Consider the following 56,219-nt stretch of genomic DNA (forward strand, 5'->3'; position numbering starts at 1 on the left):
GTGACGCTCAACCTTTTGCTGCAGCGGACAGCCTCGCCGCCTGCTGAGCTCAACCGTTTGGTCTCATCACATGCCACCTAACATCTTCTGGGCCTCCAATCACTACGAGCATCCACCGCTCACGGACGAAGCGATCCTATGGGCGCAGTCTCTCCTCGGCGTTCAGTTGCCACCAGAATTGGTTGCGCTTTTGCGCATACAAAACGGTGGCTACACCCAAGGATTTGCACATCCAATGCCTCGACCCACAACCTGGGCCAAGGATCACGTGCCTCTCGACGACCTCTCAGGAATACTGGAGTCTCAACACCCATCCCCGATGAACTTGGCGCTTACGCCCGAATTGACCATTGAGTGGGGGTTGCCACCAAACCAAGTCCTGTTGTCTGGCGACGGGCACTACTGGATCACGCTTGACTATCGCGGCGGTCCTGTTCCTTCGGTCGCTTGGATCGACGTGGAATGCGGAGAGGACTTTCAGATCGCGCCAACCTTCTCGGCTTTCCTTGAGGGTCTCGTCCCGGCGTCCCAGTACAGTGATGCCGAGTGTTCCCCAGCATCACCCCCACCCCCATGAAACCTCTGCCCTCTATTTGCCGCATGTCCGCCCATTGGCCGTGGGTGTTCAGCCTCTGCGTAGGCCTCGCTGGTTGCGGGCCTGACACGGTGGGTGCGGCAGCCACTGCCGCCAAGCTGCAGGCCGACAGCGCAGAGCGTGCCCAGGCGCAGGCGGCCAAACTCAAACAAGACCTTGAAGCCGCTGTCAAGGCGAGAGAAGCGTCAACTGCCGCGGCCGATCAGTAGCGCGGAAGAACGGTGAGCAGATGAGGGTTCGCATGCAACTTCGCGACGCCATCCGCCTTCTTGTCTGGGCCATGCTGTGTGCGCCAATTGCAATTGCAATCACAGTTCTAGTCTGGCCGTTTTGGGGCTGGTTCGAGTCGACCTCCGGGGTCGAGGCACTGGGTCATTCGGGGCCTGCATCCTGGTGCTACCTGACCACGTACGCGGTGCTGATCGGCCTGTTGCTGACCCTGCGCCGCCGCTCGGCACGGCGCGCCACCAGCTAGGCACTTGCGGTACCGTTTCACCGCTGCACATTGATACGGTGCCTTGCTGTTGTTCGAGTCACCCGGGACGAGGACGTCCTTTTTCTTCGGTAGGAACCCAAATTGACGATTTCTCCCGACTCAAGGGGCTGGTACTCGCTGGAGCGCAACATTGATGTCGCAATAGTTGAGCAGCTCGAGCAGATCGGCTCCATTGAGAAGCTATCGATAACAAGGATTCCGCTTGTCACGGTAAAGCTTGCGCACCGCATTTCGGATCTGCGAGTGCAGCACCTTTGGCTCTGGTCTGATGTCACTCGCAGGGCCATGAAAGAGATCATCCAAATGCCGGGCTTGCGCGTTCTGGATGTTCTTTGCATCAAAGGTCCCGGCAAGCTGGACCATTTTGGAAAAGCAACAACCCTGGAGACCTTCCGAGCAAATCACTACATGACTGAAGCGGATCTTCTGGAGGTCACACAGTCCAGCCGACTTGTAGAACTAGGCGCACAAGGTGCAGAGCTCTCGCACAAGTCCATGGCCGCAATCTTGGCGCTGCCCTGCCTGACTTCGCTGGACCTTGAATCCACACGATTCAATGACAGCATGGCAAAGAAGGTGAGCCGCTCACAGACCATTGATTCCCTGGATATTGGTGCAACGCACATCACTGGTGTGGGCTTAAGGCATCTTGCACAAATGAGGCAACTGAAGTCCATTGACCTGTGGGCAACCGACATCACAGAGCGTGACTTGCCGCTTCTGCAAGACATGCCCAACCTGGAGTACCTCTCTTTGGGCAACTACGATCACTGCCCACAGTTGGATGCGGAGAAGGTATGCAATGTCGTTCTTGAATTGCCCCGCCTCAAGAAATTGTGGCTGGACGGAATCCGCCTCAATGCCGCCCAGCAGAATGTTCTCGAAGAAAAACTCGAGTCTTTGCGGGTCACAACAAGCGGGTGACCCGATGAGAGTTCCCACTTTCCATCGAATCACGTGAGACGGGACAAGCCCATCCATCCGTTAGGTCGTACATGCCCTACATCGTGACGTTCACAAAGCCTTTGGGCGCATCAGGTCAAGAGCAATACATCAACGACTGCTGCATCGGCGGTGACATCGTTCTCGATCACCTGCTCCCGTCCCTGCGAGCAACATACGGAGACCTGCAGTCGAACCAAGAAGATTGGGGCTGGTTCGCATGGTTCGCGCGGAACGGCATCAAGCTGGCGATCGATGTGCATACGCATAACGCGTCTCTCGGCGAGTTTCAAATTCACCTGACGTCACGAAAGCACCGCTTTCTACTTGGAAGCAAGATTCAAAACACACCCGAACTGGAGGAACTCCGAGAACTGGTGATGTCAAGTTTGGAGAGATGGGACGTCACAGGCCTTGAAGTGGAGCTGGTGAACGAGAGGTACAGGTAGCCACTGCGTCCCTTGCACTTGGCCCCGTTTCTTTGAAGTGCAGCCGTTCCAAGAACCGCCATTTCCTTCGTCACCGCCCCAGTCTCAGGTTCCGTTGCGGGCGGTCTGGCTTCCACTTGAAGCACGCCCCCTCACATCCCCGGCGCCCCCAGCACCCCCGTGAACTCCTCCACCCCCGGCCGCGCCCGTTCCAGCGGCGCGCGCGTCGGCGTGCCCAGACTCACGAAGCAGATCGCGTGCTCCCCCGGCCCCAGGCCGAACAGTTCGCGCACGGCCCTGGATTTCAAACCCTTGCCCGAGGTCAGCGCCGAGCCGTAGCCGAGCGTGGTGGCCATCAGCAGCAGGTTCTGCACCGCGCAGCCGGCCGAAAGGGTGCGCTCCAGCACGTCCACTTCGGGGTCGCCGCGGTCGTCGTCCACCACCAGCAACAGCAGCTCGGGCGCTCGTTCGGCCTTCTCGCGCGCCTGCGCCTGCTGTTCGGCGGCGGCGTCGGGGTCGCGTTCGAGCAGGGCGCGGGCCAGCGCGTCGCCCAGCCGTTCGCGCTGATCCGCCGGAATGCGCACGAAGCGCCAGGGCAGCAGCTGGTTGTGGTCGGGTGCGGTAGCGGCGGCGGCCAGGCACTGGCGCAGCTGGTCTTCCGACGGGCCGGGCTCCACCAGGCGTTTGGGCAGCGTGGTGCGCCGCGTCCGCATCAGTTCCAGCAAAGGGATCATTCAAGCACCTGTCCGTCGTGCTCCACATATGGAAGGTAGGGGCCGGTGCCGCTGTGGTCGGATTCCGAGGCCGGCACGAAGGCGCCGCGCACTGCGTCGAACACGTGCACCTCGCCCTGTTCGATCACATAGTGCCAGCCGTGCAGCGTGAGGTGGCCGGCCTCGACGGCGCGGCGCACCATGGGGTAGTCCATCAGACGCATCAGCTGCAGCACCACGGCGCGCTGCTCGGTGCGGCACAGCGCCTCGGGGCTGGGCTGGACGGGCAGCAGGGCCTCGTCGGCCAGCTTGAGCCAGGCCTTGAGGGCCACCGCCTCTTCCGGTGCGCCTTCGTAGGCGGTGCGGATGGCGCCGCAGTGGCTGTGGCCGCAGACGATGATGCGCTCAACCTTCAGACTGAGCACCGCGAATTCGATGGCGGCCATCGTTCCATGCAAGCCGTGCGATTGGTCATACGGCGGCACGAAGGCGCCGACGTTGCGCACCAGGAACAGCTCGCCCGGCGCCGCACCGGTGAGCAGGTAGGGCACCAGGCGCGAGTCGCTGCAGCCGATGAACAGGGTCTTGGGGTGCTGGCCCTGCGCCACCAGGTCCTGGAAGCGCTGTTGGTGGCGCGGAAAGTAGTCCTCGTGGAAATCGCGCAGGCGCAGCAGGAGGTCGTCGGGCATGGCGGTCTCCGGCTCAGCGCCTCACTGCACCAGGGGCGAGTCCGCACCTTCGAGTTCGATGCCTTCCACCCTGGCCTGCCCCACCAGCAGCCGCATGTACTGGCGCAGCGCGGTGGCGCGCGACTGGTGCTGCAGGCGCTGGCGGATCGCGTCGGCCACTTCTTCGTAGGCGGGCAGCGTGCCCTTCTTGCGGCCCAGCACCTCGATGATGTGCAGGCCGAAGCGCGTGTGCACCAGGCGCGGGTGCACGCCCATGCCCCAGCGCGAGTCGCTCTGGAAGAACAGCTCGTTGGCCAGTTCGGGCGCGCAGTCTTCGGGCGTGACCCAGCCCAGGTTGCCGCCTTCGGCGCTGGACGGGCAGTTGGACAGCTCGGTCGCCAGCTGCTCGAAGCGGCCGGGCGGCACGTCCTTGCGGATCAGCTCCAGCAGGGCGGCTTCGGCGCGCTGGGTGAGCGCATGCACATTCACACCCGGCGTCACGGCGAACAGGATGTGCCGCACCTGCAGCGCCTGGCCGACGATGAAGTGGTTCTTGTGGGATTCGTAGTAGCGGCGGCACTCGTCGTCGGTCGGTTCCGGCGACGCGACTTCGTCGTCGGTCATGGCCTCGATCACGTGGCGCTCGGCTTCATTGAGCGTGGGCGCCACCAGGCCGCTGGCGCGCGGCAGCAGGTCCAGGTGCACCGCGCGCTGGCGCAGCAGTTCGGTGTAGGCGCGCTCGCGCAGGGTCTCGGCGTCCAGTGCCTCGCCCGGCTCGTGCAGGGCGATGCCGTTGATGCTGGCGGGCACGATCTGCATCTGGCCCGAGCAGGCGCAGTGCGCGCTGCCGCAGCCGACGGATTCGCGTTCGGTCATGGTCATTCCTTCGCACATGTTCAACGGCCCCGCTGGCTCAGCGGTTGCTGGGGCGTCATGCCGACGCGGCGGCTGCGCACCACCTGGTAGGGACGCACCACATAGGCCAGCGTGCCAAAGCCGCTCCACACGTGCACGAGGCGGGTGAACGGGAAGATCACGAAGATGCTCATGCCCAGGAACATGTGGGCCTTGAACACCCAGCTGGCATCGGCGATCAGCTCGGCCGCGCCACCGCGGAAGGTGACGATGCGCTGCGCCCATTCGGCCAGCTTCATCATCATGCCGCCGTCCAGGTGCTGGGCCGACAGCGGGATGGTCGCCAGGCCCAGCGCGAACTGCGCCCACAGCAGCCACAGCAGCACGATGTCGCTGGTCTTGCTGGTGGCGCGGATGCGCGCGTCCGACAGGCGCCGGTGCAGCAGGATGCTGACGCCCACGAAGCCGAACAGGCCGAACAGGCCGCCCGAAACCATGGCCATGAGCTGCTTGGCGCCCGCGGTCATGAAGGGCTCGTACACCGCGTGCGGCGTGAGCATGCCCACCGTGTGGCCGAAGAACAGGAACAGGATGCCGACGTGGAACAGGTTGCTGCCCCAGCGCAGCTGCCCTTTGCGCAGCAGTTGCGAGGAGTCGCTCTTCCAGCTGTACTGGTCGCGGTCGAAACGGATCAGGCTGCCCAGCAAAAAGATGGTGAGCGCGATGTACGGATAGATGCCGAAGACGAAGTGGTGGAAGCCGTTCATGCTGCGACTCCTTGAGAAGCGTTGGATTTCTGGCGGACGATGTGGATGGGCTGGGCCTGGTCGGGCCGGTTCTGGCCACGGGTGGCGCAGCCGTCGAAGGCCTCGGGTTCGGCCCAGGCTTCGTCGAGCGCTTCGTCGGCCTTGAAGGGCACGGCCTCGGCCTTCTGGCCGGCCAGCTCCAGCACGGCGGCCACGACCGCGGCGTAGGGGCTCTCGCGTTTGAGCAGAGCGCTGAAGATGGCGTTCAGGATGTGCGCCACTTCACCCAGAAAGGCCTTGGCCAGCGCGGGCGGCTGGGTGGAGGCGAACTCCAGCACCACGCCGAGGTGGTCGGGCAGCTCTTCGGGGCCGAGGTAGAGGCCGGCCTTCTCGTAGGTCTGCACCAGGTCGATCATGGCCGGGCCGCGGTCGCGCGAGTCGCCGTGCACATGCTCGAACAGGTGCAGCGAGGTGGCGCGGCCACGGTCGAAGGTCTCGACGTAGCGGGCCTCCACCTCCAGCGGGTCGCGGCGCACCAGGTCGGCGGCCAGCGCGCGCAGCTCGGCGCGGCGCGACGCCGGCACCGAGGCCTCTTCGTCGATGGCCGCGATCAGCGGCGCCAGGTCGGCGCGCAGCTGCGCATCGGGGTAGGCCAGCAGGCGCGCCAGCGCGCGCAGGGAATAGCGGGTGTTCTTCATGGCGTTTCCTTTCAGACCACCGACTGGATCGGGATGGTGCGGCGCTTGTCGCCGCCGAACAGGCTCGTCTCCGACGCGCCGTCCGAGCAGCCGTTGCCGAACGAGAAGCCGCAGCCGCCGCGCAGGTCGAAGGCGTTTTCGGCGTACTCGCGGTGCGAGCTGGGGATGACGAAGCGGTCTTCGTAGTTGGCAATCGCCATGATCTGGTACATCTCCTCGACCTCGGCGCGGCTCAGGCCGGTCTGCTCCAGCACCTTGAGGTTCTCCACGCCGTCCACGTGCTTTCCGCGCTGGTAGGCGCGCATGGCCAGCATGCGTTCGAGTGCGCGCACAACAGGCGCCGTGTCGCCCGCGGTCAGCAGGTTGGCCAGGTACTGCAGCGGAATGCGCATCTGGCTGAAGTCGGGCAGCTCGCCGTTGGCACCGATGTGGCCGGCGTTGGCGGCGGCGGAAATCGGCGAGAGCGGCGGCACGTACCAGACCATGGGCAGGGTGCGGTACTCGGGGTGCAGCGGCAGCGCGATCTTCCAGTCGATGGCCATCTTGTAGACCGGGCTCTTGCGCGCGCCTTCCATCCAGCTGTCGGGGATGCCGTCCTTGCGCGCCTGCTCGATCACGGCCGGGTCGTTGGGGTTGAGGAAGATGTCGAGCTGGGCCTGGTAGAGGTCCTTCTCGTCGGGCACGCTGGCGGCCTCGGCGATGCGGTCGGCGTCGTACAGCACCACACCCAGGTAGCGGATGCGGCCCACGCAGGTTTCACTGCACACGGTGGGCTGGCCGGCCTCGATGCGCGGGTAGCAGAAGATGCACTTCTCGGCCTTGCCGGTCTGCCAGTTGTAGTAGATCTTCTTGTAGGGGCAGCCGCTGACGCACATGCGCCAGCCGCGGCACTTGTCCTGGTCGATCAGCACGATGCCGTCGTCCTCGCGCTTGTAGATCGAGCCGCTGGGGCACGAGGCCACGCACGCCGGGTTGAGGCAGTGCTCGCACAGGCGCGGCAGGTACATCATGAAGGTGTTCTCGAACTGGCCGACCATGTCCTTCTGGACCTGGTCGAAGTTCGCGAGGTTGGCGTCCGCGCTGCGCTTGCTGAACTCGCCGCCCAGGATCTCTTCCCAGTTCGGACCCCACTCGATCTTCTCCATGCGCTGGCCGGTGATCAGGCTGCGCGGCCGTGCGGTGGGCGCGGCCTTCACTTCGGGCGCCGACTGCAGGTGGTCGTAGTCGAAGGTGAAGGGCTCGTAGTAGTCGTCGATCTGCGGCAGGTTGGGGTTGCTGAAAATCTTCATCAGCAACGACCACTTGCCCCCCTGCTTGGGGACGATGGAGCCGTCGGCTTTGCGGACCCAGCCACCGTTCCACTTGTCCTGGTTCTCCCACTCCTTGGGGTAACCGATGCCGGGCTTGGTTTCGACGTTGTTGAACCAGGCGTATTCGACGCCGGGGCGACTGGTCCAGACGTTCTTGCAGGTGACCGAACAGGTGTGGCACCCGATGCACTTGTCCAGGTTCAGCACCATCGCGATTTGGGCACGTACTTTCATCTTTGTTCTCCTGTGCTGATCAAGCCTGGACCGTGTCGTTGCCTTCGCCGTCGAGCCAGTCGATCTTGCGCATCTTGCGCACGATGACGAACTCGTCGCGGTTGGTGCCGATGGTTCCGTAGTAGTTGAAGCCGTAGCTGAACTGCGCGTAGCCGCCGATCATGTGGGTCGGCTTGGTCACGATGCGGGTGACCGAGTTGTGGATGCCGCCGCGGGTGTTGGTGATCTCGGCACCGGGGGTGTTGATGATCTTTTCCTGCGCGTGGTACATGAGCACCATGCCCGGGTTCACGCGCTGGCTGACCACCGCACGCGCCGCGATGGCGCCGTTGGTGTTGAACAGCTCGACCCAGTCGTTGTCGGCGATGCCGGCGCTCTTGGCGTCGTCCTCGCTGAGCCAGATCACCGGGCCGCCGCGGTTGAGCGTGAGCATGTGCAGGTTGTCGCTGTACGTGCTGTGGATGCCCCACTTCTGGTGCGGCGTGATGAAGTTGAGGCTGATCTCCTTGTTGCCGTTGGGACGGCGGTGAATCATCTCGTCCACCGTCTTCAGGTCGACCGGCGGGCGGTAGCTGGAGAGGCCTTCACCGAAGGCGAGCATCCAGGGGTGGTCCAGGTAGAACTGCTGGCGGCCGGTGAGGGTGCGCCATGGGATCAGCTCGTGCACGTTGGTGTAGCCGGCGTTGTACGAGACCTTTTCCGATTCGAGGCCGGACCAGGTGGGCGAGCTGATGATCTTGCGCGGCTGGGCCTGGATGTCGCGGAAGCGGATCTTCTCGTCCTCGCGGTGCAGGGCCAGGTGGGTGTGGTCGCGGCCAGTGATCTTGCTCAGAGCCTCCCAGGCCTTCACAGCCACGTGGCCGTTGGTCTCCGGCGCGAGTTGCAGCACCACCTCGCAGGCGTCGATGTCGCTGTCGATCTTCGCCAGGCCCTTGGCCACGCCTTCGGTGTGCACGGTGCCGTTGAGTTCCTTGAGCTGGCCGACTTCGGTCTGCGTGTTCCAGCCGATGCCCTTGCCGCCGTTGCCGGCCTTGTCCATCAGCGGGCCCAGTGCGGTGAAGCGGGCGTAGGTGTTGGGGTAGTCGCGCTCGACCACCGAGATGCTCGGGGCGGTGACGCCCGGGATCAGGTCGCACTCGCCCTTCTTCCACTCGGCCACGCCAAACGGCTGGGCCAGTTCGGCGGGCGTGTCGTGCATCAGCGGCGTGAGCATCAGCTCCTTCTCCACACCCAGGTGGCCGACGCAGACCTCGCTGAAGGCCTTGGCGAAACCCTTGTAGATCTCCCAGTCGCTCTTGCTCTGCCAGGCCGGGTCCACCGCGGTGGACAGCGGGTGGATGAAGGGGTGCATGTCGCTGGTGTTGAGGTCGTTCTTCTCGTACCAGGTGGCGGTGGGCAGCACGATGTCCGAATACAGGCAGGTCGTGCTCATGCGGAAGTCCAGCGTGACCACCAGGTCCAGCTTACCTTCGGGCGCCTGGTCGTGCCAGGTGACTTCGGTGGGCTTGGCGTCGTCGGCGCCCAGGTCCTTGCCCTGCACGCCGTGCGTGGTGCCCAGCAGGTGCTTGAGGAAGTACTCGTGGCCCTTGCCGCTGGAACCCAGGATGTTGGAGCGCCAAACGAACAGGTTGCGCGGCCAGTTGGCGGGGTGGTCCGGGTCCTCGCAGCTCATCTTCAGCGAGCCGTCCTTGAGCGCCTTGACCGCGTAGTCCTTGGGGTCCATGCCGGCGGCCGTGGCGTCCTTGATCACCTGCATCGGGTTGGTCTGCAGCTGTGGCGCGCTGGGCAGCCAGCCCATGCGCTCGGCACGCACGTTGTAGTCGATCAGGCTGCCGCCGAACTTCGATTTGTCGGCCAGCGGCGAGAGGATTTCTTCCACGCCCAGCTTCTCGTAGCGCCACTGGTCGGTGTGGGCGTAGAAGAAGCTGGTGCTGTTCATCTGGCGCGGCGGGCGCACCCAGTCCAGCGCGAAGGCCAGTGCGGTCCAGCCGGTCTGGGGCCGCAGTTTTTCCTGGCCCACGTAGTGCGCCCAGCCGCCGCCGCTCTGGCCGATGCATCCGCACATCATCAGCATGTTGATGATGCCGCGGTAGTTCATGTCGCTGTGGTACCAGTGGTTCATGGCCGCGCCGATGATGACCATGGACTTGCCCTTGGTCTTGTCGGCGTTGTCGGCGAACTGGCGCGCCACGGCGATCACCTGGTCGCGCTTGACGCCGGTGATCTTCTCCTGCCAGGCGGGCGTGTAGGGCGTGTCCTGGTCGTAGCTGGTGGCGCCGGTGTCGCCCGGCAGGCCACGGTTGACGCCGTAGTTGGCGACCGTCAGGTCGAACACGGTGGCGACCAGGGCGTAGCGCTCTTCACCGGCCTTGCCGAGCTTGATGCGGCGCACCGGCACCTGGCGCACCAGCACGTCGTCGGTGGCGCTGGCCTGCTTGTTGGCCGTGAAGTTGGGGGTGTCGATGCCGCCGAAGTACGGGAAGGCCACTTCGCCCACCTCGTATTCGCTGCCCTCGCCTTCCATCAGGCTGAGCTTGAGTTTGACCTGTTCGTCGCTGCGGGCTTCCTTGTCTTCCAGGTTCCACTTGCCCGCATCGGTGCGGCCTTCGGCGCCCCAGCGGAAGCCGATGGAGCCGTTGGGCAGCACGACCTTGTCGTCCTGGTCGATGGCGACGGTTTTCCACTCGGGGTTGTTGGCCTGGCCGAGCTTGCCGTTGAAGTCGCTGGCGCGCAGGTAGCGGCCGGGCACCACCACCTTGCGACCGTCGGGCAGGGTGCGCTCTTCGAGCTGCACCAGATTCGGCATGTCGGTGTAGCGGCGCACGTAGTCGTCGAAGTACGACGAGCGCTTGTCGAAATAGAACTCCTTGAGGATCACGTGGCCCATGGCCATGGCAATCGCCGCATCCGTGCCCTGCTTGGGGTGCATCCACAGGTCGCAGAGCTTGCTGATCTCGGCGTAGTCGGGCGTGATCGCCACTGTCTTCGCACCCTTGTAGCGGACCTCGGTGAAGAAGTGCGCGTCGGGCGTGCGGGTCTGGGGCACGTTGGAGCCCCAGGCAATGATGTAGGTGGAGTTGTACCAGTCGGCCGATTCGGGCACGTCGGTCTGTTCGCCCCAGACCTGCGGGCTGGCCGGCGGCAGGTCGCAGTACCAGTCGTAGAAGCTCATGCACACACCGCCGATCAGCGACAGGTAGCGCGAGCCGGCGGCGTAGCTGACCATGGACATGGCCGGTATCGGCGAGAAGCCGATCACGCGGTCCGGGCCGTACTTCTTGGCGGTGTAGACGTTGGCGGCGGCCACCAGCTGGTTCACTTCGTCCCAGGTGCTGCGCACCATGCCACCCAGGCCGCGCTGCTGCTGCCACTGGCGGCGTGAGTCGGCGTTCTCGACGATGGCGGCCCAGGCGTCCACCGGGCTTTTGGCCACGGCCAGCGCGGCGCGCCAGTGGGCCAGCAGCTTGCCGCGCACCATGGGGTACTTCACGCGGTTGGCGCTGTACAGGTACCAGCTGTAGGACGCGCCCCGGGCGCAGCCGCGTGGCTCGTGGTTGGGCAGGTCGGCGCGGGTGCGCGGGTAGTCGGTCTGCTGGGTTTCCCAGGTGACGATGCCGCCCTTCACATAGATCTTCCAGCTGCAGGAGCCGGTGCAGTTCACGCCGTGGGTGGAGCGAACGATCTTGTCGTGCGCCCAGCGGTCGCGGTAGGCGTCTTCCCAGGTGCGGTCTTCGCCGGTGGTGATGCCGTGCGAGCCGGAGAAGCTTTCAGTGGGGGCCGAGAAGTGGCTCAGGCGGTCGAGGAAGTGACTCATCGTGGGGGTCTCCGAAAAAGGCGGGGCTGGGGGCGCTTATGGGTTCTTGATTTCCGCGCCCTTGCGCAGGTAGAACCACCAGTTCAGCACCAGGCACAGGGCGTAGAAGACGGCGAAGCCGTAGAAGGCGAGCTGCGGGGTGCCGGCCTTGATGTACTGGCCGATCAGCACCGGGGCGATGAAGGCGCCGTAGGCAGCCACGGCCGAGGTCCAGCCCAGCACGGGACCGGCCTGGGCGCGGTCGAAGATCACGCCGATGGTGCGGAAGGTGGAGCCGTTGCCGATGCCGCTGGCGAAGAACAGCACCATGAACAGGCCCAGGAACATCGGGAAGTACTGCTCGGGCGTGGCCGAGCCGTAGGCCTGCATCATCACGTAGCCCACGGCCACGGCAGCGGCGGCCATGACCGCGGTGATCACCTGGGTCACGATGGAGCCGCCGATCTTGTCGCTGATCCAGCCGCCGATGGGGCGCACGGCGGCGCCGACGAAGGGGCCGATCCAGGCGTAGGTCAGGGCCGAAGGGGCGTTGGGGTTCTTCAGCGTGTGCTGCATGACGCCGGCGGCGTCGGGGATGTGCTGGAAGCCGAAGATCACGGTGATGGCCAGCGGCAGCGCCATCGAGAAGCCGATGAAGGAGCCGAAGGTGACGATGTAGAGCGCGGTGAGCGACCAGGTGTGCTTGTTGCCGAAGATGGCGAACTGCTTCTTCACGCCTTCCTTCATCTCGCCGAAGGCGGCCAGGCGCATGACGGCCAGCGCCATCACGATGTCCAGCGGGATCGCGACCCACATGCTCAGCACCCCCAGGCCGGTGGGCTTGGGCAGGTAGAGCCAGAGCATGAACACCGTGGGCACGAAGGCCAGGGTGTAGAGGTAGGTGATCTTGGCGAACGCGGTGAGTGCGTTGCCGGTGTTGGGCGAGACCGTCTTGAGGTTGTTCATGCCGAACCAGCACAGCGCACCCAGCGGCACCAGCGAGAACACCCAGGCGAAGCCGGCGTTTTGGATCCAGGTCGGGGTGCCGGCGGCGATCTTGCCGAGGATCCAGCCGCTGTCCTTCACCAGCGTCATGGGTTCACCGCCGAAGGCGCCCAGCAGCGGCAGGGTCATGACCAGCGGAATCACGATCTGCATCGTGGTCACGCCGAAGTTGCCCAGGCCGGCGTTCAGGCCCAGCGCCGTGCCCTGCAGGCGCTTGGGGAAGAAGGTGCTGATGTTGGACATCGAGCTGGCGAAGTTGCCGCCGCCCACGCCCGACCACAGGGCCATCAGCTGGAAGGACCACAGCGGCCACTCGGGGTGCTGCAGCACGATGCCGGTGCCGATGGCCGGGGCCAGCAGCATCGAGGTGGTCAGGAAGATGGTGTTGCGGCCACCGGCCAGGCGGATCAGGAAGGACGCCGGGATGCGCATGGTGGCGCCGGAGATGCCCGCGATGGCGGTCAGCGTGAACAGCTCGGCCTGGGTGAAGGGGAAACCCAGGTTGAGCATCTGCACGGTGATGATCCCCCACATGCCCCAGACCGCGAAGCCGCACAGCAGCGCGGGGATCGAGATCCAGAGGTTGCGGTAGGCGATCTTGCTGCCGGTGGTGGCCCAGAAGCGCTCGTCTTCTGGACGCCAGTCCTGCACGTCCGCGCCCGAGGACGCGCCGGGAGAGGCGATGGAGTTGGTGTGGGTGTTCATGGGGAGGACCCGAAGTGGTCAGTTCTGCAGGGAGAAGGACTTGGCGTTGGCGCCCATGACCTCGGTCTGGCGGACCTCGGTCCAGTACATCCAGATCAGCGAGACCCAGACCACGCCGTACATCAGCATGAAAGCGCTGGAGCGGATGCCGGTGAGGTCCATCAGCACGCCGAACAGGATCGGCAGTACGAAGCCGCCGAGGCCGCCGGCCAGGCCGACGATGCCGCTGATGGCGCCGATGTTCTTGGGGTAGTCGTCGCTGATGTACTTGAAGACGCTGGCCTTGCCGAAGGCGAACGCCACGCCCAGGATCGCCATCAGCGTGGTGAAGGTGTAGACGTTCAGGCCGATGTGGAAGGTGGACGGGCCGTTGACGGTCTGCACGGTGAAGTCGGTCTGCGGGTAGCTCAGCAGGAACAGGCAGATCCAGCTCACCCACAGCACCCACCAGGTGACCTTGTGCGCGCCGTACTTGTCGGACAGCACACCACCGATGGCGCGCAGCACGCCGCCGGGCAGCGAGAAGCAGGCGGCCAGCAGCGCGGCCACGCGGATGTCCAGGCCGTATTCGCCCACGTAGTACTGCACCATCCACAGCGCCAGCGCCACGTAGCCGCCGAACACGATGCTGTAGTACTGGCAGTACTTGAGCACCTTGGGGTCCTTCAGCGCCTGCAGCTGGTCGCTGAACTTCACGTTGCTGGGCACCAGGTGGGCCGGGTCGCTGTGGCTGAACAGCCAGAACAGCACCACGGTGCCGAGCATGATGGCCGCGTACACCTGCGGCACCATGGTCCAGCCGAATGCCACCAGCAGCACCGGTGCGACGAACTTGTTCACCGCCGAGCCCGAGTTGCCGGCGCCGTACACGCCCATGGCCATGCCCTGGCGGCTCTTGGGGAACCAGCGCGCGACATAGGGTGTGCCGACCGAGAAGGAACCACCGGCCAGACCCACGAACAGGCCGATGACCAGGAAGTGCCAGTACGCGGTGGCGTAGCTCATCAGGTAGATGGCCGGCACGGTGATCGCCATCAGGATCGCCATGACGATGCGGCCGCCGTAGCGGTCGGTCCAGATGCCCAGGGGCACCCGGATCAGCGAGCCGGTGAGCACCGGCATCGCGGTCAGCAGACCGAATTCGGTCGCGTTCAGGTTCAGCATCTTCTTGATCGGGATACCGATCACGCCGAACATCATCCAGACCATGAAGCAGACCGTGAACGCCAGCGTGCTGACGATCAGGACCGACCAGGCCTTTCTTTCATTTCTCAGCTCTGAAGCCATGTTTTCTCTCCGAAAGACATGGCATGAATGTCCCTGTTCGGGGCAAGGCTGAACATCCGCCAGAGGCACACGCGGCCACGGCAGAAGGACGACGCTCCCACGCGGGACCATCGTCCGGAAGAACTACTCCCTCTGGTTTCTCAGGCGGGTTTGCGCCAGATCAAACCGGGAGACGACCCGGGTCGGGCATACCGTGGTGCACACAAGATGTTTCACCTCTGTGACTCAGGAGATCGCCACATGACACCCCGTCGAAGCATGAAGGTCCTCGCCGCCGTGGGCGTGGTGTTCGGTGCGCTCACCGTGTTCAGCGGCTGGCAGGGCCTGTTCGGCCCGGCGGCCACCCGCGCCGCCCTGGGTCACACAGTGGGCTTCGTGCTGTGGTTCAACTTCCTGGCCGGCTTTGCCTATGTGGCGGCCGGGCTGGGCCTGTGGCGCGGTGATCGCTGGGGCCTGCTGCTGGCCACTGCGCTGGCGCTGGGCACGGGCTTGGTGGCCGCCGCCTTTGGCGTGCACGTGCTGGCAGGCGGCGCCTTCGAGATGCGCACGGTGGGGGCGCTGGCGCTGCGCCTGGGCTTCTGGTGCCTGGTCGCTGCCGTGGGTTGGCGCAGCACCCGGTAAGGCGCCCCCGTCAGGCCAGGCCCTGGCTGGTGGCGAACACCGCGGCCTGCACGCGCGAACTCAGCCCCAGCTTGCGCAGGATGTGCTGCACATGGATCTTCACCGTGGTCTCGGCGATGTCCAGCTCGCGCGCGATCAGCTTGTTGCTGTCCCCGCGGGCGATCAGCAGCAGGATCTCGCGCTCGCGCGGCGACAGCAGGTCGGCGCCGGACGCGGCCTCGCGCGGCACCTCCAGCGGCACCGGCGCGCTGACCGGAGCGGCCACGGGTGCCGAGAGGGGCGCGGCCGACGGCCGCGAGCGGAACACCGCCACCAGCTTGGTCATCATCTCGGGGCTGATGACCGACTCCCCGTCCATCACCTTGACGATGGTCTCGCACAGCTGGTCGGACTCCACCGTCTTGAGCAGGTAACCGTCGGCCCCGGCCTGCAGCGCGGCGGCCAGGTCGTTCTCGTTCTCGCTCACGGTGAGCATGAGCACGCGCGCCTCGGGCGCGGCCTCCTTGAGCGCGGGAATCGCGTCCACCCCGCGCACGCCGGGCAGGTGGTTGTCCAGCAGGATCACGTCGGGCTGCCCGCGCTGCAGGCAGCGCAGGGCCTCGCCCACGTCGCCGGCCTCGGCGGTGACGGTGAAGCGGTCGTCCTGCTCCAGCAGGGCCTTCAGGCCGCGGCGGAACAGGGTGTGGTCGTCGACCAGCAGCAGCGCGATGGAGGGGGTCATGGGGTGTTCAGAACGGATTCGGAGAAGTCCAGGCCCGCCGTGCCCACGCCGATGGCGGTCACCGGGTTGGCGGGCAGGGTGAGCGTGACGGTGGTGCCCTGGCCGCTGCGGGACTCGATGTGCACCGAGGCGCCGATGCGGGCGGCGCGCTCGCGCATGATCTTGGTGCCGACGTGGGTTTCGCCGTGCCGTTGCGCGGTGTCGAAGCCGCTGCCGTTGTCGCGCACCACGAAGCGCCACTGCGGCCCTTTGTGCACGTCCAGGCTGACGTGGCTGGCGCCGGCGTGCTTGCGCACGTTGGACAGCGCCTCCTGCACCACGTGCAGCACCTGCACCTGCACATCCGCCGGCAGCGGCAAGCCGTCGCCGTCCAGCTGCAGGCGCGTGGGCAGGCCGGTCTGGTGCTGGAACTTCTGCAGCGTCTCCTGCAGCGCGGCCTGGATGTCGCCGGTGTTGGTGCGGGTGCGGAAGTGCACCAGCAGCTCGCGCACGTCGTTGATGCTTTCCTTCAGGCCCGCATCCAGCTCGTCCAGGGTGGACTGCACCTTCTCGGGCTGCTGCTTCTGCACCGCGCCGCGCAGCAGCCCGGCCTGGATCTTGAGGAAGGCCAGCGACTGGGCGATGGAGTCGTGCAGCTCGCGCGCCAGCAGCGCCCGCTCCTCGCCCACCGCCGCCTCGCGCTCCAGCGCCGCCGCACGCAGGCCTTCCAGCGCGCTGGCCAGGTGGCTGGCGAGCGCGTCGAGCAGCTCGGTTTCGTCGGCGTTGAGCTGCACCTCGCTGCGGAAGAACAGGTCGATCTCGCCGATCAGGCGCTGCTGCAGGCGCACCGGCACGCTGACCAGGCTCTGGTAACCCACCTTCGCACAGTGCCGCATCGGCGCGGCCTCGTGGCTGTGGATGGGGATGACCCGCGTGCGCGCATCGGGCTTGAGGCTGCCGCAGGCGCAGGCCCCGGCGATCAGGCTGCGCTCTTCGGCCTGCATTTCCTGCGGGAAGCAGTCGGACGCCAGCATCAGGTAGCGCTGGTTGGCCTCGTCGGACCAGCGCACCGCCACCGCATCGGCCTTCATGACCGTGCGCACGCGCTGCGAAAAGCCCTTGGACAGCTCTTCGATGGTGTTGGCCTTGGCCAGGAAGGCGCTGACCTCGTACAGCGCCTCCAGCCGCGCGCGCTGCGCCTCGATGCGCTGGGTCTTGGCCTGCACCTTGGCCTCCAGCCCCTGATAGAGGGACTGCAGCGTGGCCGCCATGCGGTTGAAGCCGGCCGCCACCTGGCCGAACTCGTCCTGCGTGTCCACGTCGATGCGGGCGCCGAACTGCCCGCTCTCGACCTGCGCCAGTCCGCGGCGCAGGTGGGCCAGCGGGTTGATCACATAGAGGTAGCCGGTGTAGAGCATCACCACCGCACCGGCGATGGCCAGCGCCATCATGGCGAACTGGAACAGGTTGAGCAGCGCGGTGAAGCCGGCAAGCTGGTGCTCGATGGACAGCACCAGGCGGTCGATGGCCATGACGAACTCGTCGGCCGAGCGCAGCAGCACCGGGTCGTCCGGCCGCAGCGGCGAGGTCCAGAGGGCGCGCTGGACCTGCCAGAGCCGCTCCACCGCAGCGAACTCGCGCGCCACGTCCGGGTCCCAGGGCACGAACAGCGGACGGGCCGGATCGCCCTCGCGCAACACGCCCAGGCTCTGGTCGAACTGCTGCACCAGCACCTGCACCTCGGCCGCCGGCCGCTGGGCCTGCACCGCGCTGGTCAGGCGCCAGGTCTGCATGCGCATGCGCCCGGCCTCGTTGACCGCGGCTGCGCCGCCCTCCAGCTGCCAGGTGACCCACAACGTGAGTCCGATGGACGCGAGCGCGAGCACCAGCAGCGCCGCCCCGATGCGGATCAGTTTGGTGGAGAGGGAAGCGTTGGGGCGCATGGCTCGGCACTGTACCCGTTCGATCAGCGGGATCAACAGGGTCTTTGCATGGCCGAAAATAAGATTCATGTAATATGCATCTTTCGAATCGCACAGGCCATCCCCATGAGCGTCCCCCACCCACCGACCCCTGGGCCCGCCGGCGGCTCGCTCTACGAGAGCCGCATCAAGATCTACCCGCGCTCGGTCACCGGCGTGTTCTCGCGCTGGCGCTGGGTCATGGTGTGGGTGACGCAGCTGTTCTTCTACGGCATGCCCTGGCTGGAGTGGAACGGGCGCCAGGCCCTGCTGTTCGACCTGGAGCAGCGCCGCTTCTATGTGCTGGGCCTGGTGCTGCAGCCGCAGGACTTCATCTACCTGGCGGCCCTGCTGGTGATCAGCGCGCTGGCGCTGTTCTTCTTCACCGCCATCGCCGGGCGCCTGTGGTGCGGCTACAGCTGCCCTCAGACGGTCTACACCGAGATGTTCCTGTGGATCGAGCGCAAGACCGAGGGCGACCGCTCGGCCCGCATGCGCCTGGATGCCCAGCCCTGGTCGCTGCACAAGCTCTCGCGCAAGGGTGCCAAGCAGGCCGGCTGGATCGGGCTGGCGCTGCTCACCGGATTCACCTTCGTCGGCTTCTTCCACCCCATCCGCGAACTGGCCCCGGCGCTGCTGAACCCGGTGCAGTCGCCCTGGCTGTGCTTCTGGGTGCTGTTCTACGCCGCGGCCACCTACGGCAACGCCGGCTACCTGCGCGATCAGATGTGCAAGTACATGTGCCCCTACGCCCGCTTCCAGAGCGCGCTGATCGACATGGACTCGCTGGTCATCGCCTACGACAGTGCGCGCGGCGAACGCCGCGGCCCGCGCTCGCGCAGGATCGAGGAGCGCCCCGCCGGCCTGGGCGACTGCGTGGACTGCACCCTGTGCGTGCAGGTCTGCCCCACCGGCATCGACATCCGCAACGGACTGCAGAACGAGTGCATCGCCTGCGCCGCCTGCATCGACGTCTGCGACGACGTGATGGACAAGATGGGCTATCCCCAGGGCCTGATCCGCTACACCACCGGCAACGCGGTGGCCCAGGGCTGGAGTGCGCGCCAGATGCTGCGCCGGGTCTGGCGCCCGCGCGTGCTGATCTACGGCACCCTGCTCGCCGGCCTCACCGGTGCCTGGCTCTGGAGCCTGGGGCACCGCAGCGACGTCGATGCCGTGCTGATCAAGGACCGCGGGGCACTGGCGCGCATGGTCGACCGCGGCGCGATCGAGAACACCTACCGGCTGCAGGTGACCAACAGCCAGGAAACGGCGCGCCGCTTCCGCGTCGCAGTGAACGGTGTGCCCGGCCTGCGCATCGACTCGGCCACCACGCTCTCGGTGGAGGCGGCGGGCAGCGCCTCGGTGCCGCTGCGCCTGGTGCTGCCGGCCGAAGCGGCCCAGCCGCAGGCCGGCCAGACGCTGCACGCCACGGTGTCGGTGGTCCCTGAGGACGCGGGGGACGGGGACGAACGGGCGGTACGCATCGACGCCGCCTTCATCGTCCCGCGTTGACGCAGCCGCCAGCCTCGTTCTTCCGGAAGCCCGGACTCGTCCGAAGGAAATATGCACGCGAGATGCGCTTTATGGCTAAATACATGCATTGCATATGAATATTTAAGGACCCCCATGAGCATCGCCACCACCGAACGCCCCATCGAGCAGCAGGCCATCGGCCAGATCGCTGTGGACCTGCCCGGCGCCACCGCCATCTTCCGCCGCCTCAAGCTGGACTTCTGCTGCGGCGGTCAGATCAGCCTGGGCGAGGCCTGCGAGCGCAAGGGCCTGGACACCGCCCGCGTGGTGGCCGAACTGGCCGGGCTGCGCCGCGACGACACCGCACCCGAATCCCCGGACGCCGTCGCCCTGATCGACCACATCCTCACCCGCTACCACGCCGTGCACCGCGAGCAGCTGCCCGAGCTGGTGCGCATGGCGCGCCGCGTCGAGGCGGTGCACCACGACCATCCAGACGCACCGCATGGCCTGGCCGAGCACCTGGAGATCATGGAGGTCGAGCTGCTGGAACACATGGAGAAGGAAGAACAGGTGCTGTTCCCGGCCATCGAGGACGGTGGTGCCGGCCTGGAAGGCCCGATCACCGCGATGCGCGACGAGCACATCGGCCACGGTGAACACCTGGAACGGCTGGCCGCGCTGACCCACGACCACACCCCGCCCCCGGGAGCCTGCAACACCTGGCGCGCGCTCTACGCCGGCACAGCGCAGCTGACCAACGACCTGATCAGCCACATCCACCTGGAGAACAACGTGCTGTTCACGCGCTGCGGCGCATGAAGGCTCCGCCCCAGCGGCACACGTCCGCAGAGGCGGGCGCTTCAGAGCGACCGTCGCTCCATCCGCCCGGGGCGCGGTGAATAGCGCGTCAGCGCATCCAGGGCTTCCACGTCCACCTGCGCCCGCCGGCTGCCGTAGACCTCGGCCTTGAGCCAGGCCAGTTCGCCGGTCAGCGCCGCTTCGCTGCCCAGGCTGCAGAACCAGACCTTGGCGTCGCCGTCCCAGCGGTAGCCGCGGGCCTTGAGCTGGTCCTTGCTCTCGAAGGGCGAGCCGGTGGCCCTCAGCTTGTAGCTGGGCTGGGCGGCCGCGGCCATAAGGCGGGCCAGGCCCGTCGTGCCGCCATCGGCCTGCGGGCTGGCGAGCACCTGCAGCAGCGCGTGGCAGTCGACCAGCGCCCGGTGCGCGTCGTAGAACCAGCCCTGGTCCTGCGCCAGCGCGCTGAGCTTGGCAGACTCGGCACCCTGCGCTTTCCAGTCGATGTCGGCGAACGAGCAGGCCCAGGACTTGTGGGCAAAGCCCGGAAAGCGGGCCTCGACAAAGGGCCGGTCGAAGCCGGCGTTGTGCGCGACCACCAGATCGGCCCGGTCGATCAGGGACTGCACGCGCGCGTCGTCCAGACGCTGGCCGCGGACCATGTCGTCGTCGATACCGGTGACCTGTTTCGCCACCTCCGGAATGGGCATGCCCGGATCTTCAAAGCCCTCGAAGGTTTCGACCGGGCCGAAGGGCCGGCCCGTGGCAGCGTCCACCTGCACCAGCAGCAGGGCCAGTTCGATGATGCGGTCGCTGGCGTGGGACAGGCCGGTGGTTTCGGTGTCGAGGATGAGCACGCGCACAGCGGCCTGCGCAGCGGCGTCGGTACCCGCTGGAACCGGAGGCCCGTAGTCCGGCACCGGCACCAGGCGGCGCAGCACCTTGAAGTCGGGGTGCTGCTCCAGCTGCCGGGCCATGTCTTCGGGGGTGAGCAGCGGGGCCGCGTCGGCCACAGCGGGCGGGGCTTTTCGCCCCTGCGGCGGCTCGAATTCAAAACTGAGCTGGCTCATGTAGGAAGGCCACTCATCGGGCCGCGGGTCATGAAAACCCACGCAAGTCATTGAAGTGGTGCGGCTGGCGGGGATCGAACCCACGACCCTTGGCTTCGGAGGCCAATACTCTATCCACTGAGCTACAGCCGCACATGCTTGGAAAGCCCGCCATTGTCTCACATGCGCCCGGCGGGGCCGGACCACAGGGTCCGCGGCGCAGCGTCTGCACAGACCCCGTCAGCGGGTCCCGGTTGCTAGCATTTTTTGTATCTTTATTACGATGCAAACCATTGCACCAGCCGGGTTTTCCCGATCCCTGTTTTTGTTGTTTTTAAGCAGTTACGTAACAGTTACGGGGCATTTCTTCAGGGTTTCTACCGAATGCAACCGTTTGCACCAATGGTCGAATTCGGGGGCTTTCCCAACCGATGTCCAGCCTCACTTGATGAAACATCGGTACAGGAGAGAGTGGTTCACAACATTCACACTCCGGAGTACCTCATGCAACACAGCTTCAAACTCGTGGCCGCCGCCGCCCTTTGCGCCACCGCCGTCGCCGCCCATGCCGACATGACCACGGACGCCAACCTGGAACTGGACACCACCTACCAGAACAAGGTGGAAGGCGCCTCCAACGCCCGCGACAGCGACCTGAACATGGGTGGCCGCGTGGAATTCAACGTCGGCGCCAAGGCCACCAACGGCGACGCCTTCGTGGCCGCCCGCGCCAGCCTGCTGATCAAGAAGGACGGCGACACCGCCACCGACGACATGTGGGTGCAGTTCGGCAACGCCGCCGGCGACGTGAAGATGGGCCGCTTCGAAGCCATGGACCTGTTCCCCCTGGGCAAGGACACCCTGGTCGAGAACAGCGGCTACGGCGGCTACCGCGCCAACAAGCTGCGCGGCCGCTTCGGCAAGGACACGGTGCACATCGCCCCCGGCTTCAACGCCGGCCCGGCCCGCATCGAAGTCGGCCTGGTCTACAGCAAGGAAGCCGGTGAGGCCCGTGGCGTCCGCCCGGCCGTGAGCTTCACCACCGGCCCGGTCACGCTGCGCGTGGGCGTGGAGTCGGTCAAGGTGGTCGGCGGCACCGAAAGCACCAACGGCGCCGGCGTGTCACTGGGCTACGCCCTGTCTTCGGACAGCAGCATGAACCTGAACTTCGGCAAGATGGAGGACGACAAGTCCGTCGGCCTGAACGGCACCTTCGGCCCCGCCGGTTTCGGCCTGATCCTGGACAAGGGCGCCAACGGCGCGAAGAACAACACCTTCTACGCCGCCTATTCGTTCCCGCTGTTCGGCGTCAAGGGCGCGACCATCACGCCGGCCCTGAGCTTCGCCAAGGGCGGCACCGGCACCAAGGGCCAGACCGCTGCCCGCGTGCGCATCAATTACGCGTTTTGATCGGGGGTTCCCGATCTTTCCGGGGTGAGAGATCCTGAAAGGGTGATCGATCCCATTTCCTCTCGGCAATCAGAGTTGGCCCGGGCGTCGCAAGGCTCCCGGGCTTTTTTTCCTCCTCACCCGCCCGATCGTTATCGGGTGAAATAATCTGCCGATGCCTCGCCAGTCCGCCGCCCCCACACCCGACGATTCCGCGCCCGCCGCACAGACGCCCGCCAAAGGCCGCAAGCGCATGCAGATGGCCGACATCGCCCGGCTGGCCGGTGTGTCGGCGTCCACCGTCTCGCGTGCCCTCAGCGGCAGCCCGCTGATTCCGCAGGCCACGCGCGAGCGCATCACCGAGCTGGCCAATTCGCTGGGCTACCGCGTCAACGTCGGCGCGGCCAACCTGCGCAAACGCGGGGTGCAGACCATCGGCGTCGTCATCCTGGGCGACAGCATGCAGATGATCTCGGACCCGTTCCTGCTGAGCATCCTCGGCTCGGTGGCCGACACCCTGGACGAGCGGGGCATGAGCCTGCTGCTGACGCGCCTGAAGGCCGACCGGCAGCACGTGCTGTCGGACCTGGTCGAGAGCGGACAGGTCGGCGGCCTGATCGTCATCGGCCAGCTGACGCTGCACGACTACCTCAACGAACTGACGCGCAACGGCTTCCCGATGGTGGTCTGGGGCGCGCCGCTGCCCGATGCGCTGTACCCGGTGGTCGGCGGCGACAACGCCATGGGCGGCTACCTGGCCACGCGACACCTGATCGAAAAGGGCTGCCGCCGCATTGCGTTCTTCGGTGACATCACCCACCCCGAGGCGGGCCAGCGGTACCTGGGTTACACCCGTGCGCTGGACGAGGCCGGCATCGCCGTCGATCCGCGGCTGCTGCAGTCCTTCCTGTTCGGCGACTCGCGCATCCGAGAGGTGATCGACGGCTGGCTCAACCAGGCCACGCCTTTCGACGCCATCTTCGCGTCCAGCGACGTGACCGCCATCTCGCTCATGGGCGCCCTCAACGAACGGGGCATCGCCGTTCCCGCCGACGTCAAGCTGGTGGGCTACGACGACATCGCCCTGGCCGAACACGTGCACCCCACCCTGAGCACCATCCGCCAGCCCACCGGCCAGGCCGGGCGCGCGCTGGTGGACCTGCTGTTCGAGGCGCTGGCCGGACAGCCGCGCCGCGCCATCGTGCTGCCCGCTTCGCTCATCGTGCGCGAGAGCAGCGCCTGATCCCCCGACCGCCCCGCGCTTCGTAACCGGTTTGTTCCTGAAACATAGGGCAAACCCCATCCTGCAATCGATTGCATCAATGCTGTAATTTTTTTAATCGATCAGATGTCTGACCGGTGATGGCCTGTTTTTTGTCAGAGGCCGACACGAAAGGTTTCCCCCCCATGGCGCAGTCCGGTTTGCGTTTGCGAGGCATCAAAAAAAGTTACGGGCGCGTGGACGTCATCCACGGCGTCGACCTGGATATCCAGCCCGGTGAGTTCGCGGTGTTCGTCGGCCCTTCGGGCTGCGGCAAGACCACGCTGCTGCGCATGATCGCGGGGCTGGAAGAGATCTCCGATGGCGAGCTGTCCATCGGCGAGCAGGTCGTCAACGACCTGCCACCCAGCGAGCGTGGTGTCGCGATGGTGTTCCAGAGTTACGCGCTCTACCCGCACAAGACGGTCTACGACAACATGGCCTTCGGCCTGAAGATCGCCAAGCTGCCCAAGGACGAGATCGACCGCCGGGTGCGCGAGGCGGCCGGCATCCTGCAGCTCACCGACTACCTCCAGCGCCTGCCCAAGGCGCTCTCGGGCGGCCAGCGCCAGCGCGTGGCCATCGGCCGCGCCATCGTGCGCAACCCCAAGGTGTTCCTGTTCGACGAGCCGCTGTCCAACCTGGACGCCGCGCTGCGCACCAAGATGCGCGTGGAGCTGGCCACCCTGCACCGCCGCCTGGGCGCGACCATGGTCTACGTGACGCACGACCAGGTCGAGGCCATGACGCTGGCCGACAAGATCGTGGTGCTCAACAAGGGCCGCATCGAACAGGTGGGCGCGCCGCTGGAGCTCTACCACCGCCCGGCCACGCGCTTCGTGGCCGGCTTCATCGGTTCGCCGCAGATGAACTTCATCGAGGGCGCCTACGCCCAGGCGCTGGGCGCGCACTGCGTGGGCGTGCGGCCCGAGCACCTGCACCTGGCGGCCGACGGCCCCATCGAAGGCACGCTGCGCCACGCCGAGCAGCTGGGCAACGAGACCTTCGCCTACATCGACGCCGGTGTGCTGGGCGAGCTCACGGCGCGCGTCGACGGCTCGGTGGCGGTGCAGCCGGGCGAGACGCTGCGCCTGGGCCACCGCGGCGAACACCTGTACCGATTCGACGCCGCCGGCCTGCGGCTCTGACCCCCCGTTTTCCCCCCGCTTTGCGGATGGGCCGCGAAGCTTCATTCACTCAGGAGACAAGCACGATGTTCAAGACCACCACGATCGCCGGCGCCGCCGCGCTGGCGCTGGGCACACTGGGCGCCACCGCCCAGGCCGCCGACTACAAGGGCCCCGACCTCAAGGGCGAGACGATCACCGTCACCTGCCCCTGGACGGGCGCGGAAGAAGGTTTCTTCAAGAAGGTGGTCGCCAACTTCGAGAAGGCCACCGGCGCCACGGTGAAGCACTCGTGCTCGCAGAGCTCGGAGCAGCAGATCGTGATCGACATCAAGGCCGGCTCGCCGTCCAACATCTCGGTGTTCCCGCAGCCGGGCCTGGCCGCCAACATGGCCGCCATCGGTGGCCTGGTGCCGCTGGGTGACAAGGCGCGCGACTGGGTCAAGACCAACTACGCCGCCGGCAGCTCCTGGGCCGACCTGGGCACCTACAAGGGCAAGGACGGCAAGGACAACTTCTACGGCCTGTTCTTCAACGTCAACGTCAAGAGCCTGGTCTGGTACATCCCCGAGAACTTCAAGGAGAAGGGCTACAAGGTGCCCAAGTCCATGGAGGAGCTGCAGGACCTGACCAAGAAGATCGCCGCCGACGGTGGCAAGCCCTGGTGCATCGGTCTGGGTTCGGACGCCGCCACCGGCTGGCCCGCCACCGACTGGGTCGAGGACATGATGCTGCGTACCCAGAGCCCGCAGGTCTACGACGACTGGACCAGCAACAAGATGAAGTTCAACGACAAGCGTGTCGTCGAGGCGATCGAGGCCTACGGCTGGTTCGCCCGCAACGACGCCTACGTGGACGGCGGCGCCAAGGCCGTGGCCACGGTGAGCTTCAAGGACAGCCCCAAGGGCATGTTCGGTTCGCCACCCAAGTGCTACATGCACCGCCAGGCCTCGTTCATCCCGGCCTTCTTCCCCGAGGGCAAGGCGGCCGACGCCGACTTCTTCTACTTCCCGTCGTTTGCCGGCAAGAAGCTGGGCAACCCGGTGCTGGGCGGCGGCACGATCATGACGATCACCAAGGACAGCAAGGGTGCCCGCGCCTTCATGGAGTACCTGCAACACCCGCAGGCCCACGAGATCTGGATGGCCGAGGACGGCTTCCTGACCCCGCACAAGGGCGCGGACCTGGCCAAGTACAAGACCAAGGCCCAGCGCAAGCAGGGTGAGATCCTGCTGGGCGCGACCACCTTCCGTTTTGACGGTTCCGACCTGATGCCTGGCGCCGTCGGTGCCGGCAGCTTCTGGAAGGGCATGGTCGACTACTCGGGCGGCAAGTCCGCTCAAGCGGTCGCAGACGACATCCAGAAGAGCTGGGACGCGTTGAAGTAAAGGCACGCGGCGAATGAGCAAGGGCGCCAGTCCCTGGCGCTGGCGCCCTTGCCGTTCGACCCCAACCCAGCAGGACAAGGACCATGCACCGCTTGCCCGATACCGGGAACCACCGTCTGACATCGGCACACAGGACTCCAACGATGCGCCAGTTCTGCCTCGTGGCCCTGGCTGTGGCAGCCTGGATCGCGCGGCCTGCCCTGGCAGAGGATTACCGGGGCCCCTCGTTGAACGGAGAGGCCCTGACCATCAGCTGTCCCTGGACGGGCGCAGAGGGTGACCACTTCCGCCGCGTCACGGCCTTGTTCGAACGCCAGACCGGGGCGGTGGTGCGCCACACGTGCTCGCAGAGCTCCGAACTGGACATACTGGCCAACGCGAAAAACGGCAATCCCACCCACATCTCGGTCGTGCCGCAGCCGGGCCTGGCGGCCCAGCTCGCAGCCATGGGCGCACTGACCCCGCTGGGTGACAAGACCCGTGCCTGGATCGAACGCGCGTACGCCGCCGGTCCATCCTGGGCCCAGCTGGGCCAGTTCGCGAACGCACAGGGCAAGCAAGAGCTCTACGGCTTTCCGTTCAATGTGAACGTCAAGAGCCTGGTCTGGTACATCCCCAAGCGCTTCCAGGAGAAGGGCTACAAGGTGCCCCAGACCATGGAGCAGCTGGAAGCGCTGACCCAGCGCATGGTCAGCGAGGGTGTGACCCCCTGGTGCATGGGCCTCGAAAGCGAGGCCGCCAGCGGCTGGCCGGCCACCGACTGGGTGGAGGACATGATGCTGCGGCTGCACCCGCCCACTGTGTACGACGACTGGGTCAGCAACCGCATTCCCTTTGACGACCCCAAGGTGCTCGAAGCCATCAAGGCTTTCGGCAAGGTGGCGCTCGACCCCAAGATGGTGGCCGGCGGACCCAAGGCGGTCCAAAGCACCAGCTTCAAGGAAAGCCCCCGGGGCCTCTTCGGCAACCAGCCGACCTGCTTCATGCACCGCCAGGCCAGCTTTATCTCGGCGTTCTTCCCCGAGCGCCAGGCGGCCGAGGCCGACTTCTTCTACTTCCCGCCCTACCTGAAAAAGATGCTGGGCTTTCCCGTCCTGGGGGGCGGCACGCTGTTCACCATCACCGAGGACAGCAAGGCGGCACGGGCCTTCATCGAGTTCCTTCAGCACCCGCAGGCGCATGAAACCTGGATGGAAAGGGGTGGCTTCCTGACACCCCACCGCGCTGTGGACCGCAACAAATACCGGGACAGGCTGCAGCGCAAGGCGGGCGACATCCTGCTGGGCGCCACCACCATCCGCTTCGACGGGTCCGACCTCATGCCCGCGGCGGTGGGCGCAGGGACCTTCTGGAAGGGAATGCTGGCGTACACCGCTGGCAAGCCGCCCGAAGCCGTGGCGGCCGATATCGACAAGTCCTGGAAAGCCCTCCAGAAATGATTCACGCACCTCTCTCTGACGCCCTCACACCATGACCGACTCCATCTTCCAGACCTTGTTGGCCGTGGTGGTCAGCGTCGGTGTCTGCCTGCTGTACTTCGCGGGCAGCAACTGGCTGCTCGACAACGTGCTGGCGCGACCGTCCATGCCCCGCCAGCGCCGCGAACGGCTGCGCGCAGGCGTGCGGCCCTGGCTGTTCATCGCGCCGGCCCTGCTGCTGCTGGGCGTGTACCTGGTGTACCCGTTCTTCGAAACGCTGCGCCTGAGCTTCATGGACGCCACCGGCGAGGGCTTCGTCGGCCTGTCCAACTACGCCTGGGTGTTCACCGACGAGAACTTCCTCATCACCATCCGCAACAACTTCCTGTGGCTGCTGGTGGTGCCGGCCGCGGCCACCGCGCTGGGCCTGGTCGTCGCCGTGCTGGCCGACCGCGTGTGGTGGGGCAACGCTGCAAAGACCCTGGTCTTCATGCCGATGGCGATCAGCTTCGTTGGCGCCAGCGTGATCTGGAAGTTCGTCTACGACTTCCGCGGCCCCGAGAACGACCAGATCGGCATCCTCAACGCCATGGTTCAGGGCATGGGCCTGGAGCCCCAGGCCTGGGTCACGCTGCCGTTCTGGAACAACTTCTTCCTGATGGCGATCCTGATCTGGATCCAGACCGGTTTTGCCATGGTGATCCTCTCGGCCGCGCTGCGCGGCGTGCCCACCGACACCATCGAGGCGGCGCGCATCGACGGCGCCACCGAGCTGCAGATCTTTTTTGAAATCATGATCCCGCAGGTGATGTCCACCATCCTCGTGGTCTGGACCACCATCACCATCACCGTGCTCAAGGTGTTCGACATCGTCATGGCCATGACCGGTGGCCAGTGGGACACCTCGGTGCTGGCCAACCTGATGTACGACTGGATGTTCCGTGGCGGCGGCGACTACGGCCGCAGCTCCACCCTGGCCATGGTGCTCATGCTCGCGGTGATCCCGGTGATGGCCTTCAACATCCGCCGCTTCCGTGCCGAGGAGGCCCAGCGATGAAACTCAAGATTTCCCCCACCGCGCTGGCTGCCCACGCGCTGCTGCTGGTCATCGTGATGGCCTGGGTGCTGCCCACCTTCGGCCTGCTGGTCTCCAGCTTCCGCGACCGCGAACAGATCGTCAGCAGCGGCTGGTGGACCGCCCTGTCCACCCAGACCCGCCCCGACATGCGCCGCACCGCGGGCGAGCAGAGCGTGGTGAAGGACGGCGACAAATTTGTCATTGCCGGGCGCCTGTTCCCCGAGGGCAATGCCACGCGCCTGCAGCGCTTCTCGATGAAGTCGTCCGACCCCGGCGAGCACCCGGTGGGCCAGACCATCGAGCTGGGCGACGCGCAGATCTTCGATGAGGAAGACGGCCAGCCCGACGGCACGGTCACCGTGGCCGCCGACGGTCAGTACAAGCTGGTACTCACCCAGGCCTACGAGAGCGAGCGCGGCGTGCGCATCTTCTACGTGGCCGAGACGCCGCCGAGCTTCACCGCCACCAACTACCAGAAGGTGGTCGACTCCGAGGGTGTGGGCAACGCCTTCCTCAACACCTTCAAGGTCACCATCCCAGCGACCTTCATCCCGATCCTGATCGCGGCCTTCGCGGCCTATGCCTTCAGCTGGATGGAGTTCCCCGGCCGGCGCTGGCTGTTCGTGGTGGTGGTGGGCCTGCTGGTGGTGCCGCTGCAGATGTCGCTGATCCCGCTGCTGCGGCTCTACAACGACGTGGGCGAGACCATGGGCGTGGCGTCCAAGTCCTACCTGGGCGTGTGGCTGGCGCACTCGGCCTTCGGCCTGCCACTGGCCATCTACCTGCTGCGCAACTACATCGCCTCGCTGCCGCGCGACATCATCGAGAGCGCGCGCATGGACGGCGCCACGCACTTCCAGATCTTCACCAGCATCGTGCTGCCGCTGTCGGTGCCTGCGCTGGCGAGCTTCGCGATCTTCCAGTTCCTCTGGGTCTGGAACGACTTCCTCGTGGCCCTGGTGTTCCTGGGCAAGTCGCCCGACCAGGTGGTGCTGACCATCAAGCTCAACGACCTGCTGGGTTCGCGCGGCGAGAGCTGGGAAATCCTGACCGCCAGTGCCTTCGTCTCCATCGCGGTGCCCGTGGCCGTGTTCTTCTCGCTGCAACGCTTCTTCGTGCGCGGCCTGCTTTCAGGCTCCGTCAAATAACCCATGACCGATTCCCTCCAATTTCCCCCTTCGTTCGAATGGGGCTGTGCCACCGCTGCCTTTCAGATTGAGGGCGGCGCCCTCGAAGGCGGCAAGCTCCCCAGCATCTGGGACGACTTCTGCGCCCAGCCCGGCCGCATCAAGGACGCCAGCGACGGCCTGGTGGCCTGCGACCACTTCCACCGCTTCCGCGAGGACGTGGCGCTGATGGCCGACCTCGGGTTCCGGCACTACCGCTTCTCCATCGCCTGGACCCGCGTGGTGCGCGAGGACGGCAGCGCCAACCCCGAAGGGCTGGACTTCTACCGCCGCCTGCTCGACGCGCTGCACGACAAAGACATCACGCCCAACGCCACGCTGTTCCACTGGGACCTGCCGGCGCACCTGCAGCGCGCGCACGGCGGCTGGCTGCACCGCGACACCGCCCTGCGCTTCGCCGACTACGCACAGATCGTGGCGCGTGAGCTCGGCGACCGGCTGCCGCGCGTGGCCACGCTCAACGAACCCTGGTGCAGCGCCTTCCTGGGCCACGACATCGGCGTGTTCGCGCCCGGCGTGCAGGACCGGCCCTCGTCCCTGCTGGCCGCGCACCACCTCATGCTGGCGCACGGCCTCGGCCTGCAGGCCTGGCGCAGCGTGCGCAGCGACACACAGCTGGGCATCGTGCTCAACCCCGAGCTGTGCGACCCGGCCAGCGACGCACCGGCCGACATCGCCGCCGCGCGCCTGGCGGAGCTGGAGCGCAACGACGTGTTCCTCAACCCGCTGTTCGGCCGCGAGTGGCCGGCCGAGATGATCGAGCAGATCGGCGCATTCGCCGACCAGCGCCGCCCGGGCGATCTGGCCATCTGCGCCCAGCCGCTGGACTTCATCGGCCTGAACTACTACACCCGCTCCATCGCGCAGGCGCCGCACAGCGCCGCCGAGCAGCGCCGTGGCTACCGCTTCGTGCCGCCCGACCCGCAGCGTCCCGACCTCACCGACATCGGCTGGGAGATCTACCCGCAAGGCCTGGAGCGCGTGACGCGCAACCTGGTCGAACAGTGGCCGCTGCCCCCCATCTGGATCACCGAGAACGGCGCGGCCGACAACACGCCGGTGGCCGATGGCGGTTGCGACGACCGCCTGCGCCTGGGCTACCTGCAATCGCACCTGGGCCAGCTCTCGCAGATGGTGGCCAGCGGCCTGGACATCCGCGGCTACTACGTCTGGAGCCTGCTCGACAACTTCGAGTGGGCGCACGGCTACACCCAGCGTTTCGGCGTCGTGCACGTCGACTACGCCACCCAGCAGCGCACCCCAAAAACCAGCGCACGCTGGCTGAGCGGGCTCATGCGCACCGGCACCACCTGAAACAAGGTTCCAGGTAATCGGGCGACAAATCGCCCCGTGACCACCCCGCTTCTGAACCGCGCCCCAGCGACATGGGCGGGCGGTTTCGTGCCCGTTGCGGCGCCATACCTAGTGAAAACCCTGTTATGCAATCGATTGCACCAGTGATCCAATCCCATCACTGACTGCTCAGAATGCACAAAAGAAGCAGCAGCCGATGAACAGAGATCCCCCACCCCCATCCATCCACGAGGTCGACACATGAAACTTAATTCCATCCCCCTGGCCACCAAGGTCGCCGCCCTGGCACTGAGCGCCCCGCTCTGGATCACCAGCGCCAGCGCCGCCACCATCACCATCTCTTGCGGCTCGGTCGGCCAGGACTACGAGAACTGCAAGACGATGACGGCCCAGTGGGCCAAGAAGACCGGCCACGAGGTCAAGATCTTCACCATCCCCAACAGCACCACCGACATCCTGGCCCTGTTCCGCCAGCTGTTCGCCGCCAAGTCGCCCGACCTGGACGTGGTCAACGTCGACGTGGTGTGGCCCGGCGTGATCAAGGACCACCTGCTGGACCTCAAGCCCTACAGCAAGGGCGTGGAGAAGGAGCACTTCCCGGCCATCGTGGCCAACAACACCGTGGACGGCAAGCTGCTGGCCATGCCCTGGTTCACCGACGCCGGCCTGCTGTTCTACCGCAAGGACCTGGTCGAGAAGTACAAGCAGAAGCCCCCCACCACCTGGGAAGAAATGGCCGCCACCGCCAAGGTGATCCAGGACGGCGAGCGCGCCGCCGGCAACAAGGACTTCCAGGGCTTCGTGTTTCAGGCCAAGGCCTACGAAGGCCTGACCTGCGACGCGGTCGAGTGGATCCACTCCTACAAGGGCGGCAACATCGTCAACGACAAGGGCGAGATCACCGTCAACAACCCCAACGCGGTCAAGGCCCTGAAGACCGCCGCTTCGTGGATCGGCACCATCGCCCCGCAAGGCGTGCTGAACTACGCGGAAGAAGAAGCGCGCGGCGTGTTCCAGAACGGCAACGCCGCCTTTATGCGCAACTGGCCCTACGCCTGGTCGCTGGGCAACGCCAAGGACTCCAAGATCTCCGGCAAGATCGGCGTCTCGGCCCTGCCCAAGGGCGGCGCCGACGGCCAGAACGCCGCCACCCTGGGTGGCTGGCAGCTGGCGGTGTCCAAGTACTCCAAGAACCCGGCCATTGCCGCCGACCTGGTGATGTTCATGACCAGCGCCGAGTCGCAGAAGTACCGCGCCATCAACGGCTCGTACAACCCGACCATCGCCGCGCTGTACAAGGACAAGGACGTGCTGGCCGCCAACCCCTTCTTCGGCGACCTCTACAACGTCTTCACCAGCGCCGTGCCGCGCCCGGCCACGGTCACCGGCGCCAAGTACCCCGAGGTCAGCTCGGCCTTCTGGAACGCCACGCACGACGTGCTCTCGGGCAAGGCCACGGCCGAGGACAGCCTGAAGAAGCTCGAAGGCAAGCTCAAGCAGGTCCAGCGCGGCAAGTGGTGATCACTGCTTGACGCCCTGACCACAGGGCGACCGCCTTGCGGGGCACGGACGGCCACGCCGCCACGGCCCCGCCCTTTCCATCACGAGGGCACACACCATGCAGAACCGAGTCCGCACCGCCTGGATCTTCCTCACCCCCATGCTGGTGGTGCTGGCACTGGTGGCCTTGTGGCCGCTGGGCCGCACCATCTGGTTCAGCTTCACCGACGCCAACATCAACGACCTGGGCGCCACCAAGTTCATCGGCTTCGAGAACTACGTCGGCGAATACGGCCTGTTCGCCAACCCCAACAACACCGACGGCTTCTGGGCCAGCGACTGGGGCCTGTCCATCCTGAACACGCTGAAGTTCGCGCTTGTGTCGGTCTCGCTGGAAACCGCGCTGGGCCTGGGCGTGGCGCTGCTGCTCAACCAGGAGTTCAAGGGCCGCAACTGGGTGCGCGCCGCGGTGCTGGTGCCCTGGGCGATCCCCACCATCGTCTCGGCCAAGATGTGGGGCTGGATGCTGCACGACCAGTTCGGCATCCTCAACCAGTACATGCTCGACTGGGGCCTGATCGCCGAGAAGATCGCCTGGACGGCGCAGCCCGAGTACGCGCTGTGGACCGTGGTGGCGGTGGACGTGTGGAAGACCACGCCTTTCATGGCCCTGCTGATCCTGGCCGCGCTGCAGACATTGCCGAAAGACTGCTACGAGGCCGCCAAGGTCGACGGCGTGCATCCGCTGCGCGTCTTCTGGAAGGTCACGCTGCCGCTGATCCGCCCGGCCCTGATGGTGGCGGTGATCTTCCGCCTGCTGGACGCGCTGCGCGTGTTCGACCTGATCTACGTGCTGACCTCGAACAACAACAGCACCATCTCCATGTCCGGCTTCGTGCGGCGCGAGATGGTCGACAACGGCTACATGGGCTACGGCTCGGCCGCCTCGACCGCGCTGTTCCTGATCATCGGCCTGTGCACCGTCGCGGCCATCAAGCTCGGGCGCATGAAGCTCGCGGAGGACTGAACATGAAAACCCCGCTGTTCTGGCGCATCGCGCTGTACCTGGCCGCCACCGTGGTGGTCGTGGTCTCGGTCTTCCCCTTCGTGTACGCGGTCTCCACCTCGCTCAAGACAGGCTCGGCCCTGTTCGAGCCGGTGCTCTGGCCGTCGAGCGTGACCCTGGGCAACTACGTCTCGCTGTTCACCGTGGCCGAGCAGCCCTTCGGCCGCCACATCGTCAACTCGGTGCTGGTCTCGGTGCTGGTGGTGGCGATCTCGCTGTTCCTGGGCGTGACCGCGTCCTACGCGCTGGGCCGCATCAGCTTCAAGGGCCGCGGCCTGCTGCTCACGGCGGTGCTGGCGGTGTCCATGTTCCCGCAGGTGGCCGTGCTGGCCGGCATGTTCGAGCTGATCCGCTTCCTGGGCCTCTACAACAAGGCCCTGGGCCTGGTGCTGCCCTACATGATCTTCACCCTGCCCTTCACCGTGTGGGTGCTGACCACCTTCATGAAGCAGCTGCCCAAGGAGCTGGAAGAGGCCGCGATCATGGACGGCTGCAGCCCCTGGCGCGTCATCAAGGACGTGTTCCTGCCACTGCTGTGGCCCGCCCTGGTGTCCACCGGCCTGCTGGCCTTCATCGCGGCCTGGAACGAGTTCCTGTTCGCGCTCACCTTCGTGCTGGACAACAACGAGCGCACCGTGCCCGTGTCCATCGCGCTCATCTCGGGCGCCAGCAAGTACGACATCCCCTGGGGAAACATCATGGCCGCGTCGGTCCTGGTGACGATTCCCCTGCTGGTGCTCGTGCTGGTGTTCCAGAAAAAGATCGTATCGGGCCTCACCGCCGGCGCGGTGAAGGGCTGATCCCATCCACCTCCACTCCCTTCTCACCATGACCCAGAAAGCACCCAACAGCAACTGGTGGCGCGGCGGCGTGATCTACCAGATCTACCCGCGCTCGTTCCAGGACTCCAACGGCGACGGCATCGGCGACCTGCCGGGCATCACGCAGCGGCTGGACCACATCGCGGCCCTCGGCGCCGACGGCATCTGGATCTCGCCCTTCTTCAAGAGCCCGATGAAGGACTTCGGCTACGACGTCAGCGACTACTGCGACGTCGACCCGATGTTCGGCACGCTGGACGACTTCCGCGCACTGGTGGCGCGCGCCCACCAGCTCGGCCTGAAGGTGATGATCGACCAGGTGCTCTCGCACACCGCCGACGCGCACCCCTGGTTCGTGGAAAGCCGCAGCAGCCGCGACAACCCCAAGGTCGACTGGTACGTGTGGGCCGACGCGCAGCACGACGGCACGCCGCCCAACAACTGGCTGTCCATCTTCGGTGGCAGCGCCTGGCAGTGGGACACGCGCCGCTGCCAGTACTACCTGCACAACTTCCTGACCAGCCAGCCCGACCTGAATTTCCACAACCCGCAGGTGCAGGACGCGCTGCTGGCCACGGTGAAGTTCTGGCTCGACCTGGGCGTGGACGGCTACCGTCTGGACACCGCCAACTTCTACTTCCACGACGCGCAGCTGCGCAGCAACCCCGGTCGCGGCGCGCCCGACCCGAGCAAGCCCGACCCCGCGGTCAACCCCTACAACCCCTACGCCTGGCAGCGCCACCTGCACGACAAGAGCCAGCCGGAAAACCTGGTGTTCCTGCAGCGCCTGCGCGCCCTGCTCGACCAGTACCCGGACACCACCATGGTCGGCGAGATCGGCGACGACGACGGCCTGGCCCGCGTAGCCGAGTACACCAGCGGCGGCGACAAGCTGCACATGGCCTACTGCTTCGACTTCCTGGGCCCGCTGAAAGACGCGCCGTTCCTGCACGGCGTGCTCAGCCGCTTCAACCAGATCGTCGGCGACGGCTGGCCCTGCTGGGCCCTGTCCAACCACGACTGCGTGCGCTCGGCCACGCGCTGGGGCGGCGAGCACCCGGGCCCGCGCCAGCTGCGCCTGATGGCCGCCTTCCAGGCCAGCCTGCGCGGCACAGTCTGCCTCTACCAGGGCGAAGAACTTGGCCTGCCCGAAGCGCAGCTGAGCTTCGAGGAGCTGCAGGACCCGTACGGCATCACCATGTGGCCGGAGTTCAAGGGCCGCGACGGCTGCCGCACCCCCATGCCCTGGTCGGCCGATGCGCCGCACGCCGGCTTCACCAGCGGCGCCAAGCCCTGGCTGCCGGTGGCCGCCACGCACACCGCCCTGGCGGTGGACCAACAGGCGGGCCGCGAAGGTTCGCTGCTCGGCTATTTCACGCAGCTGCTGCACTGGCGGCGCGAACAGCCGGCGCTGGTGCACGGCTCGCTGGAACTGCTGGCCCTGCACCCGCAGGTGCTGGCCTTCGTGCGCGAGGACGAAGCGCAGCGCGTGCTCTGCGCCTTCAACTTCAGCGACACCGCCGCCACGCTGGCCCTGCCCGACGGCTGGTCGGCGGCGAAGGTGCTCGGTGGCAGCGGCCTGGGCGGCGCCCGCGCCGAGGCCGGCGAGATCCGATTCGAACCCTGGGGTGGTCTGTTCGTGCAGGCCTGACACCCGACACCACACAGGAGACCGCACCATGTCCAGGATCGAATTCAAGGACGTCTGCAAGCGCTACGCCCCGAACGCGCCGCTGACCATCAACAACGCCAACCTCACCATCGAGAACGGCGAGTTCTGCGTCTTCGTCGGGCCCTCGGGCTGCGGCAAGTCGACCCTGCTGCGCATGGTCGCTGGTCTGGAGGACATCAGCTCCGGCGACCTGTCCATCGGCGGCGAGCGCGTGAACGACCTGCCACCCGCACGCCGTGGCGTGGCCATGGTTTTCCAGAGCTACGCGCTCTACCCGCACATGACGGTGCGCGAGAACATGGGCTTCGGCCTCAAGGTGTTCGGCGCCAATGCGGCCGAGATCGACAAGAAAGTGCGCGCCGCGGCCGACATCCTGCAGCTCACGCCGCTGCTCGACCGCCTGCCCAAAGCCCTGTCGGGTGGCCAGCGCCAGCGCGTGGCCATCGGCCGCGCCATCGTCAAGGAGCCGCGCGTATTCCTGTTCGACGAGCCGCTGTCCAACCTGGACGCCGCGCTGCGCGTGCAGACCCGGCTGGAGATCGCCAAGCTGCACCACGACATCGGCACCGCCAGCATGATCTACGTGACGCACGACCAGGTCGAGGCCATGACGCTGGCCGACAAGATCGTGCTGCTGCGCGCGGGCGAAGACGTGCAGAAGAAGGGCTCGGTGGCCCAGGTGGGCACGCCCATGGACATGTACCACCGCCCCAACAGCCTGTTCGTGGCCGAGTTCATCGGCTCGCCCAAGATGAACGTGCTGCCCTCGGTGTTCCTGGACAGCGCCGGCGGGCTTGCCACGGTCAGCGTGGCGGGGCACCGCTTCGAGGTGGCCGTCGATGCGGCGCACCTGCAGACCGGCCAGGCCACCCACCTGGGCCTGCGCCCGGAGCACATGCGCCTGGCGCCGTCGGCCGACAGCCCCAACAGTCTGGCGGCGCAGATCGTGCACATCGAAAAGCTCGGCGAGGCCTCGCTGCTCTACCTCGACCTGGGCCAGCAACTGCCCAACGTCACGCTCAAGCTGGAGGGGACCACCGCCCTGGCCAAGGGCGAGAACGTGCGGCTGCAGGTGGACGCCACCGACCTGCACCTGTTCGACAGCGCGGGCGACGCCCTGCGCCGCACCGTGGAGCTGCCAGTGTGAGCGCCCTGGGCAGCTTCGACCACCGCCGCGCGGTGGTCTACCAGATCTACCCGCGCAGCTTCTGCGACGCCAACGGCGACGGCGTGGGCGACCTGCGCGGCATCACCTCGAAACTGGACCACCTGCAGGCCCTGGGCGTGGACGTGGTCTGGCTCTCGCCGGTCTACGCCTCGCCACAGGACGACAACGGCTACGACATCAGCGACTACCGCGCCATCGCGCCCGAGTTCGGCACCATGGCCGACTTCGACGAGATGCTGGCGCAGATGCACGCACGCGGCATCCGCCTGGTGATGGACCTGGTGGTCAACCACAGCTCGGACGAACACCGCTGGTTCACCGAAGCCCGCAAGAGCCGCGACAACCCGTTCCACGATTACTACCTCTGGCGCGAACCGCGCATCGGTGACGATGGTGAGCGCCAACCACCCACCAACTGGGAAGCGGCCTTCAACGGATCGGTGTGGGAGTGGAACGAAGCCACCGGCGAGTACTACCTGCACATGTTCAGCCGCAAGCAGCCGGACCTGAACTGGGAGAACCCGCGCCTGCGCGCCGAGGTCTACGACGTCATGCGCTTCTGGCTCGACAAGGGCGTGGACGGCTTCCGCATGGACGTGATCAACATGATCTCCAAGCCCTGGAACCCCGACGGCTCGCTGCCCGACGCGCCGGTGGTGCGCGACGGTTTCCTGCAACCCGGTTTCGCGATGAGCTGCAACGGCCCGCGCCTGACCGAGTTCCTGCGCGAGATGCGGCGCGAGGTGCTGGACCACTACGACACCATCACCGTGGGCGAGGCGCCGCTGGCCACCGTGGCCGAAGGCGTGGCGCTGACCCACCCGGACACCGGCGCGCTGGACATGCTGTTCCAGTTCGAGCACATGGACCTCGATTCCATCGGTGGCCACGTCGGAGGCAAATGGGCGCTCAAGCCCCTCGACCTGCGCGACCTCAAGCGCACCATGCAGCGCTGGCAGGACGCGCTCGACGGCCGGGGCTGGAACAGCCTGTACCTCTCCAACCACGACCAGCCGCGCCCGGTCTCGCGCTTCGGCGACGACGGCCCGGCGCACCGCGTCGCCTCCGCCAAGCTGCTGGGCACCTGGCTGCACAGCCACCAGGGCACACCCTACATCTACCAGGGCGAAGAGCTGGGCATGCGCAACGTCGCCTTCCCGTCCATCGATCACTACCAGGACATCGAGAGCCGCAACCACTGGCGCACGGCGGTTCAGGAGCGCGGCGAAGACCCGGCCACCGTGCTGCGCAGCCTGCACGCCAAGAGCCGCGACAACGCCCGCACGCCCATCCCCTGGGACCCGGCGCAACCGAACGCAGGTTTCAGCACCGGCACGCCCTGGCTGGCCCTGCATCCCGACTCGCCCGAGGTGAATGCAGCCCGGGCCGTGGCCGACCCCGACTCGGTGTTCCACCACTACCGGCGCCTGATCCGCCTGCGGCGCGAACACCCGGTCCTGGCCCTGGGCCACAGCCGGCAGTGGCTGGCCGAACACCCGGCGCTCAGCGCCATGGAGCGTGTGTGGGAAGGCGAGCGCTGGCTGGTGGTCTGCAACTTCTCGGGCCAGGCGCAGCCCGTTCCCCTGCCGACGGCGCTGACCGGTGCACCGGCCGAGCTGCTGCTGGGCAACCGGCCCGAACGCCGCGGCCGGGTGGACGAGCGGCAGCACGGCGCCGCGGCCATCGACCTGGCCACGCTGGTGTGCGCCCCCTGGGAGGCGCTGATCGTCCGGATGGGCTGAGGTGGCCCCGGCACACACCGGTACAGTGCGGTCCGTCAGCCCCATTCCCACCGACCCCGTGCAGGAGCCCCCATGAGCATCCAGACTGTCGCCACCACCCCGTTCGCCGGCCAGCTGCCCGGCACCTCCGGCCTGCGCAAGAAGGTCGCGGTGTTCCAGCAGCCCCACTACCTGGAGAACTTCGTCCAGGCCCTGTTCGACGTGCTGCACGGCAACGCGCCGGCCGCGGGCCAGACCCTGGTGCTCGGCGGCGACGGGCGCTTCCACAACCGCGCGGCGGTGCAGACCATCCTGAAGATGGCGGCCGCGCGCGGCTACGGCAAGGTGCTGGTCGGCCAGGGTGGCATCCTGTCCACACCGGCCACCAGCGCCGTCATCCGCCGCCGCGGCGCCAGCGGCGGCATCATCCTCTCGGCCAGCCACAACCCCGGCGGCCCCGATGGCGACTTCGGCATCAAGTACAACGCCACCAACGGCGGCCCCGCGCCCGAAAAGCTGACGCAGGCGATCTACGAGCGCACGCAGACGCTTGGCCAGTACCGCCTGAGCGACGCGGCCGACATCCCGCTCGACACCCTGGGCACGCACGTGATGGACGGCATGGCGATCGAGGTGATCGACCCCGTCGCCGACTACGCCGCGGTGCAGCGCGAGCTGTTCGACTTCGCCGCCATCCGCCGCCTCTTCGCCAGCGGCTTCCGCCTGCGCTACGACGCGATGTGGGCGGTCGGCGGGCCCTATGCGAAAGCCATCATCGAGGGCGAGCTGGGCGCCCCGGCCGGCACCGTGGTGAACGCCGAACCGAAGGAAGACTTCGGCGGCCTGCACCCCGACCCCAACCCGGCCTACGCCGACGACCTGATCGCGCACCTGATGGCACCCGACGCGCCCGACATGGGGGCGGCCTCCGACGGCGACGCCGACCGCAACATGATCCTCGGGCGCGGCTTCATCGTCTCGCCCTCGGACAGCCTGGCCGTGCTGACCGCGCACGCCACCAAGGTGCCGGGTTACGCCCGCGGCCTGGCCGGCGTGGCGCGCTCCATGCCCACCTCCACCGCCGCCGACCGGGTGGCGAAGGCGCTGGGCATCGCCTGCTACGAAACGCCCACCGGCTGGAAGTTCTTCGGCAACCTGCTGGACGACGGCAAGATCACGCTCTGCGGCGAAGAGAGCTACGGCACCGGCTCCAACCACGTGCGCGAGAAGGACGGCCTGTGGGCCGTGCTGTTCTGGCTCAACCTGGTCGCCGCCACCGGCCAGTCGGTCGAGCAGATGGTGCGCGGGCTGTGGGCCGAACACGGCCGCTGCGTGTACTCGCGCCACGACTACGACGGCATCCCCACAGAGAAGGCCAATGCGCTGATGGCCGAGCTGCGCGCGCAACTGCCGTCGCTGGGCGGCCAGACGGTGGAAGGACAACGCATCGCCTGGGCCGACGACTTCGCCTACACCGACCCGGTGGACGGTTCGGTCAGCCAGAAGCAGGGCGTGCGCGTGGTGCTCGAAGACTCCTCGCGCGTGGTGTTCCGCCTATCGGGCACCGGCACCGAAGGCGCGACGCTGCGCGTCTACCTGGAACGCCACGAACCCGACGCAGCGCGGCACGACGTGCCCGCGCAGGAGGCGCTGGCGCCGCTGGTCACACTGGCCCGCACGCTGGCCCGCATCGAACACCACACCGGCATGGCGCAACCCACCGTCATGACCTGACACCTCCTGTCGCACCATGCTCGACCGCATCGAACACCGCCTCGCCCAGTCCCTGCGCGCCCAGCCCCACTGGACCGCCTTCGCGAAACGGCTGTCGGTGCACGGTCCCCGGCTGGTGCGCGAGCTGTCCCACCTGTACGGCGAACGGCCAGACTTCGAGCAGGTGGTCGAGGACCTGCTGCACGTGGCCTACGACGGCTGGCGCCAGCGGCCCGCCGAGCTGCAGCGCCTGGACGCACAGCGCGAGCAGGCGCCCGATTGGTTCGCCTCGAACCAGATGCTCGGTGGCGTCTGCTACGCCGACCTCTGGGCCGGCGGCTTCGAGGGGGTGAAGGCGCAGATCCCGTATCTGAAAGAGCTGGGCCTGACCTACCTGCACCTGATGCCGCCCTACCGGTGCCCGCAGCCGCACAACGACGGCGGCTACGCGGTCAGCAGCTACCGCGCCACCGACCCGGCGCTGGGCAGCATGGACGAGCTGCGCGAGCTGTTCACCGAATTGCGGCAGGCGGGCATCTCCCCGGTGCTGGACTTCGTGTTCAACCACACCTCCGACGAACACGAGTGGGCGCAGAAGGCCGCCGCCGGCGACGCCGAACACAGCGCGTACTACTGGATCTTCCCGGACCGCAGCGGGCCCGACGCCTACGAGCAGACGGTGCGCGAGATCTTCCCGGACGAGCACCCCGGCGCGTTCACCCAATTGCCCGACGGCCGCTGGATCTGGACCACCTTCCACACCTACCAGTGGGACCTGAACTACAGCAACCCGGCCGTGTTCACCGCCATGGCGCGCGAGATGCTGTTCATCGCCAACCTGGGCGTGGACTTCCTGCGCATGGACGCGGTGGCCTTCGTCTGGAAGCGCCTGGGAACGCCCTGCGAGAACCTGCCCGAGGCCCACCACCTGCTGCGTGCGTACAACGCGCTGTGCCGCATCGCCGCGCCCTCGCTGCTGTTCAAGAGCGAAGCCATCGTGCACCCGGACGATGTGGCGGCCTACATCTCCCCCGAGGAGTGCCAGGTCTCTTACAACCCGCTGCAGATGGCGCTGCTGTGGAACTCGCTGGCCACGCGCGAGGTGAACCTGCTGCAGCACGCGCTGGAGCACCGCCACGCCCTGCCGCCGCACACCGCCTGGGTCAACTACGTGCGCAGCCACGACGACATCGGCTGGACCTTTGCCGACGAGGACGCGGCGCACTTCGGCATCGACGGCTTCGCGCACCGCCAGTTCCTCAACAAGTTCTTCGTCAACCGCTTCGCTGGCAGCTTTGCGCGCGGTGAGCCCTTCCAGGACAACCCGGCGACCGGCGACTGCCGCATCAGCGGCACCGCTGCCTCGCTCTGCGGCGTGGAACAGGGCGACGTGCACGGCATCGCGCGCCTGCTGCTGCTCTACGGCGTGGTGCTGGCCAGCGGCGGCATCCCGCTGATCTACCTGGGCGACGAGGTCGCCACGCGGAACGACCACGGCTGGCAGCAGGACCCGCACAAGGCCTCGGACAGCCGCTGGCTGCACCGCCCGCCGCGGGACGCCGCGCGCTGCGCGCAGCGCCACGACCCGTCGACGCCCGCCGGCCGCATGTTCACCGGCCTCACCCACCTGATCGGCCTGCGCCGGCACCTGCCCGCGCTCGCAGGCGGCGCCCTCACCCCGTTCTGGACGCAGAACCCGGCGGTGCTGGGTTTCCGGCGCGGCGAGGGTGCGGCCTCGGTCCTGGTGCTGGCCAACTTCAGCGAGCACCCGCAGGCGGTGGAGCACCGCGTGCTGGCGGCGATGCCCGGCGCTGTGGTGGACGTGGTCGGTGGCGGTGGATTCGACCTGCGCACCGGACTCACCCTGCAGCCCTACCAGCAGCTGTGGCTGGTGCCCGCCTGAGCGGGCCCGCCAGGAAGCGGGCCGTCAGGGTCGGCTGGCTATAATTCGCGGCTATTTGCCCTGTGCAGGGGCCCCACCCCCAACAGACCGACTCGCCATCCGAGGAACCCATGAGCGACCACGCGCACGACTCCCACACCGGCCCGATCAAAACCCCCGCCCAGCTGCTCTGGACGTCGTTCTTTTTCTTCGTGGCACCCGTTTTCGTCATCACCGGACTGGTGTACTACGTCACCTCGGACAACAAGCCGGCCGCCGGCGCCGTCGACCCCGAACTGGCCACGGCCATGCGCATCCAGAAGATCGGCTCGGTCGAGCTGCGCGATGCCAACCGCCCGCTGGCCACTGGTGAAGCGGTCTACACCGCCCAGTGCTCGGCCTGTCACGCCGCCGGCCTCGCCGGTGCACCCAAGTTCGGCGACGCCGCCGCCTGGGGCCCCTGCATCGCCACCGGCTATGAAGCCCTGCTGACCTCTGCCCTCAAGGGCAAGAACGCCATGGGCGCGCAAGGTGGTGGCGCGTTCAGCGACGTCGAGATCGGCCGCGCCGTGGTGCACATGGCCAACGCCGCCGGCGGCAAGTTCGCCGAGCCGCAGGCCCCGGCCGCTGCAGGTGCTGCCGCTGCCGCACCCGCCGCTGAAGCCGTTCCCGCAGCCGCCCCTGCCGCCGCGGCTCCTGCAGCCGCCGCCCCGGTGGCCGCCGCGCCCGCTGCTGCGGCTGTGCCCGTCGCCGGTGCTGGCGAGGCCCTGTACAAGCAGGCCTGCTCGGTCTGCCACGCCGCCGGCGTGGCAGGCGCGCCCAAGTTCGGCGACAAGGCCGCCTGGTCGGCCCGCGTCGGTCTGGGTCTGGACGGTCTGACCGCCAGCGCCATCAAGGGCAAGAACGCCATGCCACCCAAGGGCGGTTCCACCGCCTCGGACGCCGACATCAAGGCCGCCGTCGAGTACATGCTGGCCGCCGTCAAGTAAGGGCGCAGCACCCCACAAAAAAGCCGGTCCAGCGACCGGCTTTTTTGTTGCCCGCTCCAGGCTCAGATCCAGGGGGCCGGTCCCAGGGCGCGCTGCGGGCTCCTCACGAAGGCCCAGCGCTGCGGCAGGCTGTCCGCCGCCACGGGCTCGGGCTGCCAGTGGCCCTGCTCCACCTGGTCGGCCGCCTGTGCCATGTCGCTGGTGTGCACCAGGCCCAGGCCCAGGGCGGTCACGAGGTAGAGGTGCCCGGCTTCGTCCAGCAGGCAGCGCTCCACGGCGCCAGCCGGCGCACCGGTGTGGGCCTGCACCGAACCGTCGGGCTGCAGGCGCCAGACCCAGGGCGCGGCTTCGAGCTCGACATAGACCCGCTGCGGCCCGTTCTGGAAGAACCACCGGCCCTGTTCGTCGGGCATGTAGTTCCGGCCGATGAAGGCGATCAGCTTGTCGTGCAGCAGGCGCGAACCCTTGGCCGGCACCGCTGCCTCTCCTGGTTCCACCGCAAAGGGGCCAGCACGCTGGCAACGATCGTCGCGCATGTACCAGTCGCCGCGCGCGTCCAGTCCCAGCCATCCGTGGCAGTCGGGCACGTTGGGCCATTTGGCGAGTGCGGCCTTGACGATGTCGTCCATGGGTTGTCCTCAGCGGTGGGCCAGCAGCCAGTGACCGACCGCCGCCGGCATGGCCATCACGTGGCCGGGCAGGCCCAGGGGGGGCAGGGACACGGAGAAGCCGACATGCCCACCCTGCGCCGGCTGCCAGAGCGTGACCTGGTGGCCGGCCTGGCTAGGCGTGGGCAGTGAACCGGCCGGCACGAAGGGGTCGTTCAGCGCATTGAGCGCCAGCGCGGGCACGCGGATGTCGCTGAGCACCGGCTTGGCCGACGCGCGGGCCCAGTAGTCGTCGGTGTCGCGAAAGCCATGCAGCGGTGCGGTGAAGAGGTTGTCGAACTGGTAGAGGTCGCTCGCGGCCAGCAACGCCTCGCGGTCGAACAGGCCGGGGTGCTGCTCCAGCTTCTTCAGCGCCTTGGGCACCATGGTGGAGAGGAACATGCGGGTGTAGACCAGCCGGTTGAAGCCGCGCCCGATGGCGTGACCACCCGCAGCCAGATCGAGCGGCGAACAGACGGCGGCCACCGCCCGCACCGTGCGCCCGGCCGCGAAGCCCATCTCGCCGGCCCAGCGCAGCAGCGCGTTGCCGCCCAGGGACACACCGGCGGCCAGCAGCGGGCGGCCCGGGTGTGTGGTGGCGAAGCGGCGGAGCATCCAGTCGATTTCCTGAAAGTCGCCCGAGTGGTAGGCGCGCGGCGCCAGGTTCAGCTCGCCCGAGCAGCCGCGGAAATGCGGCACGGCCAGCACCAGGCCTTCGCGGGCGGCGAAATCGGCAAAGGCCACCGCGTACTGGCTGGCCGAGGAGCCCTCCAACCCGTGGAACAGCACCAGCAGCGGCGCATCCGGCGCCACCGCGTGGGTGGTGGTGTCGACGTCGACGAAGTCACCGTCGGGGGTCTGCCAACGCTCGCGCCGCCATTGCGGGGCGGGCCCCGCGTGGCGCCGCGCAAACAGCGCTGCCCACAGGGTCTGGGCGTTGCCGCCCGGCAGCCACCAGGGGGCCGTGTAGTCGAAAGCCAGGGCCGCCATGCTCAGTGCAGCACCGGCGGCGCGCTCAAGGCGTCCGCCGGCTCGTTGCGGCTGCCCGGGCTGGCGTGGTGGGCCACCATGCGCCAGCCGTGCACCGTCTTGGCGTACACATTGGTGGCCAGCACCCAGGCGTGGGCCGGTCCGTCGTCGCTCATCACCTCGATGCGCTCGATCACGCTGTGCACGCTGCAGCCACCGGCGTCGATGCGGCGCGCCCGCTCGGGCTGCACGCGCACGCCACCATTGGCCAGCAGGGCCTCGAACGCCGCACGGACGGCGGTGTGGCCGATCAGGCGCTGCCCGCCCGGGTGCACACAGACGATGTCCTCTTCATCGGCCCAGCAGGCCATGAGGCGCTCCGGGTCGCCCTGGTGCAGGGCGTCGTAGAAGGCGGCTTCGATGTCGTCCGCAGTGCCGGGGGAAAACTTGGGGCGGGGCATGGGGGTGCAGGGGCGTGGTCGGAGGCGCAAAAGCGGGGCACTATGATAGGTCTTTGCCCCGCAGGAGTGACCATGAAGCGCCGTCTGTCCCTCGCCTCCCTCGTGCTCGCCACCACCCTCACCCTCTCCGGCTGCGGCTACAACGAGTTCCAGAGCCTGGACGAACAGAGCAAGTCGGCCTGGGCCGAGGTGCTCAACCAGTACCAGCGCCGCGCCGATCTCATTCCCAACATCGTCGCCACCGTCAAGGGCGAGGCGAACTTCGAGCAGGAGACCCTGACCAAGGTGGTCGAGGCGCGCGCCAAGGCCACGTCAATCCAGGTCACGCCCGAGATGCTCGGCGACCCCGAGGCCATGGCCAAGTTCCAGGCCGCGCAGGGCGAGCTGGGCAGCGCGCTCAGCCGCCTGATGGTGGTGGTCGAGCAGTACCCCAACCTCAAGGCCAACCAAGGCTTCTCCGACCTGCGCGTGCAGCTCGAAGGCACGGAGAACCGCATCACCGTGGCCCGCAACCGCTACATCGAGGCGGTTCAGTCCTACAACGTGCTCACGCGCAGCTTCCCGACCAACCTCACCGCCATGGTCTTTGGCTACAAGACCAAGGAAGGTTTCAAGGTCGAGAACGAGGCCGCCATCAGCGCGCCCCCCAAGGTCGACTTCAACAAGCCATGACGCCGCGCCGGGTCCGCGCTCTCGGCGTGGGTGTGCTCTGGCTTCTGTGGGCGGCGCTGGCGTGGGCGCAGGCCGTGCTGCCAGTGCCCGAGCTGCGCAGCCGGCTGATCGACCAGACCGGGACACTGGACGCCGCCCAGCAGGCCTCCCTCGAATCCCGACTGGCGGCCTTCGAAGCCCAGCGCGGCACGCAGATCGTGGTGGTGCTGGTGCCCACCACCCAGCCCGAAGACATCGCCGACTACACCCAGCGGCTGGGCGACGCCTGGAAGATCGGGCGACAGGACGTGGGCGACGGCGTGCTGTTCGTGGTGGCCAAGAACGACCGGCGGGTCCGCATCGCCACCAGCAAGACGCTGGAGGGGGCCATTCCCGACCTGGTGGCCCGCCGCATCATCGACCAGGCGGTCACGCCCGCCTTCCGCCGCAACGACTTCGCTGGCGGCATCGGGGCCGGTGTCGACCAGATCATCGCCCACGTGTCCGGCGAGAACCTGCCCCTGCCCGACGGGGGCGCGGCAGAAGACGCAGGTTTCGCGCCCATGGACCTGTTGATCTTCCTGGTCTTTGCCGTGCCGATGTTCTCGGCCGTGCTGCGCAGCCTGTTCGGCAACAAGCTGGGCACCCTGCTCACGGGTGCGGGTGCGGGCGCCATCGCGTGGGTGCTCACCGCGGTGGTCTGGATCGCCGTGGGCGCGGGTCTGCTGGCCATGCTCGCCGCGCTGTTCTTGCAGATGCTGCCGTCGACGCCTTCGTCAGGACGGGGGCGTCACGGTGGCTGGGGCGGCGGCGGTTTTGGTGGTGGAGGCCGCAGCGGGGGGGGTGGCTTCAGCTCGGGTGGCGGCGGTAATTTCGGTGGCGGTGGTGCCTCCGGAAGCTGGTGATGCCCATGAACAAAGTCCTTCGGATCCTCAGGCACCGCTGGCTCGACGGCCGTGATTCGCACCGCCTCATCCCCGACGACATGGCACTTCGGCTGGCCCGCCGCATCACCGCCAGCGAGGCGCGCCACAGCGGGGAAATCCGGGTGTGCGTGGAGGCCGCCCTGCCACTGTCCTACCTCTGGCGACTCGGTGACAAGACCACCGTTCGCGTGCTGGCCCGGGAGCGGGCCATGAGCTGGTTCGGCCGCCTGGGCGTCTGGGACACGCAGGACAACAACGGCGTGCTGATCTACCTGCTGCTGGCCGAACGATCGATCGAGCTGGTGGCCGACCGAGGCCTGAGTGCGCGGGTCGACCAGGCCCGCTGGCAGGCCATGGTGGACCGGTTGGCCGGCCAGTTGCACCACGGGGCCTTCGAAGACGGACTGACCCAGGCCCTGGAGGAAGTGTCGGCACTGCTGGTGGAGTTCTTTCCAGCCCAGTCCGGCGAGCCCAACCCCAACGAACTGCCCGACCTGGTGGTGCGGGCCTGAGGCTCAGCCTTCCCCGGAACCGCGGCCGCCGTGGCCGGTGCGGTTGTTCATCACCACCTGCAGCTCCTGCTGCAGGGCCTTGTTCATCTGCGCGAAGGTGCGCAGCTTGCGCGTGGTCTCGCGCAGGCGGTCGGCCATGCGCTTGGAGATCGCCAGCAGGAGGCGCGCCCCGACCGCCGGGTCGGCCTTGAGCAGGCGCCGCAACGCCGCCCGGGACAGCACGGCGGCCGCCACATCGGTGATGGCGGTGCAGGTGGCCGACCGCGGCGAGCCGTCCAGCACGCCCATTTCACCAATCAGATGCCCCGGACCGATCACGTTGACCACCATGCTGTCTTCGGCGCCAGGCATCTCGTTCTCGACCGAGATATCGCCTTCCAGGATCAGCATCATGTAGTCGTTGCCGCGCAGCTCTCCCTCGTGAATGAAGACCGTACCCGCGGAAATCAGCTGCGGGTGCATGTAACCCACCACCCGCTTGGCATCGGCCAGCTTCAGATCGTCCAGCGCCGAGGGCGTGACGAGCAGGCGGGCGGCCACCTCTTCAGGCGGCAGGTCCGGTCGTTCGGAAATCGAGGGTGTGGGCATGGGTATCCGGAAGTCAGTGAGGAGATGATTTCACCAGCGTCCCCGGCAGATCACAGGGCGGCGAAAAAAAACCGGCATCAGCCGGCTTTTTTCATGAGGCGTCCGCGGGTGCAGATCACTTTTTCTGACGGTACTTGCGCAGCGCCGCGATCTGCGCGGCCATGACCGCCAGCTCCGAGGTGGCCTTGGCCAGATCGATATCGCTCTTGGCGTTCTTGACGGCCTCTTCGGCGGCCTTGCGGGCCTCGCTCGCCTTGGCCTCGTCCAGGTCGTGGCCACGGATGGCGGTGTCCGACAGCACGGTCACGCAGTTGGGCTGCACTTCCAGGATGCCACCGGCCACGAACACGAACTCTTCGCCGCCGTCGGCTTTTTCGATGCGCACGGCACCGGGCTTGATGCGCGTGATGAGTGGGATGTGGCCGGGCAGGATGCCCAGCTCGCCCGCTTCACCCGGCAGGGCCACGAACTTGGCCTCGCCGGAGAAGATGGACTCTTCGGCGCTGACCACATCGACGTGGATAGTGCTCATATTGACTCCTGTGGAAAGGGAAAAGGTGGCTCAGTGGGCGGACGCCGGCGAGCGGCGCCCTGCGCCATCAGGCGACCTTCTTCGCCTTCTCGAAGGCTTCGTCGATGGTGCCGACCATGTAGAAGGCCTGCTCTGGCAGGTGGTCGCACTCGCCAGCGGTGATCATCTTGAAGCCGCGGATGGTTTCGGACAGCGGCACGTACTTGCCGGGCGAGCCGGTGAACACTTCGGCCACGTGGAACGGCTGCGACAGGAAACGCTGAATCTTGCGGGCGCGTGCCACGGCCAGCTTGTCTTCCGGCGCCAGTTCGTCCATGCCCAGAATGGCGATGATGTCGCGCAGTTCCTTGTAGCGCTGCAGCGTGCCCTGCACGGCGCGAGCGGTCTCGTAGTGGTCCTGGCCAACGACCAGCGGGTCGAGCTGGCGGCTGGTGGAGTCCAGCGGATCCACGGCGGGGTAGATACCCAGCGCAGCGATGTCACGGGACAGCACCACGGTGGAGTCCAAGTGGGCAAAAGTGGTGGCAGGCGACGGGTCGGTCAGGTCGTCCGCGGGCACGTACACGGCCTGGATCGAGGTGATCGAGCCGACTTTGGTCGACGTGATCCGCTCTTGCAGACGGCCCATTTCTTCGGCCAGCGTCGGCTGGTAGCCCACGGCGGACGGCATACGACCCAGCAGGGCGGACACTTCGGTACCGGCCAGGGTGTAGCGGTAGATGTTGTCCACGAAGAACAGCACGTCGCGGCCTTCGTCACGGAAGGACTCGGCGATGGTCAGACCGGTCAGGGCCACACGCAGACGGTTGCCCGGCGGCTCGTTCATCTGGCCGTAGACCATGGCCACTTTCGACTCGGGCAGGTTCTCAAGGTTCACGACGCCGGAATCGGCCATCTCGTGGTAGAAGTCGTTGCCTTCACGGGTACGTTCGCCCACACCAGCGAACACCGACAGACCGCTGTGGGCCTTGGCGATGTTGTTGATGAGTTCCATCATGTTCACGGTCTTGCCCACACCGGCGCCACCGAACAGACCCACCTTGCCGCCCTTGGCGAACGGGCACACCAGGTCGATCACCTTGATGCCGGTTTCCAGCAGTTCTTGCGAGGGCGACAGTTCGTCGTAGGCTGGGGCTTTGCGGTGGATGGGAGCAGTCAGGCTCTGGTCGACCGGGCCGCGCTCGTCGATGGGCTGGCCCAGCACGTCCATGATGCGGCCCAGGGTGGCCTTGCCCACCGGCACGGTGATGTTGGCGTGGGTGTTGGTGACCACCATGCCGCGGCGCAGACCGTCGGACGAACCCAGTGCAATCGTGCGGACCACGCCGTCACCGAGCTGCTGCTGGACTTCCAGCGTCAGTGCGGAACCTTCCATCTTCAGGGCGTCGTAAACGCGCGGCATCTGGTCGCGGGGGAATTCCACGTCCACGACGGCGCCGATGCACTGAACAATCTTGCCTTGTGCTTGAGACATGATGTGTACCTTTGAGTTTCTCTAGATTTCAGTTGAGCGCCGGGGTCAGACCGCCGCAGCGCCGGCCACGATTTCCGACAGCTCTTTCGTGATGCCGGCCTGGCGGGTCTTGTTGTAGACCAGCTTGAGTTCGCTGATGACGTTGCCGGCGTTGTCGGTAGCGGCCTTCATGGCCACCATGCGAGCCGACTGCTCGGACGCCATGTTTTCCGCCACGGCCTGGTAGACCTGGGCTTCGATGTAGCGCAGCAGCAGCTCGTCGATGACGGTGGCCGCGTCGGGTTCGTAGACGTAGTCCCAGTCACGGCCCTTGCTGCCTTCCTGCAGGTCGGCGGCCGACAGAGGCAGCAGCTGCTCGATCACGGCTTCCTGCTTCATCGTGTTGATGAAGCGGGTGTAGCAGACGTGAACCGAGTTGATGCGGCCCTCGGTGTAGGCATCCAGCAGCACCTTGACGGGGCCGATGAGCTTGTCGAGGTGCGGGGTGTCGCCCAGGCCGGTAGCGCTGGACACCACCTTGGCGCCGATGCGGTTGAGGAAACCCAGGCCCTTGTTGCCAATGGCCACGGCTTCGGCACCCATGCCCTTGCTCTGCAGTTCCTTGAGCTGGTTCGTCAGCGCACGCAGCACGTTGGTGTTCATGCCACCGCACAGACCCTTGTCGGTCGTGACGACGACAAAACCGGCGGTCTTGGCGTCGTTGGTCTGCATGAAGGCGTGCGTGTACTCCGGGTTCGCCTTGCTCAGGTTGCCGGCGATCTGGCGCACCTTCTCGGCGTAAGGGCGGGCCGCACGCATGCGGTCCTGCGCCTTGCGCATCTTGGAGGCGGCCACCATTTCCATGGCTTTGGTGATCTTCTTGGTGTTCTCCACCGATTTGATCTTGCCGCGTATTTCCTTGCCTGCTGCCATTGCTGCTCCTTAGCTCGTCAATGGACGGATCAGTACGTGCCGGTCTTTTTGAAGTCGGCGATGGCGGCGGCGAGCTGGGCTTCGGCTTCCTTGTCCTTGTCCAGCGCCTTGCCTGCTTCCATCTTCTGCAGCAGGGCGGCGTGCTTGTCCTTCAGGAAGGCGTGCAGACCGCTTTCGAACGACAGCACTTTCTTGACGTCGATGTCGTCCAGGTAACCCTTGTTCACGGCGTACAGAGTGGCGGCCATCAGGCTGATGGACAGCGGCGCGTACTGGGCCTGCTTGAGCAGTTCGGTCACGCGGGCACCGCGGTCCAGCTGCTTGCGGGTGGCTTCGTCCAGATCGGAAGCGAACTGCGCGAAGGCGGCCAGTTCACGGTACTGGGCCAGGTCGGTACGGATACCGCCGGACTGCTTCTTGATCAGGTCGGTCTGCGCAGCGCCGCCGACGCGAGACACGGAGATACCGGCGTTGATGGCGGGGCGGATACCGGCGTTGAACAGACTGGTTTCCAGGAAGATCTGGCCGTCGGTGATCGAGATCACGTTGGTCGGCACGAAAGCGGACACGTCGCCGGCTTGCGTTTCGATGATGGGCAGTGCGGTCAGCGAACCTGTCTTGCCCTTGACTTCACCCTTGGTGAAGGCTTCGACGTAGTCGGCGTTCACGCGGGCAGCACGCTCGAGCAGACGGCTGTGCAGGTAGAACACGTCGCCAGGGTAGGCTTCACGGCCTGGCGGGCGGCGCAGGAGCAGCGACACCTGACGGTAGGCCACGGCCTGCTTGGACAGGTCGTCGTACACGATCAGGGCGTCTTGACCGCGGTCGCGGAAGTACTCGCCCATGGTGCAGCCGGAGTAGGCCGACAGGTACTGCATGGCGGCCGATTCGGAAGCCGAGGCAGCGACCACGATGGTGTAGTCCATGGCGCCGGCCTGTTCCAGAGCGCGCACCACGTTCTTGATGGACGACGCCTTCTGGCCGATGGCGACGTACACGCAGGTCATGTTCTGACCCTTCTGGTTGATGATCGCGTCGATCGCCACAGCGGTCTTGCCGGTCTGGCGGTCGCCGATGATCAGCTCGCGCTGGCCACGGCCGACGGGCACCATCGAGTCGATCGACTTCAGACCGGTCTGCACCGGCTGATCCACCGACTTACGGGCGATCACGCCAGGAGCGACCTTCTCGATCACGTCCGTCATCTTGGCGTTGATCGGGCCCTTGCCGTCGATCGGCTGACCCAGGGCGTTGACCACGCGACCCACCAGCTCGGGACCGACCGGCACTTCCAGAATGCGGCCCGTGCACTTGACGGTGTCGCCTTCTGAGATGTGCTCGTACTCACCCAGAATCACGGCGCCGACGGAGTCGCGCTCGAGGTTCAGGGCCAGACCGAAGGAAGGCACGCCGTCCTTGTTGGCCGGGAACTCCAGCATTTCGCCCTGCATCACGTCCGACAGGCCGTGCACGCGGACGATACCGTCGGTCACCGACACCACGGTGCCCTGGTTGCGCACATCGCTGGACGCGCCCAGACCCTGGATGCGGGACTTGATCAATTCAGAAATTTCGGCGGGATTGAGTTGCATGACTCTTTCCTTCTTTCATTAAATGGGATGAGGGCGCGTCCGAGCGGCGGAGAAGACGGCGTCAAGCCGTCAACGCAACTTTCATTTGTTCCAGGCGGGCCTTGATGGAGGTGTCCAGCACTTCGTCACCCACCACCACACGCACGCCACCGATGAGCTCGGGCTGCAATTGGACTTGCAGGTTGAGCTGGCGCCCGAAGCGCTTCTCCAGCACACCCGACAACTCGGCCAGTGCAGACGGTTCGATGTCGAAGGCGCTGTAGACCACGGCATCAAAGCGGCCCTGCTGGGCGTTCTTGAGCACGCGGAACTGGGCAGCGATTTCAGGCAGCGCCGCGACGCGACCGTTCTCGATCACGGTGCGCAGGAAGTTCTGGCCCATCTCCGGCAGCGCGTTCTTGAGCACGCCAGTGATGACGTCGAACACCTGGGCCGGCGAAGACTGAGGCGCTTCGGCGAACTGGCGCAGCTGCTCGTTACCAGCAACAGCAGCCAGCTCGTCGAGCCAGGAGGCAACGCCCGCAGCATCGGCGCCGGCGGCCTGGAACAGGGCGTCAGCGTAGGGGCGGGCAATGGTGGCGATTTCGGCCATGTTCTACCTTCGTATGCCGGGGTTCAATCGGAACGTGGGCCTGGGGATCAGAGCTCGGTCTTCAGGCGACCCAGCAACTCGGCGTGAACGCCGGCGTTGACTTCGCGCTTGAGAATCTGCTCGGCGCCCTTGACGGCCAGCGCAGCGACTTCCTCGCGCAGGGCTTCGCGGGCCTTGACGACCTGCTGCTCGGCTTCCTGGCGGGCGGCGGCGACGATCTTGGCAGCCTCTTCCGTCGCACGGGCCTTGGCTTCCTCGATCACAGTCTGTGCACGGCGCTCGGCGTCGGCCAGACGGGTGGCTGCCTCATTGCGGGACTGGCTCAGCTCAGCCTCGACACGCTTGTTGGCCACGGCCAGTTCGGACTTGGCCTTCTCGGAAGCGGCCAGACCTTCGGAAATCTTCAACGCACGCTCATCGAGCGCCTTGGCAATCGGGGGCCACACGAATTTCATCGTGAACCACACCAGGATCGCAAAGACGATGGCCTGCGCAAAGAGGGTTGCATTGATGTTCATCGCAACGCCTTTCTGTGTGTGAACGGGAGTGGAGACGCAATTGCTGCGGCACCGACGGCATCCGGAAGGAAGGGGCGATGTTCATCGCCCCACCGCATGCCGCCGTGCACGGCAGCAATACCCATTAAGCCAGCTGGAAGGGGTTGGCGAAGGCGAACAGCAGGGCGATGGCCACACCAATCAGGAAGGCGGCGTCGATCAGACCGGCCAGAATGAACATCTTGGTCTGCAGGTCGTTCATCAGCTCAGGTTGGCGAGCGGAGGATTCCAGAAACTTGCCACCCATCAGGGCGATACCGATAGAGGCGCCAATGGCACCCAGGCCGACGATAAGACCGCAAGCCAGAGCAACCAGACCCAGAACGTTTTCCATGATGACTCCTTAAGAGATTGAGAGTTGAAAAGAAAGGAAGGAACCGAAAGAACTAGAGAGCGAGGTGAAACCGCGCAACTTAGTGAGCGTCATGCGCTTGACCCAGATAAATCAGGGCCAGCATCATGAAAATGAACGCCTGCAAGGTGATGACCAGAATGTGGAACAAGGTCCACACCGTGCCTGCGATCAAGTGTCCGACGAAGAAAAGCCCACCCGAGAGCGAGAAGGCGGCGAAACCACCCAGCAGCGCAATCAGCATGAACACCAGTTCACCCGCGAACATGTTGCCAAACAACCGCATGCCGTGCGAAACCGTCTTCGCCACGAACTCGATCATTTGCATCAGGAAGTTGGTCACGCCCAGCAGCAGTGCCCAAACAGGATTTTTGGAGGTACCAAACGGAGCCGTCACCAGCTCGTGCGCCCAGCCACCCAGGCCCTTGATCTTGATGTTGTAGAACAGGCACATCAGCAGCACGGAGACCGACAGGCCCAGCGTGGTCGACAGGTCGGCCGTCGGGACCACCCGCAGATATGCGTGATGAGGATCGTGACCGGTCGCAGCGTAGTACTCGGTCCACAGGCGGGGCAGCAGGTCCACCGGCAGCATGTCCATGAAGTTCATCATGAAGATCCAGCAGAACACCGTCAGCGCCAGAGGAGCCACCAGCTTGCGGCTGTTGGCGTTGTGGATCACGCCCTTGGCTTGGCTGTCGACCATCTCGACCAGCATCTCCACCGCAGCCTGAAATCGGCCCGGCACGCCGGCATGCGCCTTGCGCGCCGCCAGCCACAGCATGAAGCAGACAAAAGCACCCAGTACCGAACTGAAAACCACCGAGTCGATGTTGATCACCGAGAAGTCAACGATGAACCCTTGCTTGTGGTTCGTCAGATGGGTCAGGTGGTGGCGGATGTACTCACCAGGGGTAGGACCGATACCTTCAGCAGCCATGTTCGTTGCACCAATCAACGGAAATTAATGTGGGCGCCTGACTTGGAACCACAGCCCAAACCAGTACACCTTCAGCGTCAAAACCAACCCGGCCAGCAAACCCAGCCAACTGAGATCAGGGACCAGCGCCGGCGCCGACCACAGCATGGCCACCACCAGCAACACCTTGACTCCTTCCCACAGCAGGAAGCCAGCAAACGTGGCCCGCAAATACCCCGACATCAGACGGGACAACGCACTGGAGGTCAGACCGTAGGCCATCAATGCCGTCGGAATGAACACCGAAGCCGCGCCGTAGAGCACCGACAGGGCCAGCGACATCTGGCGCGAAAGCATCCAGACCAGCAACCCCGACACCGCCCCCACCAGCACCTGCACCCCCACCAGACGCCAGACAGATAGTTCCGGCTGACCAGCGCGCCACTGCTGCGCCTGTTCACGCGTCAGTGGCTTGAATTCGGGTTCTTGCTCCCCATCTTCCCATCCATGACCCGATTTGGACTCTGTCTGATCGGCCGGCAACGGCGGCCCGTCTTTGTCGGGCCCGGGCATTGTCGGCATGGCAGATTACAAACGGTTTACAAGGTGTGCGAAGGTTCGCAAAGCCTCTCATTATACGTAGAAACCCCAAACCAACGTCAACCGCTCTTGCGCTGACCAGTGACTTGCCGCGCACGCCCATAATGGTGCGCCTTCCTCGGGCAGGCCTCTGACGGCCCCGTGCCTTCGGCCACTTGTGCCGG

50 protein-coding genes, 1 tRNA gene and 1 pseudogene are annotated in these 56,219 nt (G+C 66.5%); 27 read left to right on the forward strand and 25 right to left on the reverse strand.

The window, feature by feature from the left end:
• Positions 1-70 precede the first annotated feature (70 nt).
• From HFL01S_RS25990 to HFL01S_RS19905, 4 genes are all read left to right on the forward strand, one after another.
• Complete coding sequence (locus HFL01S_RS25990) at positions 71-577, forward strand: SMI1/KNR4 family protein (protein WP_084383518.1); 507 nt, start codon at positions 71-73, stop codon at positions 575-577.
• Between the two features lie 259 nt (positions 578-836).
• Positions 837-1,070 (forward strand): hypothetical protein, encoded by a 234-nt coding sequence (locus HFL01S_RS19895; RefSeq protein WP_066261803.1) that lies wholly within the window; start codon positions 837-839, stop codon positions 1,068-1,070.
• A 102-nt stretch (positions 1,071-1,172) separates the two neighbouring features.
• Positions 1,173-2,015 carry a leucine-rich repeat domain-containing protein gene (locus HFL01S_RS19900; RefSeq protein ID WP_066261805.1) on the forward strand — a complete coding sequence of 281 codons (843 nt, stop codon included), beginning with the start codon at positions 1,173-1,175 and terminating at the stop codon, positions 2,013-2,015.
• 71 nt (positions 2,016-2,086) lie between these two features.
• Positions 2,087-2,482: a hypothetical protein gene (locus HFL01S_RS19905; RefSeq protein WP_066261807.1), complete on the forward strand. Its 396-nt coding sequence runs from the start codon at positions 2,087-2,089 to the stop codon at positions 2,480-2,482.
• 131 nt (positions 2,483-2,613) lie between these two features.
• Here HFL01S_RS19905 and HFL01S_RS19910 read toward each other — a convergent pair whose 3' ends face one another.
• The 8 genes and pseudogenes from HFL01S_RS19910 to HFL01S_RS25995 form a co-directional block, all read right to left on the reverse strand.
• The gene (locus HFL01S_RS19910) at positions 2,614-3,195 is read right to left on the reverse strand and encodes a nitroreductase family protein (RefSeq protein WP_066261809.1); all 582 of its coding nucleotides are present in this window, start codon (positions 3,193-3,195) and stop codon (positions 2,614-2,616) included.
• Positions 3,192-3,863 (reverse strand): carbonic anhydrase, encoded by a 672-nt coding sequence (locus HFL01S_RS19915; protein ID WP_066261812.1) that lies wholly within the window; start codon positions 3,861-3,863, stop codon positions 3,192-3,194. The genes HFL01S_RS19910 and HFL01S_RS19915 overlap by 4 nt, the downstream gene beginning before the upstream one ends.
• 21 nt (positions 3,864-3,884) lie before the next feature.
• On the reverse strand, positions 3,885-4,718 hold the full coding sequence (locus HFL01S_RS19920; protein WP_245644873.1) for a peptidylprolyl isomerase: 834 nt from the start codon (positions 4,716-4,718) through the stop codon (positions 3,885-3,887).
• 20 nt (positions 4,719-4,738) lie between these two features.
• Positions 4,739-5,464, reverse strand: a complete 726-nt coding sequence (gene narI / locus HFL01S_RS19925; protein ID WP_066261815.1) for a respiratory nitrate reductase subunit gamma — start codon at positions 5,462-5,464, stop codon at positions 4,739-4,741.
• Positions 5,461-6,141, reverse strand: coding sequence for a nitrate reductase molybdenum cofactor assembly chaperone (narJ, locus tag HFL01S_RS19930; protein ID WP_066261816.1), 681 nt, complete (start codon positions 6,139-6,141; stop codon positions 5,461-5,463). The genes narI and narJ overlap by 4 nt, the downstream gene beginning before the upstream one ends.
• 11 nt (positions 6,142-6,152) lie before the next feature.
• Entirely contained in the window at positions 6,153-7,685 is a 1,533-nt protein-coding gene (gene narH / locus HFL01S_RS19935) for a nitrate reductase subunit beta (RefSeq protein ID WP_066261823.1), read from the reverse strand.
• A 19-nt stretch (positions 7,686-7,704) separates the two neighbouring features.
• On the reverse strand, positions 7,705-11,499 hold the full coding sequence (locus tag HFL01S_RS19940; RefSeq protein ID WP_066261824.1) for a nitrate reductase subunit alpha: 3,795 nt from the start codon (positions 11,497-11,499) through the stop codon (positions 7,705-7,707).
• A gap of 36 nt (positions 11,500-11,535) precedes the next feature.
• Positions 11,536-14,586, reverse strand: a pseudogene (locus HFL01S_RS25995) (nitrate/nitrite transporter).
• Positions 14,587-14,715: 129 nt separating this feature from the next.
• On the opposite strand from HFL01S_RS25995, the gene HFL01S_RS19955 reads away from it, so the two are divergent.
• Positions 14,716-15,096, forward strand: a complete 381-nt coding sequence (locus HFL01S_RS19955; RefSeq protein WP_066261831.1) for a hypothetical protein — start codon at positions 14,716-14,718, stop codon at positions 15,094-15,096.
• Between the two features lie 10 nt (positions 15,097-15,106).
• Here the strand turns inward: HFL01S_RS19955 and HFL01S_RS19960 are convergent, their stop codons facing one another.
• Positions 15,107-15,817 (reverse strand): response regulator, encoded by a 711-nt coding sequence (locus tag HFL01S_RS19960; protein ID WP_066261833.1) that lies wholly within the window; start codon positions 15,815-15,817, stop codon positions 15,107-15,109.
• Positions 15,814-17,808 (reverse strand): type IV pili methyl-accepting chemotaxis transducer N-terminal domain-containing protein, encoded by a 1,995-nt coding sequence (locus HFL01S_RS19965; RefSeq protein WP_369407750.1) that lies wholly within the window; start codon positions 17,806-17,808, stop codon positions 15,814-15,816. The genes HFL01S_RS19960 and HFL01S_RS19965 overlap by 4 nt, the downstream gene beginning before the upstream one ends.
• Before the next feature lie 36 nt (positions 17,809-17,844).
• On the opposite strand from HFL01S_RS19965, the gene ccoG reads away from it, so the two are divergent.
• Both ccoG and ytfE read left to right on the forward strand, forming a co-directional pair.
• Positions 17,845-19,272, forward strand: coding sequence for a cytochrome c oxidase accessory protein CcoG (gene ccoG / locus HFL01S_RS19970; protein WP_066261835.1), 1,428 nt, complete (start codon positions 17,845-17,847; stop codon positions 19,270-19,272).
• Between the two features lie 114 nt (positions 19,273-19,386).
• Positions 19,387-20,055: an iron-sulfur cluster repair protein YtfE gene (gene ytfE, locus HFL01S_RS19975; protein ID WP_066261837.1), complete on the forward strand. Its 669-nt coding sequence runs from the start codon at positions 19,387-19,389 to the stop codon at positions 20,053-20,055.
• A gap of 41 nt (positions 20,056-20,096) precedes the next feature.
• Here ytfE and HFL01S_RS19980 read toward each other — a convergent pair whose 3' ends face one another.
• Positions 20,097-21,098 (reverse strand): 3'-5' exonuclease, encoded by a 1,002-nt coding sequence (locus HFL01S_RS19980; protein ID WP_169802359.1) that lies wholly within the window; start codon positions 21,096-21,098, stop codon positions 20,097-20,099.
• 56 nt (positions 21,099-21,154) lie between these two features.
• Positions 21,155-21,230 (reverse strand) — tRNA-Arg (locus tag HFL01S_RS19985).
• Positions 21,231-21,581: 351 nt separating this feature from the next.
• Here HFL01S_RS19985 and HFL01S_RS19990 point away from each other — a divergent pair.
• From HFL01S_RS19990 to HFL01S_RS20070, 17 genes are all read left to right on the forward strand, one after another.
• A complete protein-coding gene (locus HFL01S_RS19990) occupies positions 21,582-22,487 on the forward strand; it encodes a carbohydrate porin (RefSeq protein ID WP_066261839.1) in 906 nt (301 codons plus the stop codon).
• 154 nt (positions 22,488-22,641) lie between these two features.
• Positions 22,642-23,709 (forward strand): LacI family DNA-binding transcriptional regulator, encoded by a 1,068-nt coding sequence (locus HFL01S_RS19995; RefSeq protein WP_066261843.1) that lies wholly within the window; start codon positions 22,642-22,644, stop codon positions 23,707-23,709.
• A 164-nt stretch (positions 23,710-23,873) separates the two neighbouring features.
• Positions 23,874-24,875, forward strand: a complete 1,002-nt coding sequence (locus tag HFL01S_RS20000) for an ABC transporter ATP-binding protein (RefSeq protein WP_066261964.1) — start codon at positions 23,874-23,876, stop codon at positions 24,873-24,875.
• A gap of 65 nt (positions 24,876-24,940) precedes the next feature.
• The gene (locus tag HFL01S_RS20005) at positions 24,941-26,242 is read left to right on the forward strand and encodes an ABC transporter substrate-binding protein (RefSeq protein ID WP_066261845.1); all 1,302 of its coding nucleotides are present in this window, start codon (positions 24,941-24,943) and stop codon (positions 26,240-26,242) included.
• A 143-nt stretch (positions 26,243-26,385) separates the two neighbouring features.
• A complete protein-coding gene (locus HFL01S_RS20010; protein ID WP_066261847.1) occupies positions 26,386-27,681 on the forward strand; it encodes an ABC transporter substrate-binding protein in 1,296 nt (431 codons plus the stop codon).
• Positions 27,682-27,712: 31 nt separating this feature from the next.
• Complete coding sequence (locus HFL01S_RS20015; RefSeq protein WP_066261854.1) at positions 27,713-28,717, forward strand: carbohydrate ABC transporter permease; 1,005 nt, start codon at positions 27,713-27,715, stop codon at positions 28,715-28,717.
• Complete coding sequence (locus HFL01S_RS20020) at positions 28,714-29,886, forward strand: carbohydrate ABC transporter permease (protein ID WP_066261856.1); 1,173 nt, start codon at positions 28,714-28,716, stop codon at positions 29,884-29,886. The genes HFL01S_RS20015 and HFL01S_RS20020 overlap by 4 nt, the downstream gene beginning before the upstream one ends.
• Positions 29,887-29,889: 3 nt before the next feature.
• On the forward strand, positions 29,890-31,239 hold the full coding sequence (locus tag HFL01S_RS20025) for a GH1 family beta-glucosidase (RefSeq protein ID WP_066261857.1): 1,350 nt from the start codon (positions 29,890-29,892) through the stop codon (positions 31,237-31,239).
• A 240-nt stretch (positions 31,240-31,479) separates the two neighbouring features.
• Positions 31,480-32,760, forward strand: coding sequence for an ABC transporter substrate-binding protein (locus tag HFL01S_RS20030; RefSeq protein ID WP_066261858.1), 1,281 nt, complete (start codon positions 31,480-31,482; stop codon positions 32,758-32,760).
• Between the two features lie 97 nt (positions 32,761-32,857).
• The gene (locus HFL01S_RS20035; protein WP_066261862.1) at positions 32,858-33,766 is read left to right on the forward strand and encodes a carbohydrate ABC transporter permease; all 909 of its coding nucleotides are present in this window, start codon (positions 32,858-32,860) and stop codon (positions 33,764-33,766) included.
• Between the two features lie 2 nt (positions 33,767-33,768).
• Complete coding sequence (locus tag HFL01S_RS20040) at positions 33,769-34,605, forward strand: carbohydrate ABC transporter permease (RefSeq protein WP_066261864.1); 837 nt, start codon at positions 33,769-33,771, stop codon at positions 34,603-34,605.
• A gap of 28 nt (positions 34,606-34,633) precedes the next feature.
• A complete protein-coding gene (locus HFL01S_RS20045) occupies positions 34,634-36,277 on the forward strand; it encodes an alpha-glucosidase family protein (protein WP_066261866.1) in 1,644 nt (547 codons plus the stop codon).
• Between the two features lie 28 nt (positions 36,278-36,305).
• The gene (locus tag HFL01S_RS20050; RefSeq protein WP_066261869.1) at positions 36,306-37,445 is read left to right on the forward strand and encodes an ABC transporter ATP-binding protein; all 1,140 of its coding nucleotides are present in this window, start codon (positions 36,306-36,308) and stop codon (positions 37,443-37,445) included.
• On the forward strand, positions 37,442-39,208 hold the full coding sequence (locus tag HFL01S_RS20055) for an alpha-glucosidase (protein WP_245644874.1): 1,767 nt from the start codon (positions 37,442-37,444) through the stop codon (positions 39,206-39,208). The genes HFL01S_RS20050 and HFL01S_RS20055 overlap by 4 nt, the downstream gene beginning before the upstream one ends.
• Before the next feature lie 72 nt (positions 39,209-39,280).
• Positions 39,281-40,921, forward strand: coding sequence for an alpha-D-glucose phosphate-specific phosphoglucomutase (locus HFL01S_RS20060; RefSeq protein ID WP_066261872.1), 1,641 nt, complete (start codon positions 39,281-39,283; stop codon positions 40,919-40,921).
• Between the two features lie 16 nt (positions 40,922-40,937).
• Positions 40,938-42,803, forward strand: a complete 1,866-nt coding sequence (locus tag HFL01S_RS20065) for an alpha-amylase family protein (protein ID WP_066261876.1) — start codon at positions 40,938-40,940, stop codon at positions 42,801-42,803.
• A gap of 110 nt (positions 42,804-42,913) precedes the next feature.
• The gene (locus HFL01S_RS20070) at positions 42,914-43,771 is read left to right on the forward strand and encodes a c-type cytochrome (protein WP_066261878.1); all 858 of its coding nucleotides are present in this window, start codon (positions 42,914-42,916) and stop codon (positions 43,769-43,771) included.
• A gap of 62 nt (positions 43,772-43,833) precedes the next feature.
• On the opposite strand, the gene HFL01S_RS20075 is transcribed toward HFL01S_RS20070, so the two are convergent.
• The 3 genes from HFL01S_RS20075 to HFL01S_RS20085 are packed head-to-tail and all read right to left on the reverse strand — an operon-like array spanning position 43,834 to position 45,848.
• The gene (locus HFL01S_RS20075; RefSeq protein WP_066261880.1) at positions 43,834-44,400 is read right to left on the reverse strand and encodes a DUF2946 family protein; all 567 of its coding nucleotides are present in this window, start codon (positions 44,398-44,400) and stop codon (positions 43,834-43,836) included.
• A gap of 9 nt (positions 44,401-44,409) precedes the next feature.
• Positions 44,410-45,408, reverse strand: coding sequence for a YheT family hydrolase (locus HFL01S_RS20080; RefSeq protein WP_066261882.1), 999 nt, complete (start codon positions 45,406-45,408; stop codon positions 44,410-44,412).
• Positions 45,409-45,410: 2 nt separating this feature from the next.
• Positions 45,411-45,848, reverse strand: a complete 438-nt coding sequence (locus tag HFL01S_RS20085) for a YybH family protein (protein WP_066261883.1) — start codon at positions 45,846-45,848, stop codon at positions 45,411-45,413.
• Between the two features lie 72 nt (positions 45,849-45,920).
• Between HFL01S_RS20085 and HFL01S_RS20090 the strand changes: the two genes are divergently transcribed.
• Genes HFL01S_RS20090 through HFL01S_RS20100 form a run of 3 tightly spaced genes read left to right on the forward strand, consistent with a single transcriptional unit; the run spans position 45,921 to position 47,937 of the window.
• Positions 45,921-46,520, forward strand: a complete 600-nt coding sequence (locus HFL01S_RS20090; protein ID WP_066261890.1) for a LemA family protein — start codon at positions 45,921-45,923, stop codon at positions 46,518-46,520.
• Positions 46,517-47,404: a TPM domain-containing protein gene (locus HFL01S_RS20095; RefSeq protein ID WP_066261892.1), complete on the forward strand. Its 888-nt coding sequence runs from the start codon at positions 46,517-46,519 to the stop codon at positions 47,402-47,404. Before HFL01S_RS20090 ends, HFL01S_RS20095 begins: the two co-directional genes overlap by 4 nt.
• A gap of 5 nt (positions 47,405-47,409) precedes the next feature.
• The gene (locus HFL01S_RS20100; protein ID WP_066261971.1) at positions 47,410-47,937 is read left to right on the forward strand and encodes a TPM domain-containing protein; all 528 of its coding nucleotides are present in this window, start codon (positions 47,410-47,412) and stop codon (positions 47,935-47,937) included.
• A gap of 3 nt (positions 47,938-47,940) precedes the next feature.
• On the opposite strand, the gene HFL01S_RS20105 is transcribed toward HFL01S_RS20100, so the two are convergent.
• From HFL01S_RS20105 to HFL01S_RS20150, 10 genes are all read right to left on the reverse strand, one after another.
• The gene (locus HFL01S_RS20105) at positions 47,941-48,525 is read right to left on the reverse strand and encodes a Crp/Fnr family transcriptional regulator (RefSeq protein WP_066261898.1); all 585 of its coding nucleotides are present in this window, start codon (positions 48,523-48,525) and stop codon (positions 47,941-47,943) included.
• Positions 48,526-48,640: 115 nt separating this feature from the next.
• Positions 48,641-49,057 (reverse strand): F0F1 ATP synthase subunit epsilon, encoded by a 417-nt coding sequence (locus HFL01S_RS20110; RefSeq protein ID WP_066157615.1) that lies wholly within the window; start codon positions 49,055-49,057, stop codon positions 48,641-48,643.
• Positions 49,058-49,124: 67 nt separating this feature from the next.
• Positions 49,125-50,531, reverse strand: a complete 1,407-nt coding sequence (gene atpD / locus HFL01S_RS20115) for a F0F1 ATP synthase subunit beta (protein WP_066261900.1) — start codon at positions 50,529-50,531, stop codon at positions 49,125-49,127.
• Between the two features lie 45 nt (positions 50,532-50,576).
• Positions 50,577-51,443, reverse strand: coding sequence for a F0F1 ATP synthase subunit gamma (gene atpG / locus HFL01S_RS20120; protein ID WP_066261902.1), 867 nt, complete (start codon positions 51,441-51,443; stop codon positions 50,577-50,579).
• A 29-nt stretch (positions 51,444-51,472) separates the two neighbouring features.
• Entirely contained in the window at positions 51,473-53,035 is a 1,563-nt protein-coding gene (gene atpA / locus HFL01S_RS20125; protein ID WP_066261903.1) for a F0F1 ATP synthase subunit alpha, read from the reverse strand.
• A 61-nt stretch (positions 53,036-53,096) separates the two neighbouring features.
• Positions 53,097-53,627 (reverse strand): F0F1 ATP synthase subunit delta, encoded by a 531-nt coding sequence (locus HFL01S_RS20130; protein ID WP_066261904.1) that lies wholly within the window; start codon positions 53,625-53,627, stop codon positions 53,097-53,099.
• 47 nt (positions 53,628-53,674) lie between these two features.
• Complete coding sequence (locus HFL01S_RS20135; RefSeq protein WP_066157630.1) at positions 53,675-54,145, reverse strand: F0F1 ATP synthase subunit B; 471 nt, start codon at positions 54,143-54,145, stop codon at positions 53,675-53,677.
• Between the two features lie 124 nt (positions 54,146-54,269).
• On the reverse strand, positions 54,270-54,518 hold the full coding sequence (gene atpE, locus HFL01S_RS20140; RefSeq protein WP_066261906.1) for a F0F1 ATP synthase subunit C: 249 nt from the start codon (positions 54,516-54,518) through the stop codon (positions 54,270-54,272).
• A gap of 79 nt (positions 54,519-54,597) precedes the next feature.
• The gene (gene atpB / locus HFL01S_RS20145) at positions 54,598-55,476 is read right to left on the reverse strand and encodes a F0F1 ATP synthase subunit A (protein ID WP_066157634.1); all 879 of its coding nucleotides are present in this window, start codon (positions 55,474-55,476) and stop codon (positions 54,598-54,600) included.
• A gap of 24 nt (positions 55,477-55,500) precedes the next feature.
• The gene (locus HFL01S_RS20150; protein WP_245644875.1) at positions 55,501-56,037 is read right to left on the reverse strand and encodes an ATP synthase subunit I; all 537 of its coding nucleotides are present in this window, start codon (positions 56,035-56,037) and stop codon (positions 55,501-55,503) included.
• Positions 56,038-56,219: the final 182 nt, after the last annotated feature.

The organism is Hydrogenophaga flava NBRC 102514 (assembly GCF_001571145.1).
In the GTDB taxonomy this organism is placed as follows: domain Bacteria; phylum Pseudomonadota; class Gammaproteobacteria; order Burkholderiales; family Burkholderiaceae_C; genus Hydrogenophaga; species Hydrogenophaga flava.

Bases quoted from the DNA above. Each gene is read 5' to 3' on its own strand.
- HFL01S_RS19940 (WP_066261824.1), bottom strand. From the start codon at position 11,499: ATGAGTCACTTCCTCGACCGCCTGAGCCACTTCTCGGCCCCCACTGAA.
- HFL01S_RS19895 (WP_066261803.1), top strand. From the start codon at position 837: ATGCAACTTCGCGACGCCATCCGCCTTCTTGTCTGGGCCATGCTGTGT.
- HFL01S_RS19915 (WP_066261812.1), bottom strand. From the start codon at position 3,863: ATGCCCGACGACCTCCTGCTGCGCCTGCGCGATTTCCACGAGGACTAC.
- HFL01S_RS20150 (WP_245644875.1), bottom strand. From the start codon at position 56,037: ATGCCGACAATGCCCGGGCCCGACAAAGACGGGCCGCCGTTGCCGGCC.
- HFL01S_RS20020 (WP_066261856.1), top strand. From the start codon at position 28,714: ATGAAACTCAAGATTTCCCCCACCGCGCTGGCTGCCCACGCGCTGCTG.
- HFL01S_RS20025 (WP_066261857.1), top strand. From the start codon at position 29,890: ATGACCGATTCCCTCCAATTTCCCCCTTCGTTCGAATGGGGCTGTGCC.
- HFL01S_RS20040 (WP_066261864.1), top strand. From the start codon at position 33,769: ATGAAAACCCCGCTGTTCTGGCGCATCGCGCTGTACCTGGCCGCCACC.
- HFL01S_RS19980 (WP_169802359.1), bottom strand. From the start codon at position 21,098: ATGAGCCAGCTCAGTTTTGAATTCGAGCCGCCGCAGGGGCGAAAAGCC.
- HFL01S_RS19990 (WP_066261839.1), top strand. From the start codon at position 21,582: ATGCAACACAGCTTCAAACTCGTGGCCGCCGCCGCCCTTTGCGCCACC.
- atpG (WP_066261902.1), bottom strand. From the start codon at position 51,443: ATGGCAGCAGGCAAGGAAATACGCGGCAAGATCAAATCGGTGGAGAAC.
- HFL01S_RS20045 (WP_066261866.1), top strand. From the start codon at position 34,634: ATGACCCAGAAAGCACCCAACAGCAACTGGTGGCGCGGCGGCGTGATC.
- HFL01S_RS20090 (WP_066261890.1), top strand. From the start codon at position 45,921: ATGAAGCGCCGTCTGTCCCTCGCCTCCCTCGTGCTCGCCACCACCCTC.
- HFL01S_RS20005 (WP_066261845.1), top strand. From the start codon at position 24,941: ATGTTCAAGACCACCACGATCGCCGGCGCCGCCGCGCTGGCGCTGGGC.
- narJ (WP_066261816.1), bottom strand. From the start codon at position 6,141: ATGAAGAACACCCGCTATTCCCTGCGCGCGCTGGCGCGCCTGCTGGCC.
- narI (WP_066261815.1), bottom strand. From the start codon at position 5,464: ATGAACGGCTTCCACCACTTCGTCTTCGGCATCTATCCGTACATCGCG.
- HFL01S_RS19995 (WP_066261843.1), top strand. From the start codon at position 22,642: ATGCCTCGCCAGTCCGCCGCCCCCACACCCGACGATTCCGCGCCCGCC.
- HFL01S_RS19955 (WP_066261831.1), top strand. From the start codon at position 14,716: ATGACACCCCGTCGAAGCATGAAGGTCCTCGCCGCCGTGGGCGTGGTG.
- HFL01S_RS20080 (WP_066261882.1), bottom strand. From the start codon at position 45,408: ATGGCGGCCCTGGCTTTCGACTACACGGCCCCCTGGTGGCTGCCGGGC.
- HFL01S_RS19905 (WP_066261807.1), top strand. From the start codon at position 2,087: ATGCCCTACATCGTGACGTTCACAAAGCCTTTGGGCGCATCAGGTCAA.
- HFL01S_RS19920 (WP_245644873.1), bottom strand. From the start codon at position 4,718: ATGACCGAACGCGAATCCGTCGGCTGCGGCAGCGCGCACTGCGCCTGC.
- HFL01S_RS20035 (WP_066261862.1), top strand. From the start codon at position 32,858: ATGCAGAACCGAGTCCGCACCGCCTGGATCTTCCTCACCCCCATGCTG.
- HFL01S_RS20100 (WP_066261971.1), top strand. From the start codon at position 47,410: ATGAACAAAGTCCTTCGGATCCTCAGGCACCGCTGGCTCGACGGCCGT.
- HFL01S_RS20015 (WP_066261854.1), top strand. From the start codon at position 27,713: ATGACCGACTCCATCTTCCAGACCTTGTTGGCCGTGGTGGTCAGCGTC.
- atpD (WP_066261900.1), bottom strand. From the start codon at position 50,531: ATGTCTCAAGCACAAGGCAAGATTGTTCAGTGCATCGGCGCCGTCGTG.
- ccoG (WP_066261835.1), top strand. From the start codon at position 17,845: ATGAGCGTCCCCCACCCACCGACCCCTGGGCCCGCCGGCGGCTCGCTC.
- HFL01S_RS20000 (WP_066261964.1), top strand. From the start codon at position 23,874: ATGGCGCAGTCCGGTTTGCGTTTGCGAGGCATCAAAAAAAGTTACGGG.
- atpA (WP_066261903.1), bottom strand. From the start codon at position 53,035: ATGCAACTCAATCCCGCCGAAATTTCTGAATTGATCAAGTCCCGCATC.
- atpB (WP_066157634.1), bottom strand. From the start codon at position 55,476: ATGGCTGCTGAAGGTATCGGTCCTACCCCTGGTGAGTACATCCGCCAC.
- HFL01S_RS20060 (WP_066261872.1), top strand. From the start codon at position 39,281: ATGAGCATCCAGACTGTCGCCACCACCCCGTTCGCCGGCCAGCTGCCC.
- atpE (WP_066261906.1), bottom strand. From the start codon at position 54,518: ATGGAAAACGTTCTGGGTCTGGTTGCTCTGGCTTGCGGTCTTATCGTC.
- HFL01S_RS20135 (WP_066157630.1), bottom strand. From the start codon at position 54,145: ATGAACATCAATGCAACCCTCTTTGCGCAGGCCATCGTCTTTGCGATC.
- HFL01S_RS19960 (WP_066261833.1), bottom strand. From the start codon at position 15,817: ATGACCCCCTCCATCGCGCTGCTGCTGGTCGACGACCACACCCTGTTC.
- HFL01S_RS20075 (WP_066261880.1), bottom strand. From the start codon at position 44,400: ATGGACGACATCGTCAAGGCCGCACTCGCCAAATGGCCCAACGTGCCC.
- HFL01S_RS20095 (WP_066261892.1), top strand. From the start codon at position 46,517: ATGACGCCGCGCCGGGTCCGCGCTCTCGGCGTGGGTGTGCTCTGGCTT.
- HFL01S_RS20085 (WP_066261883.1), bottom strand. From the start codon at position 45,848: ATGCCCCGCCCCAAGTTTTCCCCCGGCACTGCGGACGACATCGAAGCC.
- HFL01S_RS20010 (WP_066261847.1), top strand. From the start codon at position 26,386: ATGCGCCAGTTCTGCCTCGTGGCCCTGGCTGTGGCAGCCTGGATCGCG.
- HFL01S_RS20110 (WP_066157615.1), bottom strand. From the start codon at position 49,057: ATGAGCACTATCCACGTCGATGTGGTCAGCGCCGAAGAGTCCATCTTC.
- HFL01S_RS19910 (WP_066261809.1), bottom strand. From the start codon at position 3,195: ATGATCCCTTTGCTGGAACTGATGCGGACGCGGCGCACCACGCTGCCC.
- narH (WP_066261823.1), bottom strand. From the start codon at position 7,685: ATGAAAGTACGTGCCCAAATCGCGATGGTGCTGAACCTGGACAAGTGC.
- HFL01S_RS19965 (WP_369407750.1), bottom strand. From the start codon at position 17,808: ATGAATCTTATTTTCGGCCATGCAAAGACCCTGTTGATCCCGCTGATC.
- ytfE (WP_066261837.1), top strand. From the start codon at position 19,387: ATGAGCATCGCCACCACCGAACGCCCCATCGAGCAGCAGGCCATCGGC.
- HFL01S_RS20105 (WP_066261898.1), bottom strand. From the start codon at position 48,525: ATGCCCACACCCTCGATTTCCGAACGACCGGACCTGCCGCCTGAAGAG.
- HFL01S_RS20050 (WP_066261869.1), top strand. From the start codon at position 36,306: ATGTCCAGGATCGAATTCAAGGACGTCTGCAAGCGCTACGCCCCGAAC.
- HFL01S_RS20070 (WP_066261878.1), top strand. From the start codon at position 42,914: ATGAGCGACCACGCGCACGACTCCCACACCGGCCCGATCAAAACCCCC.
- HFL01S_RS25990 (WP_084383518.1), top strand. From the start codon at position 71: ATGCCACCTAACATCTTCTGGGCCTCCAATCACTACGAGCATCCACCG.
- HFL01S_RS20030 (WP_066261858.1), top strand. From the start codon at position 31,480: ATGAAACTTAATTCCATCCCCCTGGCCACCAAGGTCGCCGCCCTGGCA.
- HFL01S_RS20065 (WP_066261876.1), top strand. From the start codon at position 40,938: ATGCTCGACCGCATCGAACACCGCCTCGCCCAGTCCCTGCGCGCCCAG.
- HFL01S_RS20130 (WP_066261904.1), bottom strand. From the start codon at position 53,627: ATGGCCGAAATCGCCACCATTGCCCGCCCCTACGCTGACGCCCTGTTC.